This window comes from Chitinivorax sp. PXF-14 (assembly GCF_040812015.1).
Lineage (GTDB): Bacteria > Pseudomonadota > Gammaproteobacteria > Burkholderiales > SCOH01 > JBFNXJ01.
The window spans coordinates 56,720-112,936 of the sequence record NZ_JBFNXJ010000013.1 but is presented as its reverse complement, the minus strand read 5'-3'; the positions used below and the strand labels follow the sequence as shown (position 1 = coordinate 112,936).

At 60.4% G+C, this 56,217-nt stretch carries 56 protein-coding genes and 1 pseudogene (2 of these 57 only partly in view); 29 read left to right on the top strand and 28 right to left on the bottom strand.

The features are described 5' to 3' along the window. Both nagZ and ABWL39_RS15675 read left to right on the top strand, forming a co-directional pair. Window positions 1–423: the end of a beta-N-acetylhexosaminidase gene (gene nagZ, locus ABWL39_RS15680; protein WP_367793410.1), read on the top strand. The gene continues 645 nt to the left of window position 1, outside the view; the window shows 423 of its 1,068 coding nt (coding positions 646–1,068); its start codon lies beyond the left edge, outside the window; the stop codon is at window positions 421–423. A gap of 1 nt (window position 424) precedes the next feature. Further along, complete coding sequence (locus tag ABWL39_RS15675; RefSeq protein WP_367793254.1) at window positions 425–1,381, top strand: cation diffusion facilitator family transporter; 957 nt, start codon at window positions 425–427, stop codon at window positions 1,379–1,381. A gap of 42 nt (window positions 1,382–1,423) precedes the next feature. Here the strand turns inward: ABWL39_RS15675 and ABWL39_RS15670 are convergent, their stop codons facing one another. Together ABWL39_RS15670 and ABWL39_RS15665 are read right to left on the bottom strand one after the other, a co-directional pair. Then, on the bottom strand, window positions 1,424–2,389 hold the full coding sequence (locus ABWL39_RS15670) for an SPFH domain-containing protein (RefSeq protein WP_367793251.1): 966 nt from the start codon (window positions 2,387–2,389) through the stop codon (window positions 1,424–1,426). Further along, a complete protein-coding gene (locus tag ABWL39_RS15665) occupies window positions 2,337–2,819 on the bottom strand; it encodes an NfeD family protein (RefSeq protein ID WP_367793248.1) in 483 nt (160 codons plus the stop codon). Before ABWL39_RS15665 ends, ABWL39_RS15670 begins: the two co-directional genes overlap by 53 nt. 121 nt (window positions 2,820–2,940) lie before the next feature. Between ABWL39_RS15665 and ABWL39_RS15660 the strand changes: the two genes are divergently transcribed. From ABWL39_RS15660 to tilS, 4 genes are all read left to right on the top strand, one after another. Then, a complete protein-coding gene (locus ABWL39_RS15660; protein ID WP_367793245.1) occupies window positions 2,941–4,464 on the top strand; it encodes a cyclic nucleotide-binding domain-containing protein in 1,524 nt (507 codons plus the stop codon). Between the two features lie 50 nt (window positions 4,465–4,514). Then, window positions 4,515–4,925, top strand: coding sequence for a flagellar assembly protein FliW (gene fliW, locus ABWL39_RS15655; RefSeq protein WP_367793242.1), 411 nt, complete (start codon window positions 4,515–4,517; stop codon window positions 4,923–4,925). Between the two features lie 77 nt (window positions 4,926–5,002). Then, the gene (locus tag ABWL39_RS15650) at window positions 5,003–5,968 is read left to right on the top strand and encodes an acetyl-CoA carboxylase carboxyltransferase subunit alpha (protein ID WP_367793407.1); all 966 of its coding nucleotides are present in this window, start codon (window positions 5,003–5,005) and stop codon (window positions 5,966–5,968) included. After that, complete coding sequence (tilS, locus tag ABWL39_RS15645) at window positions 5,940–7,280, top strand: tRNA lysidine(34) synthetase TilS (RefSeq protein WP_367793238.1); 1,341 nt, start codon at window positions 5,940–5,942, stop codon at window positions 7,278–7,280. Before ABWL39_RS15650 ends, tilS begins: the two co-directional genes overlap by 29 nt. Window positions 7,281–7,296: 16 nt before the next feature. Here tilS and ABWL39_RS15640 read toward each other — a convergent pair whose 3' ends face one another. The 4 genes from ABWL39_RS15640 to ABWL39_RS15625 all read right to left on the bottom strand — a co-directional run bounded on the left by ABWL39_RS15640 (window position 7,297) and on the right by ABWL39_RS15625 (window position 8,880). After that, window positions 7,297–7,692, bottom strand: coding sequence for a response regulator (locus ABWL39_RS15640; RefSeq protein WP_367793235.1), 396 nt, complete (start codon window positions 7,690–7,692; stop codon window positions 7,297–7,299). Window positions 7,693–7,694: 2 nt separating this feature from the next. Then, on the bottom strand, window positions 7,695–8,171 hold the full coding sequence (bfr, locus tag ABWL39_RS15635) for a bacterioferritin (protein WP_367793233.1): 477 nt from the start codon (window positions 8,169–8,171) through the stop codon (window positions 7,695–7,697). Window positions 8,172–8,246: 75 nt separating this feature from the next. Continuing rightward, entirely contained in the window at window positions 8,247–8,441 is a 195-nt protein-coding gene (locus ABWL39_RS15630; RefSeq protein WP_367793230.1) for a bacterioferritin-associated ferredoxin, read from the bottom strand. 79 nt (window positions 8,442–8,520) lie between these two features. Next, entirely contained in the window at window positions 8,521–8,880 is a 360-nt protein-coding gene (locus ABWL39_RS15625) for a DUF2325 domain-containing protein (RefSeq protein WP_367793227.1), read from the bottom strand. Window positions 8,881–9,061: 181 nt separating this feature from the next. Between ABWL39_RS15625 and ABWL39_RS15620 the strand changes: the two genes are divergently transcribed. Beyond that, window positions 9,062–9,637: a C40 family peptidase gene (locus ABWL39_RS15620; RefSeq protein WP_367793224.1), complete on the top strand. Its 576-nt coding sequence runs from the start codon at window positions 9,062–9,064 to the stop codon at window positions 9,635–9,637. A gap of 83 nt (window positions 9,638–9,720) precedes the next feature. Then, window positions 9,721–10,632, top strand: coding sequence for a recombination-associated protein RdgC (gene rdgC, locus ABWL39_RS15615; protein WP_367793221.1), 912 nt, complete (start codon window positions 9,721–9,723; stop codon window positions 10,630–10,632). Window positions 10,633–10,865: 233 nt separating this feature from the next. On the opposite strand, the gene ABWL39_RS15610 is transcribed toward rdgC, so the two are convergent. The 3 genes from ABWL39_RS15610 to ABWL39_RS15600 all read right to left on the bottom strand — a co-directional run bounded on the left by ABWL39_RS15610 (window position 10,866) and on the right by ABWL39_RS15600 (window position 14,466). Then, on the bottom strand, window positions 10,866–12,419 hold the full coding sequence (locus tag ABWL39_RS15610) for an aldehyde dehydrogenase family protein (RefSeq protein WP_367793218.1): 1,554 nt from the start codon (window positions 12,417–12,419) through the stop codon (window positions 10,866–10,868). Next, the gene (locus ABWL39_RS15605) at window positions 12,416–13,537 is read right to left on the bottom strand and encodes a saccharopine dehydrogenase NADP-binding domain-containing protein (protein WP_367793215.1); all 1,122 of its coding nucleotides are present in this window, start codon (window positions 13,535–13,537) and stop codon (window positions 12,416–12,418) included. Before ABWL39_RS15605 ends, ABWL39_RS15610 begins: the two co-directional genes overlap by 4 nt. A gap of 104 nt (window positions 13,538–13,641) precedes the next feature. After that, window positions 13,642–14,466: a DUF1338 domain-containing protein gene (locus tag ABWL39_RS15600; RefSeq protein WP_367793212.1), complete on the bottom strand. Its 825-nt coding sequence runs from the start codon at window positions 14,464–14,466 to the stop codon at window positions 13,642–13,644. 226 nt (window positions 14,467–14,692) lie between these two features. On the opposite strand from ABWL39_RS15600, the gene ABWL39_RS15595 reads away from it, so the two are divergent. Continuing rightward, a complete protein-coding gene (locus ABWL39_RS15595) occupies window positions 14,693–15,811 on the top strand; it encodes a glycerate kinase (RefSeq protein ID WP_367793209.1) in 1,119 nt (372 codons plus the stop codon). 6 nt (window positions 15,812–15,817) lie between these two features. Here the strand turns inward: ABWL39_RS15595 and ABWL39_RS15590 are convergent, their stop codons facing one another. The 11 genes from ABWL39_RS15590 to hemH form a co-directional block, all read right to left on the bottom strand. Next, window positions 15,818–17,176, bottom strand: a complete 1,359-nt coding sequence (locus tag ABWL39_RS15590; protein ID WP_367793207.1) for an L-serine ammonia-lyase — start codon at window positions 17,174–17,176, stop codon at window positions 15,818–15,820. A gap of 217 nt (window positions 17,177–17,393) precedes the next feature. Then, window positions 17,394–17,756, bottom strand: a complete 363-nt coding sequence (locus ABWL39_RS15585; RefSeq protein ID WP_367793204.1) for a thioredoxin family protein — start codon at window positions 17,754–17,756, stop codon at window positions 17,394–17,396. After that, entirely contained in the window at window positions 17,729–18,487 is a 759-nt protein-coding gene (locus ABWL39_RS15580) for a competence/damage-inducible protein A (protein WP_367793201.1), read from the bottom strand. Before ABWL39_RS15580 ends, ABWL39_RS15585 begins: the two co-directional genes overlap by 28 nt. A 69-nt stretch (window positions 18,488–18,556) precedes the next feature. Then, window positions 18,557–19,321 (bottom strand): YdcF family protein, encoded by a 765-nt coding sequence (locus tag ABWL39_RS15575; protein ID WP_367793198.1) that lies wholly within the window; start codon window positions 19,319–19,321, stop codon window positions 18,557–18,559. Next, a complete protein-coding gene (locus ABWL39_RS15570) occupies window positions 19,318–20,028 on the bottom strand; it encodes an ABC transporter ATP-binding protein (protein ID WP_367793195.1) in 711 nt (236 codons plus the stop codon). Before ABWL39_RS15570 ends, ABWL39_RS15575 begins: the two co-directional genes overlap by 4 nt. Beyond that, complete coding sequence (locus ABWL39_RS15565; RefSeq protein WP_367793193.1) at window positions 20,025–20,795, bottom strand: ABC transporter ATP-binding protein; 771 nt, start codon at window positions 20,793–20,795, stop codon at window positions 20,025–20,027. Before ABWL39_RS15565 ends, ABWL39_RS15570 begins: the two co-directional genes overlap by 4 nt. Further along, window positions 20,788–21,867: a branched-chain amino acid ABC transporter permease gene (locus ABWL39_RS15560; RefSeq protein ID WP_367793405.1), complete on the bottom strand. Its 1,080-nt coding sequence runs from the start codon at window positions 21,865–21,867 to the stop codon at window positions 20,788–20,790. Before ABWL39_RS15560 ends, ABWL39_RS15565 begins: the two co-directional genes overlap by 8 nt. 81 nt (window positions 21,868–21,948) lie before the next feature. Further along, entirely contained in the window at window positions 21,949–22,878 is a 930-nt protein-coding gene (locus ABWL39_RS15555; protein WP_367793402.1) for a branched-chain amino acid ABC transporter permease, read from the bottom strand. 345 nt (window positions 22,879–23,223) lie between these two features. Beyond that, window positions 23,224–24,480: a branched-chain amino acid ABC transporter substrate-binding protein gene (locus ABWL39_RS15550; protein ID WP_367793190.1), complete on the bottom strand. Its 1,257-nt coding sequence runs from the start codon at window positions 24,478–24,480 to the stop codon at window positions 23,224–23,226. Window positions 24,481–24,591: 111 nt separating this feature from the next. Continuing rightward, entirely contained in the window at window positions 24,592–25,635 is a 1,044-nt protein-coding gene (locus tag ABWL39_RS15545; RefSeq protein WP_367793187.1) for a VCBS repeat-containing protein, read from the bottom strand. Between the two features lie 132 nt (window positions 25,636–25,767). After that, complete coding sequence (hemH, locus tag ABWL39_RS15540; protein ID WP_367793184.1) at window positions 25,768–26,865, bottom strand: ferrochelatase; 1,098 nt, start codon at window positions 26,863–26,865, stop codon at window positions 25,768–25,770. Window positions 26,866–27,073: 208 nt separating this feature from the next. Here hemH and ABWL39_RS15535 point away from each other — a divergent pair, with 208 nt between their 5' ends. Next, entirely contained in the window at window positions 27,074–28,186 is a 1,113-nt protein-coding gene (locus ABWL39_RS15535; RefSeq protein WP_367793181.1) for a porin, read from the top strand. 80 nt (window positions 28,187–28,266) lie between these two features. On the opposite strand, the gene ABWL39_RS15530 is transcribed toward ABWL39_RS15535, so the two are convergent. From ABWL39_RS15530 to ABWL39_RS15495, 8 genes are all read right to left on the bottom strand, one after another. Next, window positions 28,267–28,494: a hypothetical protein gene (locus ABWL39_RS15530; RefSeq protein ID WP_367793179.1), complete on the bottom strand. Its 228-nt coding sequence runs from the start codon at window positions 28,492–28,494 to the stop codon at window positions 28,267–28,269. 80 nt (window positions 28,495–28,574) lie between these two features. After that, window positions 28,575–29,129 carry a transcription elongation factor GreB gene (greB, locus tag ABWL39_RS15525; RefSeq protein WP_367793176.1) on the bottom strand — a complete coding sequence of 185 codons (555 nt, stop codon included), beginning with the start codon at window positions 29,127–29,129 and terminating at the stop codon, window positions 28,575–28,577. Between the two features lie 112 nt (window positions 29,130–29,241). Further along, window positions 29,242–30,459 carry an EAL and HDOD domain-containing protein gene (locus ABWL39_RS15520; protein ID WP_367793173.1) on the bottom strand — a complete coding sequence of 406 codons (1,218 nt, stop codon included), beginning with the start codon at window positions 30,457–30,459 and terminating at the stop codon, window positions 29,242–29,244. 117 nt (window positions 30,460–30,576) lie between these two features. Further along, complete coding sequence (locus ABWL39_RS15515; protein WP_367793170.1) at window positions 30,577–32,574, bottom strand: chemotaxis protein CheA; 1,998 nt, start codon at window positions 32,572–32,574, stop codon at window positions 30,577–30,579. Between the two features lie 41 nt (window positions 32,575–32,615). Continuing rightward, complete coding sequence (gene cheZ, locus ABWL39_RS15510) at window positions 32,616–33,404, bottom strand: protein phosphatase CheZ (protein WP_367793400.1); 789 nt, start codon at window positions 33,402–33,404, stop codon at window positions 32,616–32,618. An 18-nt stretch (window positions 33,405–33,422) separates the two neighbouring features. Beyond that, window positions 33,423–33,812 carry a chemotaxis response regulator CheY gene (cheY, locus tag ABWL39_RS15505; protein WP_367793167.1) on the bottom strand — a complete coding sequence of 130 codons (390 nt, stop codon included), beginning with the start codon at window positions 33,810–33,812 and terminating at the stop codon, window positions 33,423–33,425. 78 nt (window positions 33,813–33,890) lie between these two features. Beyond that, window positions 33,891–34,829 (bottom strand): chemotaxis protein, encoded by a 939-nt coding sequence (locus ABWL39_RS15500; protein WP_367793163.1) that lies wholly within the window; start codon window positions 34,827–34,829, stop codon window positions 33,891–33,893. A 36-nt stretch (window positions 34,830–34,865) separates the two neighbouring features. Then, complete coding sequence (locus ABWL39_RS15495) at window positions 34,866–35,813, bottom strand: chemotaxis protein (protein WP_367793160.1); 948 nt, start codon at window positions 35,811–35,813, stop codon at window positions 34,866–34,868. Window positions 35,814–36,185: 372 nt separating this feature from the next. On the opposite strand from ABWL39_RS15495, the gene ABWL39_RS15490 reads away from it, so the two are divergent. The 19 genes and pseudogenes from ABWL39_RS15490 to ABWL39_RS15400 form a co-directional block, all read left to right on the top strand. Further along, window positions 36,186–37,364, top strand: coding sequence for a PAS domain-containing sensor histidine kinase (locus ABWL39_RS15490; RefSeq protein ID WP_367793157.1), 1,179 nt, complete (start codon window positions 36,186–36,188; stop codon window positions 37,362–37,364). An 89-nt stretch (window positions 37,365–37,453) separates the two neighbouring features. Further along, entirely contained in the window at window positions 37,454–37,762 is a 309-nt protein-coding gene (locus tag ABWL39_RS15485) for an STAS domain-containing protein (RefSeq protein ID WP_367793154.1), read from the top strand. Window positions 37,763–37,789: 27 nt separating this feature from the next. Further along, a complete protein-coding gene (locus ABWL39_RS15480) occupies window positions 37,790–39,487 on the top strand; it encodes a SpoIIE family protein phosphatase (RefSeq protein ID WP_367793150.1) in 1,698 nt (565 codons plus the stop codon). A 117-nt stretch (window positions 39,488–39,604) separates the two neighbouring features. Beyond that, a pseudogene (locus ABWL39_RS15475) lies at window positions 39,605–40,240 on the top strand (chemotaxis protein CheB); the annotation flags it as partial. Window positions 40,241–40,258: 18 nt separating this feature from the next. Then, window positions 40,259–41,596 (top strand): sigma-54-dependent transcriptional regulator, encoded by a 1,338-nt coding sequence (locus ABWL39_RS15470; RefSeq protein WP_367793147.1) that lies wholly within the window; start codon window positions 40,259–40,261, stop codon window positions 41,594–41,596. A gap of 140 nt (window positions 41,597–41,736) precedes the next feature. Further along, entirely contained in the window at window positions 41,737–42,063 is a 327-nt protein-coding gene (gene fliE / locus ABWL39_RS15465; RefSeq protein ID WP_367793143.1) for a flagellar hook-basal body complex protein FliE, read from the top strand. Between the two features lie 32 nt (window positions 42,064–42,095). After that, complete coding sequence (gene fliF, locus ABWL39_RS15460) at window positions 42,096–43,766, top strand: flagellar basal-body MS-ring/collar protein FliF (protein ID WP_367793140.1); 1,671 nt, start codon at window positions 42,096–42,098, stop codon at window positions 43,764–43,766. Further along, window positions 43,759–44,757, top strand: coding sequence for a flagellar motor switch protein FliG (gene fliG, locus ABWL39_RS15455; RefSeq protein ID WP_367793137.1), 999 nt, complete (start codon window positions 43,759–43,761; stop codon window positions 44,755–44,757). Before fliF ends, fliG begins: the two co-directional genes overlap by 8 nt. Then, on the top strand, window positions 44,747–45,487 hold the full coding sequence (fliH, locus tag ABWL39_RS15450; RefSeq protein ID WP_367793134.1) for a flagellar assembly protein FliH: 741 nt from the start codon (window positions 44,747–44,749) through the stop codon (window positions 45,485–45,487). The genes fliG and fliH overlap by 11 nt, the downstream gene beginning before the upstream one ends. Before the next feature lie 8 nt (window positions 45,488–45,495). After that, window positions 45,496–46,899, top strand: a complete 1,404-nt coding sequence (gene fliI, locus ABWL39_RS15445) for a flagellar protein export ATPase FliI (RefSeq protein ID WP_367793131.1) — start codon at window positions 45,496–45,498, stop codon at window positions 46,897–46,899. A 41-nt stretch (window positions 46,900–46,940) separates the two neighbouring features. Then, complete coding sequence (gene fliJ, locus ABWL39_RS15440) at window positions 46,941–47,396, top strand: flagellar export protein FliJ (protein ID WP_367793128.1); 456 nt, start codon at window positions 46,941–46,943, stop codon at window positions 47,394–47,396. 224 nt (window positions 47,397–47,620) lie between these two features. Next, a complete protein-coding gene (locus ABWL39_RS15435) occupies window positions 47,621–48,547 on the top strand; it encodes an NAD-dependent epimerase/dehydratase family protein (RefSeq protein ID WP_367793125.1) in 927 nt (308 codons plus the stop codon). 15 nt (window positions 48,548–48,562) lie between these two features. Then, window positions 48,563–49,675 (top strand): non-hydrolyzing UDP-N-acetylglucosamine 2-epimerase, encoded by a 1,113-nt coding sequence (gene wecB / locus ABWL39_RS15430; protein WP_367793122.1) that lies wholly within the window; start codon window positions 48,563–48,565, stop codon window positions 49,673–49,675. Between the two features lie 59 nt (window positions 49,676–49,734). Next, window positions 49,735–51,015 carry a nucleotide sugar dehydrogenase gene (locus ABWL39_RS15425; protein WP_367793119.1) on the top strand — a complete coding sequence of 427 codons (1,281 nt, stop codon included), beginning with the start codon at window positions 49,735–49,737 and terminating at the stop codon, window positions 51,013–51,015. 19 nt (window positions 51,016–51,034) lie between these two features. Further along, window positions 51,035–52,459 (top strand): mannose-1-phosphate guanylyltransferase/mannose-6-phosphate isomerase, encoded by a 1,425-nt coding sequence (locus tag ABWL39_RS15420; RefSeq protein ID WP_367793116.1) that lies wholly within the window; start codon window positions 51,035–51,037, stop codon window positions 52,457–52,459. A gap of 133 nt (window positions 52,460–52,592) precedes the next feature. Continuing rightward, on the top strand, window positions 52,593–53,516 hold the full coding sequence (locus ABWL39_RS15415) for a branched-chain amino acid transaminase (protein WP_367793113.1): 924 nt from the start codon (window positions 52,593–52,595) through the stop codon (window positions 53,514–53,516). A 9-nt stretch (window positions 53,517–53,525) separates the two neighbouring features. Next, complete coding sequence (locus ABWL39_RS15410; RefSeq protein WP_367793110.1) at window positions 53,526–53,732, top strand: zinc-finger domain-containing protein; 207 nt, start codon at window positions 53,526–53,528, stop codon at window positions 53,730–53,732. Between the two features lie 57 nt (window positions 53,733–53,789). Further along, entirely contained in the window at window positions 53,790–54,818 is a 1,029-nt protein-coding gene (gene waaF / locus ABWL39_RS15405; RefSeq protein WP_367793107.1) for a lipopolysaccharide heptosyltransferase II, read from the top strand. A gap of 213 nt (window positions 54,819–55,031) precedes the next feature. Next, on the top strand, window positions 55,032–56,217 hold the 5' portion of the coding sequence (locus tag ABWL39_RS15400; protein ID WP_367793104.1) for a PAS domain S-box protein. Its footprint extends 2,936 nt past the window's final position; only the first 1,186 of its 4,122 coding nucleotides appear in the window; the start codon lies at window positions 55,032–55,034; its stop codon lies off the right edge, out of view.

The following is a 56,217-nucleotide window of genomic DNA, read 5'->3' as shown; positions in this document are numbered from 1 at the left end:
CCGGCGCACGTCATCTACACGGCGGTCGACAGTCGCCCGGCGGGGTTTTCGTCGCTGTGGCTGAAGGATATCCTGCGGCAGCGCCTTGGCTTCGATGGCGTCATTTTCAGCGATGCGCTCGACATGGAGGGAGCAAGCGTCGCCGGCACCATGGCACAGCGGGTGGATGCCGCCCTCGATGCGGGTTGCGACATGGTGTTGGTGTGCAACAAGCCGCAGCAGGCCGACGAGGTATTGCGCCAGCTGCACCGGCCCGTCAATCCGGCAAGCCTGGCCCGTTACGCGAGGCTGCACGGCAAGCCGCACCCACCCACCCTGAGCCAGTTGCGCGAGCAGGCCGAGTTTGCGGCTGCCGTGCATGCCGTCGGGGCTGTCGGCCTGGCAAGTGCGGATCTGCCATTTCCACCCGTCGGTGAGGCCTAGCATGGCCGCGCATGCCCATCACGATCACCACGGCCACGACCATCCGCATGACGAAAGCCATGGGGGCCACGCCCATGCCCATCACCATGGCGCCAGTCTCACCTGGGCACTGGTTTTCACCCTGGGTTTCGCTATCGTTGAAGTCGTTGGTGGCCTGCTCTCTGGCTCGCTTGCGCTGTTGTCCGATGCGGGGCACATGGTATCCGACGTCGTCGCGCTTGCGCTGGCTGCGTTTGCCCAGCGCCTGGCCGTCCGCCCTCCGTCCAGCCGGCACTCTTACGGCTTCGGCCGGGCAGAAGTCGTCGCCGCACTGATCAATGGCCTGTTGATGTTGATGGTGATCGTCTGGATTGCCGTCGAGGCCGTGCAGCGCCTGCTGGCGCCGCACCCCGTAGCCGGTGGGACCGTCATGGTGGTGGCTGGGCTGGGATTGCTGGTGAACGTCATCGTGGCTTTCGTGTTGTCCCGCGACGCGCATTCGCTGAATACGCGTGCAGCCCTGCTGCACGTGATGGGCGACTTGCTCGGCTCGGTCGCGGCGCTGCTTGCCGGGGCGGTGATCCAGTTCACCGGATGGATGCCGATCGACCCGATTCTCTCGGTGCTGGTGGCGGGTCTGATCCTGTTTTCGACTGTCAGCCTGATTCGCCATGCGCTGCAGGTCTTGATGGAAGGCGTGCCGGCCGATCTCGATTTCGAGGCGATCGGCAAGGCGATTGCGGTGATTCCCGGCGTGCAGTCCGCCCATGACCTGCACGTGTGGAGCCTGAGCTCAGGGAAGGTGGCGTTGTCGGCTCACCTGACGCTGAACTCGCTCGAGCAGTGGCCGCGCATCCTGCCGCAGGCGCGCCTGATGCTGAAGCAGCGCTTTGCCATCGAGCATGTAACCTTGCAACCTGAGCCAGCCGATCTCGGCCAGCGTTACCAGGTCCAGATCCCTATCGTCGCCAGGGACTGAGCCCACGGGCCTTGCGGCGGGCGATGCCTGGTGGCGATTGCTTTACTCCTGCTTGCCCGCAGCCTCTGCCGAGGTATTCTTTACCACGCTCATTACCGTGGCGACGAGCCCGCCGACATCGCTGAGATTGCCGGGCAGGATCAGGGTGTTGCCAGTCTTCGCCAGCTTGCCGAATGCCTCGACATACTGTTCCGCCACCTTGAGGTTGACCGCCTCCATGCCGCCCGGTTGGCGGATCGTCTGCGCCACCATGTGGATGGCCTCCGCGGTGGCCCGGGCGACCAGGCGGATGGCCTCGGACTCGCCTTCCGCACGATTGATGGCCGACAGCTTTTCGCCTTCCGACTGGTTGATGGCCGCCTGGCGTTGGCCTTCCGAACGCTGGATGGCCGCTGCACGCTCGCCGGTCGCGAGGTTGACCTGTTCCTGCTGGCGCCCCGACGAGGCCGCGATCAGCGCGCGTTTCTCGCGTTCGGCGGTGATCTGCTGCTGCATCGCGTGCAGGATTTCTTTCGGCGGCGTCAGATCCTTGATTTCGTAGCGCAACACCTTCACGCCCCAGTTGGAGGCCGCCTCGTCCAGCGCAGCGACGACCGCGCGGTTGATGTCGTCGCGTTCCTCGAAGGTCTTGTCGAGCTCCATCTTGCCGATCACCGAGCGCAGTGTGGTCTGCGCCAGCTGCGTGATGGCGAGGATGTAGTCGCTCGAGCCGTAGGAGGCGAGCTTGGCGTCGGTCACCTGGAAGTAGAGGATGCCATCCACTTGCAGCTGCGTGTTGTCGCGCGTGATGCACACCTGGCTCGGCACATCGAGCGGCACTTCCTTGAGGACGTGGCGATAGGCCACGCGGTCGATGAAGGGGAAGACATAGTTCAGCCCGGGCTGCAGCACCTCGTGAAATTTGCCCAGCCGCTCCACCACCCAGGCATTCTGCTGGGGGACGATGTTGATCGTCTTAATGACGAAGATGATGGCGACGACGAGCAATACGATCAGGATTTCGAACATTGGGGCTTCCTTCTGGGCGTTGTTCGGAAAGCAGCAAGGTGGAGCCGCGGGTGTCGCAGATATACAACACAGCCGCTTGGGGGTGGCCGCCGAGCAATTCGGCATCCCATTCCGTCCCGCGGTAGGCCACGCGGGCGTGGGTGTCGTCCAGCCACTGCAGCACGCGCACGGTCTGGCCGATGTCGAGGCTTTGCGACTCGGGGGGCTGGCGCTTGAGTTCGGCCTGGCGATGTTTGTAGAGGACCAGCACGCCGCCCGCGCCAATGCCGGCAGCCAGCATGAGCTGGCTGTAGTCGTTGAGGCCGATCCAGCCGCCAAGCGCGGCAAACAGGAAGGCCGTCCCGAGGATCAGCATGTAGAACGTTCCGGTAATCAGTTCAATACCGAACAGGGCGATGCCCACGATAAGCCAGAACAACGGTGATTGCACGATGGCGCCTGCTACAGGATGGTCCGCAACGCCCCATCTTAAGCCAAACGCAGGGATGGCGTCAGCCTGCTAGACTGAACTATTCTCCATGGCCGCATATATCTCGGAGCCCCACCTACGCATGGCCAACAACTGGTTAGAGGAACTCGCCGTCCACGGCACCGGGCTGGATCGCATCACTACCCTCGCGCTCGCCGTCGCGCTGATGGCGGCCCTGTATGTCACGCTGCCGCGCGACCGCATGACACTACGGCGCTACGGCATATTCTTCCTGGTTTGCTGGCTGGTTCAGCCGCTGACGGGGCAGCTCGACCAACTCGATCTGCCGATGGGCAGCAGCGTGCTGCACGAGGCGTTGACGCTCGGCACCGGCATGGTGCTGATCAAATTGCTCGGGCTGTTGCTGTTCCGTGTCGTGTTGCGCGCCTTGCGGCTCGAACTGCCACGCATTCTCGAAGATGTATCGGTCTTCGTGTTCTACATCGCATTCGGCCTGGTGCGCATGCGGGTGGCTGGCGTCGAGCTTGGGCACATCATCACCACCTCGGCCGTGATCACTGCCGTCATCGGTTTCTCGATGCAGGATACCCTGGGCAATGTGCTGTCGGGCCTGGCGCTGCAGCTCGACCACTCACTCGACATCGGTGACTGGATCAAGGTGGGTGAAACGGTGGGAAAAGTCAGCGAAATTCGCTGGCGTTCAACGCGAATCGAGACGAATGATCTCGAAACCGTGGTAATCCCCAATAGCATCCTGATGAAGAATGACTTTATTTTACTGGGCAAACAGGGGGACCTGCCGGCGCCGGTGAGGCGATGGGTGCATTTCAATTCCAGCCTGTCCGCGCAGCCGCATCGTGTGATCAGCATCGTGGAAAAGACCTTGCGCGACGCCAACATCCCGTTTGTCGCCCGCGATCCGGCGCCGAGTTGTGTCCTGGTCGACTTCGACCACGGCACGGGGCGCTATGCAGTCCGTTACTGGTTGACCGACATGACACAGGATACCCCGGCCGACTCGTCGATCCGCGTGCATGTATTCAACGCACTGCAACGGGCCGGCTTGCGCATCGCCATCCACGAGTACCACCTCTACACCTCGACCAACGATTACAAGGACACATCGATACTGAAACGTGAGGAGTTGAAACGCCGCCTCGACGCGCTCCGCCATATCGACCTGTTTGCGCGCATGGAGCCCGATGAGCTCAATCTGGTGGCGGAACAACTCGTCTATGCGCCGTTCGCGGCGGGCGACGTGATCAGCCGGCAGGGTGCGGTGGCGCATTGGCTCTACATCATCAAGGCTGGCAGTGCCGAAATATGGCGGGAGTCGGAACAAGGGCGCCGCCGCGTGGGCGAGCTCAAGGAAGGCAGCTTCTTTGGTGAGATGGGGCTGCTGACTGGCGCGCCGCGCTCGGCCACGCTGATCGCCATTACCGATGTCGAATGCTACCGCCTGCACAAATCGGCGCTCGAAGAGATACTGACGGCCCGGCCGGAGCTGGCTGCGGAGCTTTCCGAAGTGATCGCCGAGCGCGCGCGCGAACACGCGGACGAACCGGCTGGTGGCTATAATCCCCAGGCAACGATGCAAAGCAGCGAGCTCTTGGCAAAGATCAAGCGCTTCTTCAGCCTGACCTGAATTGAGACAAAGGTCGACATAATCGCGATGAGCGATGGAAGGGAGACAAGATGCAAGTTCAATCCACCCAGTTGGGCGTGATCGATATCGATCCGCAGTCAATCGTATCGTTCCCGATACCGATTCCGGGCTTCGAACAATCGCAGCGTTACAAGCTGTTTCACGAGGACAAGGAGCAGCCCGTCATCCTGTGGCTGCAGTCGCTGGACGAGCCCGATGTCACGTTCAGCCTGGTCGACCCGGCGGTGCTCGGCCTGAACTATGAAATTGCGCTGAGCGATGAAGAGTCGGCTACGCTGGGCGTCAGCGACCCCAGCACCGTGTCGGTGTTGCTGATGGTGGCGAGGGAGGGCGATGCGATCGCCCCCAAGCCATACGCGCCGATCCTGATCAACACCAGCACCCGCATCGGCATGCAGAAGCCCGATGTGCGTGCCAGCATCGTTTTCAGCAATCTGTAGCAGCGTTTTTAGCAATTGGGGCGAGGCCGCCGCTGCGGTATCATGGGCGCCCCGTTTAACACGGTATAGCCATGTCGATCAAAACCACTTTTCTCGATTTCGAGTCACCCATTGCGGATCTCGAAGCCAAAATCGAAGAACTGCGTTATGTGCAGGATGATTCGGCCGTCGATATCTCGGAAGAGATCGGCCGCTTGCAGAGCAAGAACCAGGAGCTGACCAAGTCCATCTACGGCAAGCTGACGCCTTGGCAGATTTCCCAGGTTGCGCGTCATTCTCAGCGCCCTTATACGCTCGACTATGTCAAAGGGCTGTTTACCGATTTCGATGAATTGCATGGCGATCGGGCGTTTGCCGACGATCCGGCAATCGTCTGCGGCATTGCCCGCTTCAATGGCCAGTCCGTTGTGGTGATGGGACATCAGAAAGGCCGCGACACCAAGGAAAAGATCTACCGTAATTTCGGCATGCCACGGCCAGAAGGCTACCGCAAGGCCTTGCGGCTGATGAAGCTGGCGGAAAAGTTCGGCATGCCGATCTTTACCTTCGTCGATACCCCGGGTGCTTACCCCGGCATTGGCGCGGAAGAGCGGGGCCAGTCAGAGGCGATTGGCCGCAATCTGTTCGAGATGTCCAAGCTGCGCGTGCCGATCATCGTTACGGTGATCGGCGAGGGTGGTTCCGGCGGCGCGCTGGCGATCGCCATCGGCGATATCGTGCAGATGCTGCAATATTCGACCTACTCGGTGATTACGCCCGAGGGCTGCGCCTCCATCCTGTGGAAGAGCGCTGAGAAAGCCTCGGAAGCCGCCGAGCTGCTGGGTATCACCGCCAACCGCCTGAAGACGCTGGGCCTCGTGGACAAGGTGATTAGCGAGCCCTGCGGCGGGGCGCATCGTGACCATGCTGCCATGATGCTGGCGCTCAAGAAGTCGTTGCAGGATGGGCTGCGCTCGCTGCAGAGCAAGTCGCTCGATGAGATCATCACCGCCCGTTACGAGCGTTTGATGGGCTATGGCAAGTTCAAGGAAATCGCCGCTTGAGTCGCGCCTGAAGCGCGCGCTCATCTCTTCGCTCCAACCGTTTGCCGGCCAGCCCGTTGCCATCGCCTTGAGCGGCGGGCTGGATTCTGTCGCGCTGCTGTCCGTCGCAAGCCAGGTAGCGCCATCGTTCGGCATTGCGCTCTCGGCTGTCCACGTCAATCACAACCTGAGCCCGAACGCGGCCAACTGGGCGCAATTCTGCGCCGAGCTGTGCCGGGGGCTGGGCATTCCGCTGTCCACCCATTCCGTGCAGTTGCAGCGCCGGGGCGGAGAAAGCCTTGAGGCGGTAGCCCGCCAGGCACGCTATGCCTGCTATGCCCAGGCCAGGGTCAGTGCCGTGGTGCTGGCCCAGCACGCGGACGATCAGGCGGAAACCGTGCTGCAGCAGCTGTTGCGCGGTGGCGGCGTGCGAGGCGTGGCGGGGATGCCGGCAAGCCGTGTCCTGCCATCCGGGCAGCATGTATTACGGCCCTGGCTTGCTGTCTCGCGGGCACAACTGGTCGAGTATGTCGCCGAGCGCCAGTTGGTGTGGGTAGAGGACGAAAGCAACCTCGATACGCGCTACGATCGCAACTTCATCCGTCACCGGGTGTTGCCGGTTGTGGCGGAGTCTTATCCGCGCGCGCCAGCTGTCCTGGCGCGGTCTGCCCAGTATTTTGCCGAGGCGTCTGCGATCGCCGACGATCTGGCCCAGGCCGATTTTTGCGGCGACCTGGCCTTGGCCCAGCTCGATGTCGCGCCCTTGCTGGCGTTGCCGGCCTACCGTGCGAAGAACCTGCTGCGCTGGTTCCTTAGCCATTACCTTCCTGCGCTCGATGGCGCCTTGCTGGAAGAGGCGCTGCGGCAGATTCGCGAGAGCCGGCCCGATGTGGCGATGGCAGTCGAGATGGGGGAGGGCGCGTTGCGTAGGCATGCGGCACGCATCCACTTCGTGCGGCCAGTCTCGCTTGCGTTGCCGGATGTCGTGATCGACTGGCAGGGGCAGGACGCCATCACGCTGCCGGCGTGGGGCGGGGCGCTCCAGTTCGTCCGGCAAGCCCGGGGCGGAATCGCCCGCGCCCGGCTCGAACAGACGCTGCACATCACTCGGCGCCGTGGCGGGGAGCGCATCCAGCCCGCGGGCTCAGCGCATCACAAGACGTTGAAACAGATCTACCAGGAGCAGAGCGTGGCGCCCTGGCTGCGTGAGCGGCTGCCCCTGATCTACGCCGGGGACGGTTTGCTGGCCGTACCCGGCCTGGTATGGTGCCATGATGCACGGGCAGCGGCCGGCGAGCCTGGCTACCTGCTGCAATGGCAGTTCGACCTGTAGACCGCGATGGGCCTGTTTACTGGCCAAGTCGCTCCAGCATGGCCGCCACGGTTTTCGAATTGACCGGTTTCAGCAGGATGTCGTCGAAGCCATTGCTCATGAATAGCTTCTTGTCTTCCTGCTGGGCGTGCGCCGTGTAGGCGACGATCTTGGGCTGGCTGGCGCCGCCCTGGCTGCGTATCACCCGGCATAACTCGAGGCCGGTCATGCTCTGCATGCCGATCTCGAACAGAATGAGCTCGGCGCCATGGCTGGTGATGCTGTCCAACGCAATGCCGGCGGCGGGGAAATCGCTCACCGCCCAGCCTTGCTGATCCAGCATGGCGCGCAGCAGCTTTCGGCTGACCGGGTCGTCGTCGACGATGAGCGCCCGCCGGTTTGGAACGGGCTGCCTGACGAAGTGGGACGCCATGATCAGCTGGCGGACGAGGCGTTCAGCTGGGTGTAGTTCTGGATACCCATCTTGGCGACCAGATCGATCTGGGTTTCGAGCCAGTCGATATGCTCTTCTTCGCTCTCCAGAATCTCTTCGAACAACTCGCGCGACACGTAGTCCTGCACCGTCTCGCAGTAGGCAATGGCTTCCTTCAGCAGCGGGAGCGCCGTCATCTCGAGCTTGAGGTCGCACTTGAGCACTTCCTCTACGTTCTCGCCGATCAGCAGCTTGCCCAGGTCCTGCAAATTGGGTAGCCCCTCGAGAAACAGGATACGCTCGATCAGCTTGTCGGCGTGCTTCATCTCGTCGATCGATTCGTGATGCTCGTGTTCGGCCAACTTGTGCACACCCCAGTTCTTGTACATTTTGGCGTGCAGGAAATATTGATTGATGGCGGTCAGCTCGTTGAGCAGTGCCTTGTTGAGGTAGGAAATGACTTTCTTGTCACCTTTCACGACGGGCTCCCAATGCTGGCTGGATAACGAATCTCAGCTTAGCACAGGGCGCGTGGAAAGGTAGAGGGCGGACAGTCAGGCCGCGTTGGGGATGGGCTCGGCGATGTCGAGCAGGGCCGCGTTGAGGACGTCCCGCGCATGGCAGGCGCAACGCCCGCACTGGGTGGCCACGCCAAGCTCGTGGCGCAGGTCGCGCATCGAGCAGCAGCCCTGGTTCACGGCTTCACGGATATGGGTATCGGTCACGGCGTGGCAAATGCAGACGTACATGATGCTCCGCTTTCACTGTCTGAAATAACTGTGATGAGATGTATTATCAATTATTTTGATGCAAAAAGACAAGTGATAATTAATCGTATTTGCGTTTTGCTACGGCTTTGCCTTTGCCATGCTTGCAGCCCTCGCAGATGCTGGCCTTTTCCTGCTGCGACAGGCCGTCGAGAGATTGCTTCAGCGCGCACACCGAACGGCGGCAGGCGACGAATCTGACCTGATGCTCGTTGGCCAGTTCGCGGAAATGGCGCATGACGTTGTGGCCGAGAAAGTCGGTGAACAGAATCATCAGCTCCGTTTCCTTCGGCAGGCTCGGCAACTTACGCTGATGGGCTGCGTTACGGCCGCTGATGTGGCGGCAGATGTGGATGCCGTACTCGGCAAGCGTGTCGGGGATGTTGCCGAGCGTGTCGGCGCCGATCAGCATGGCATTCATGGCGAGCTCCTTTTGTTTAATTGAGAATTATTATCAATAAAGAATGACAAGGCGTCAAGCGCGGCATATAGCGGGCGATGCGCGGTACCCTGCAATATGAGCCTATAAATAATCATTAATATTCATGGTGCAAGCAGCTATACTTCATGTCAGACGTTAAAAGACTTGTGGTTGGTGCCCGATGCGTGCAAACAAGCCCTCGCTGTTGCTCCTCTCTTACATGCTGATGGCCACAGGCCTGGTGGGCTGCGCCTATTCCCCGCCCGGCGGCGTAAATGCCCCGGGCAAGCCGGTGGCGGCCAGCACGCCGTCGGCGGCGACGGTTGCCAAGGTCAGGCCAGCCCCGGCACCGAGCAACGCCCCCAGAGCCGTGCTGAGCCCGGATGCCCAGGAAGTGGTGCTGTATGCCCTGGGCCTGCTCAATGTCGACTATCGCTTTGGCGGGGCCAATCCGGAGAGAGGTCTTGATTGCAGCGGCATGGTCAGCTACATCTATGAGCAAGCGGTGGGGGTGCGCCTGCCGCACAATGCCGCGCAGATCGCCAGGCTGGGCCGCGAGATAGCCCGCGACGAGCTCGAGCCGGGTGACCTGGTTTTCTTCAATACGATGAATCGCCAGTATTCCCACGTGGGCATCTACATCGGCGAGGACCGCTTTATCCATGCGCCCGCCACCAATGGCCGCATCAAGGTCAGCAGCCTGCGCTCGAGCTATTTCGCGCAACGCTTTGACGCGGCGCGCCGCTATTTCAATTGAGCCGTTACGGCTGATTCAGCTTATGCAAGCGCAGGCCAGCTGCGTTAAAATGCGCGGCCTTCGCTAGCAACGGACAATCCAGCATGTGGTTCAAGAATCTTCAGCTTTTCCGCCTCCAGGCCGCATTTGAGCTCGACCCGGCCCAGGTCGACGAGGCCCTGCGCAAATCGCAGTTCCAGCCTTGCGGCAAGATGGAAATGAGCAGCATCGGCTTTCGTACGCCGCGCTCGCAGCAGTCCGACAGCCTGGTCTACCCGATCGCGGGCTGCTTCCTGATCAATCTGGCGGCGGAAGAGAAGATCCTGCCCGGCTCGGTGGTCAAGGAGGTGGTCAATACCCGTGTCGCCGAGATTGAGGAGCAGCAGGACCGCAAGGTTGGCAAGAAGGAGCGGCGCGACCTGACCGAGCGCGTGACGGAAGAGCTGCTGCCGCGCGCCTTCAGCCGTATTCGCAGCACCTGGGCTTATATCGACCCCGCCAACCGCTGGATCGTGGTCGACGCGGCATCGCCGAAAAAGGCCGAGGAAGTGGTCGAATGGCTGCGCAAATCCATCGACACGCTGCGTGCGAGCCCCGTGCGCACCGAGGGCAACCCGACCATGGTGATGACCGGCTGGCTGCAAACGGCCGAGCCGCCGTCAGGCTTTACCATCGACGACGACTGCGAACTCAAGACGCCGGGCGACGAGGGCGCGGTGGTGCGCTGCAGCCGCCAGGATTTGAATGCCGCCGAGGTACGCAATCACCTCGATGCCGGCAAGCTTGTCACCAAGCTGGCGCTGACCTGGGACGACTGCCTGTCCTTCGTGCTGACCGAGGACCTGCAGGTCAAGAAGCTGGCCTTTCTCGACATGCTGCAGGAGCAGGCCAAGGACAGCGGCGCCGATACGGCGGAAGAGCAATTCGACGCCAACTTCACGATCATGTCGGGTGAAGTGGCGAAATTCCTGCCCGATCTGCTGGATGTGCTCGGCGGCGAGGCGGCAACGGCCTGATCGACTGGTCAGACTGAGCACAGGGCCCGCACGAGCGGGCCTTGTTGTTTGGGGCGGCTCGAGCGGCAGCACCTGCAACGGGAGCGGTGCGCGTGCTTGTTTCAACACCATGGAATCCGGCCGGCTGGATATGGCATGGCGGCGGGCCTTGGCGGGCAGCCCATGATGTCACTGGCGGACAGAAAAAAGGCCGCACAAGGCGGCCAAAACTCGGAGCGTCAGGGTAAACCGTTTCAAACGTCGAACTTGATGCCCTGTGCCAGTGGCAGGGCGTTGCCGTAGTTGATGGTATTGGTGGCGCGTCGCATATAGTTCTTCCAGGCGTCCGAGCCCGATTCGCGGCCGCCGCCCGTTTCTTTTTCGCCACCAAAGGCGCCGCCGATCTCGGCGCCGGAGGTGCCGATATTGACATTGGCGATGCCGCAGTCGGAGCCGGCTGCCGACAGGAAGCGCTCGGCCTCCTGCATGCGGTCGGTGAAGATCGCTGAGCTTAGGCCTTGCGGCACGCCATTCTGCAGCGCGATGGCCTGGTCCAGCGTGTCATAGCTCATCACGTAGAGGATGGGCGCGAAGGTTTCGTGACAGACTACGGGCAGGTTGCCGCTGACGCGCACCAGCGCTGGCCGCACATAGAAACCGTCGCCCGGCACGCCTCGAGTCACACGCTCGCCGCCGTAGACGATCTCCGCGCCTTGCTCCACGGCATCCCTGAGTGCCTGCTGCTGGGCGGCGAACGAAGCCTCGTCGATCAGTGGGCCGATCAGCACGCCGGCTTCGCGCGGGTCGCCTATCGGTAGGGTTTCATATGCCTTGATCAGGCGCGGCAGCAACTGTTCGATCACCGATTCGTGCACGATCAGGCGGCGCAAGCTGGTGCAGCGCTGGCCTGCGGTGCCCGCAGCGGCGAAGACGATGGCGCGCAGGGCCAAGTCTAGGCGCGCGCTATCGGTGACGATCATCGCGTTGTTGCCGCCCAGCTCCAGCAGCGAGCGGCCGAGGCGGCCGCCCACCGTGGCGGCGACAGCCTTGCCCATGCGCACCGAGCCGGTAGCCGAGACGAGCGGGACAAGCGGCGATTCTGTGATTTGCCTGCCGGTCTCCGTCAGACCTTGCACGATCTGCGAGAGCCCGCGCGGCGCGCCGTCGAAGCTGGCGATCACGTCATCGACGACCGACTGCACCGCGAGTGCGCACAACGGCGCCTTCTCGGATGGTTTCCACACCACGGCATTGCCGCAGATGAGCGCGAGCATCGCGTTCCATGCCCATACCGCCTGCGGGAAGTTGAACGCGGTGATCACCCCGACGACACCGAGCGGATGCCACTGCTCCATCATGCGATGCTCGGGGCGTTCGGAGGTAATGGTCAGGCCATGCAACTGGCGCGACAGGCCAACCGCAAAATCACAGATATCGATCCACTCCTGCACCTCTCCTTCCGCCTCGGCCGTGATCTTGCCGGCTTCCAGCGTGATCACGCGGGCGAGCTCCTGCTTGCGCGCACGCACGGCCTCACCGATCTGGCGCACCAGCTCGCCCCGCCTGGGCGCCGGTATGCTGCGCCATTGCAGAAAGGCCGCCTGGGCCTGCGCCAGGGCTTGCGCCGTCAGTACGGCATCGCTTGGCACGAGCTGCCCCAGGCTGGCGTGGTCGATCGGAGAGCGTTGCACATGGGCATCGCCGTGCGCGAAGCAGGCTTCGCCATTGACGATGGCCGATGCCCAGGTGTCGCCGTTGCGATAGCGCCCCAGTCTGAGCGCATCGATGAGCTGGTTGTCGAGCTTCATACCTTCACCTTTTCCGCATGTTCCGAATCGGTGTCGTAGTAGCGGCCGAAGCGGTTGTTCAGGAATTTGCCGAGGTCGACCTGCTCCTGGCGCACGAAGCCCCGGTTCGGCAGCTGCCCGGTGCGGTGCAGGTCGATGACGGCGGTGGCGCCGGCCGAGGTGGTGAGCTGGATCGAGCTCCAGTGCTCGCCGTAAATGTCCTGATGGTAGATCTTGCGGGCATCGGTTTCCTGCATGTAGAAGCCGTCCTTCCAGCCCGCCGCCGCGCAGTAGACCAGCACCACGTCCTGGCGCGTCACCGGCAGGGCGTTTTCCATGATCTCCTTGAGCTGCTTGCGGCGCTCGATTTGTGAGCCCATCTTCAGGCCGTTGATCAGGAAATCCATCAGGTACTGGTGGCCGGGATAGCGCACCGTCTTGTAATTGAGCTCATTGATGCGGCCATCGAGCGTTTCGCACAGGGTGCCGAGCCCGCCCGAGGTGTTGAACGCCTCATACTCGAGGCCGTCGAGCGCGAAGTTTTCCAGGCCCTCGAGCGCCAGCACGTCGATCTTCCTGCCGCCGACGATGGCATCGCACGGGTTGCAGTATTCGTTGATCAGGCCGTCGGTGGACCAGGTCAGGTTGTATTTCAGGTGGTTGTGCGGGTATTGCGGCAGGGCGCCGACGCGCATCTTGACGCTGTCGAGCCGGTCGAAGCGCTTTGTCAGCTCGTGCCCGAGAATGCCGATGAAACCGGGTGCCAGGCCGCATTGCGGCATGAAGATCTGGCCGTCGCGTGCCTCTTGTGCCAGGGCGCGGATACGGCGTGTGGTCTCCACGTCCTCGGTCAGGTCGAAATAGCTGACGCCAGCCTGCAGTGCGGCCTCGGCAATGGTCGGGTTGACGTCGAAAGAGCAGGCCGACAGCACGGCCCTTTGCCCAGCCAGCGCGTCGCGCAGCTGCGACATCGAGCTGACGTCGAGCGTCAGGGTATGGAGCGGAAGCACCTTCTTCAGGCGCGCCAGTGCCGTCTCGTCACGGTCGCCGACGGTGACCTGGTAATCGCCGCTGTGATGCAGCAGCTTGGCGATCGACGCGCCGATTTTGCCGGCACCGAGGATGAGGATGGGGTACATGATGTTGTCTCCTGCTTTTTTTGCTTTGGGTTGAACCTGCCCCTGGTGTTGACTTGGCCGGCGTACCAAGGCTCGTGGCCCAGGTGCGCCGGCTGGCGGCCTGATCAGCTGCCGGCTGCGACGCCCAGGGTATTGACGTTGGTTGACTCGAAAATCTTGTCCGCACTCGCTGCGACAAAGCCTTGGTACAAATCGCGGTTGTTGCTGGGGTAACGCTTGGCGAACTCGTAGTAGCAGGTCGGTATGTCATGCCGGCTGCCGTCGCCAAAGGTGACACTCATACGCTCCGCCAGCGTGGATGCCTGTTCGAGCAATTGCGCCGGGCTGCCCTTGATCTTGCCGCCCGCGGTGTTGATGGCGAAACCGGCGGCTTCCACGCGATCGACCACGCCAGCCAGTGTGGTGGGGGTGCGTAAGTGGTCGACCGAAATGGTGAAGTGGTTGGTGCGCATGCCGATGGCCGCTACCCATGCCGCATACTCGCTCTCGGCAAGCAACGTTTGGTATTCATCCCAGCTCGGCATGTCCCACAGCCGGCCAGCCCAGAATACGTCCTGGCTGGCCACTCTGGCTGTGTCTATTTGTCTACACATTTTGTCGATGATGGCCTGTGCTGTCGGGCTCAGTTGCTCGACCAGCAGTTCGGACAGGAAGATTCGCGGCATCATCGGGTCGCGGTGAACATAGCCCCAGGCGGAAAGCTTCTTCTGTTCAAACAGATAGGGCTCGAAGCGACGGTAACCTAGTGTCAGGAAATGGGGCTCGAGGGACTCGAGATCGATGGCGGAACGGTTGAAGGTACGGAACGCGACATGGTCGTTGACCACGACATCATTGTCGGCGGCAAACAGTGCGTGGATCTTCTCCGCCTGTGGCGTCAGCGCGACATAGTCCTGCCACAGCAACTGGAAGAAGGTGTGTAGATTCATGGCGTCTCCTGCCGATCCCGGTGCTGCCAGATGCTGGCGCACATCGGTTTTTATTTTGCTAAATGTATATACAAATAGTGTATCCAGTTTCTGCCTGTCCATGCCCTTTGTCAAGCACCCGGCAGCGTCGTCGGGAGGGCTGGAGATATGCCCGCAAACGGCACTGGCTGGCGCGTGACTGGGCGTCGGGCTGCTCTCGGGCGCTGCTTATGCTATGAATAAGACCATGAAGATAGTCATTGCCCCCGACTCGTTCAAAGGTTCGCTATCCGCCGCCCAGGTGGCGCAGGCGGTTGCGGAGGGGGTCAGCCGCGTGTGGCCCAGTGCTATGGTGGTGTTGAAGCCAATGGCGGACGGTGGCGAGGGCACGCTCGATGCCTGCGCCGTGGCGCTCGCGGCGCGGCGCCAGCTACGCACCGTGTCGGATGCCGAAGGGCGCACGGTCGATGCGCCTATCCTGTTTGCGCCGGGCGATATTGCCGTCATCGAGAGTGCCCAGATCGTCGGTCTGCCGATGATCAGCCATAGCCGGGTGGCCGAGCGCAGCACCGCCGGCGTGGGGCTGATGCTTCGGCACGCGCTCGACGCAGGTGCGCGGCGCATCATGATCGGGCTCGGCGGCACGGCCACCAACGATGGCGGCATCGGCCTGCTGGCCGCGCTGGGCGTGGTGCTGAAAGACGCAGCCGGGCGGACGTTGGCGGCGGATCTGGACTCACTGGCGACGTTTGCCTGCGTTGATTGGTCGCTGCTCGATGCGCGTCTGGCCGGTGCCGAGCTGGTCGTCATGAGTGATGTTGATAACCCCCTGTGCGGGCCGGACGGCGCGACGATGACATTCGGGCCGCAAAAGGGCGTGCAGCCGGATGAGTTGCCCCGCCTCGATGCCGCCTTGGCACACTGGGCGCAGGCTGGCGATACGCGGGCCGGCGCGGCTGTATCCGCAGAAGCCGGCAGTGGGGCCGCAGGCGGCTTGGGGTACGCGCTCAAGCTGTTGGGCGCCCGTTGCGAGGCGGGGGCGGCGGAAATCGCCGACCTGATCGGGCTCGATGATGCGATCTATGGCGCTGACTGGGTAATCACCGGGGAAGGGCGTTCGGATGCGCAAACGCTCCGCGGCAAGGTGCCCTATGAAGTCTCGCATCGCGCACGCGCAGCAGGCGTGCCGGTGACGCTGCTGTCGGGGGCGCTTGATCGCGCCAGCCTGGCGGAGCTGGCTCTCTTGTTCGGCGGCTGCTTCTCGATCACCGATGGCCCGATGACGCTGGACCGTGCCATTGGCGATGCGCACGAGCTGCTGGCCAACCAGGGGGAGCAGCTCGCGCGCATCAGGTCGGCCTGGTAGCGATGCTCAGCATTCCGTGACGTTGACGGCCAAGCCGCCCAGCGAGGTTTCCTTGTAGCGCTGCTGCATGTCCCGGCCGGTTTCCAGCATGGTGGCGATCACGGTGTCGAGCGATACCTTGTGCTCACCATCTTCGAGCAGCGCCAGTTGCGCGATTTTGATCGCCTGTTCCGCCGCAACGCCGTTGCGTTCGATGCAGGGTATCTGCACCAGCCCGCCCACCGGGTCGCAGGTCATGCCGAGATGGTGTTCCATCGCGATTTCCGCGGCATTCTCCACCTGCAGCAGGGTACCGCCGAGTACTGCCGTCAGTGCGCCGGCCGCCATCGAGCACGCCACGCCGACCTCGCCCTGGCAGCCCACCTCGGCGCCTGAAATGGAGGCATTCATCTTGTAGAGCAGGCCGATTGCGCCGGCCGTCAGCAGGAAGTCCACCACCTTGCCGTCGTCGTCGGCGTCGACGAAATTGCGGAAGTATTGCAGCACGGCGGGCACGATGCCGGCCGCCCCATTGGTGGGGGCCGTGACGACGCGGCCGCCCGCGGCGTTTTCCTCGTTTACCGCCATGGCGTACAGCATGGGCCACAACATGGTGTTGTGCAGCCCCGATTCGGCCTGCTCGTTCAGCTTGCGACGGAGCGCCGGGGCGCGCCGCCTGACGTTGAGGCCACCGGGCAGGGTGCCTTCATGCGCACAGCCGGACTCGACACAGCGCTGCATGACGGCGGCGATCTCGAGCGCATGGGCGCGCACATCGGGCTCGCCGGTACGGGCTGTTTCGTTTTCCATGACCAGGGCGGCAATCGTCTTGTTTTGCTGGCGGCAGTGGTCGAGCAGCTGTTTCGCCGTCCTGAACGGATAGGGTACCGCCACGCTGGGCTGCTCAATGCCGAATTCTTCATCGCGTACGATGAAGCCGCCGCCGATCGAATACCAGGTTTCCAGCGCCAGTGGCTTGCCGCCGCCATCGTAGGCGGAGAAGCGCAGGCCGTTGGCGTGCTTGGGCAGGAACTCATGCTTGTGTATGCACAGATCGCGATCGAACTCGAAATGCACCGGGTGGGTTCCACCAAGCATGATGCCGTGCTCGGTGCGGATGGCTTCGGCACGCGGCACGACGTGGGCCGGGTCGATCGTCCTGGGGTGCTGCCCTTCCAGGCCGAGCAGCACCGCGTTGACGGTGCCGTGGCCGTGGCCGGTAAGGGCCAGCGAGCCGTAGAGATCGGCACGCACGCGTTGCACCGAACCCAGCAGCATGCGCTGCTGCAGGGATTCGACAAAGGTCAGGGCGGCCTTCATCGGCCCGACGGTATGGGAGCTCGATGGCCCGATACCGATCGAGAACAGATCGAATACGCTGATCATTCACAGTCTCCTCGTTATCCCTGCCTTGCTGGAGGCGGGGCGCGCGGTCTATCGCCGCGCTTTCATTGTATAGACAAACTGGAGCGGCGAGCCATCGCGGAAACCCTGTACGGTGCGTGTAAAGGCTCCATCGTGTGGCGATCGCCGGTCCGGGCGGTGCGTGGCAAGGTGTGGCGAGGGCTGGCGGAGAGCGGCTGACCGACGCCGGGAAGGGCCGTCAGGGCGCTTCCTGCGCCGGGGCGGTGATCAGCGCGTGGATCGCCGTGGCGAGCGCGTTGGGCGTCAGTGGGCAGTGCAGCGGCGCATGGAATTGGCCATTCTTGAACAGGAACAGCGCGGGCAGGTGGAACACATCGAATTCACGCATCAGGCCGGCATTGATGTCGACATCGACCTTGAACAGGTTGTCGACCACGCCGGGCAGCCAGGCGGGCAGTTGCGACTCGGCCACCCGGCAGCTACCGCAGCCATGGCGGCTGAACATCACCAGCGACACACCGGCCGCCGCGGCGAGCCGCCGGTGCAGCCCGCCGTCGCCGAGTGGCTCGAATGTCAGGCGGACAGGAGCTTGGGGTGGCATTCGAAACCTTGCTCCTGCATCAGCGCGGCCCACTCCGCCATGGCCGTTTCGACTTCCGCGCGCGGGCCGCGCAGGCCGAATTCGATATGGGCGGGCAGGGTGTCGTCGCCAAAGCTCGGCAGGCTCGAAAAACGCAGCATCGGGTAGCGCGTGACGAAGTCGTTCATCAGTGGGATCAGGTTGCCCTCGCGTGCGCCGATGGCAATCAGCGCCAGTTCGATCGGTGGGTCCGTGCGGAACAGGTGAGGGTAGCGCTGGTCGAGCACCCATTCCATCATCGGCCACGCCATGCTCGGAAAGCCGGGCAGGAAATGATGGTGTGCGATGCTGAAGCCGGCGATCTGGTTCACCGGATTGGGGATCAATTCGCAGTCTCGTGGCAGCTCGGCCATCAGGATGCGGTTCGGGTAGGCCTCTGCCCCGAAACGGGCCTCGATCAGTCGCGAGGCCTCCGGGTGCCGCCCGAGCGCCCGCCCACTGGCCATGGCCGCGCACTGGCGGGTGTAGTCGTCAGGCGTGGCGCCAATGCCGCCGAAGCTGAACACGATATCATCACCTTGCATGGTGCGGCGCAGGGTTGCCGTGATGCGTTCCGGCTCGTCGCCAAGATAATCGGCCCAGGCCAGATCGAGGCCGCGTGCCTTGAGAGTGGCGATCACCTGGCGCAGATGTTTGTCTTCACGTTTGCCCGAGAGAATTTCGTCGCCGATGATCAATGCGCCAAATGCCATGAGAAGGTCCTGTCTGGTGTTGCGGTGATTGTCCTTCAGTGCGGTGGCGCCGCACAAGCGCCATGGCCGTCAGGTGTCGCCGTGCAGCCGGTACCAGATCAGCCCGATGGCCTCGTGCATGGCGTAGTAACTCTTGGTGAGCCCAGGCGCGCTCGGGATGAAGTCGAACACCGACAAGGTCGATCCGCTGCCGACAAACACCGTCGGGGCCGGGGTGACGCTCAGGCCGTTGGCCTCGAAGGCGGCCTGGGCGCGCGGCATGTGCCAGGCGTGGGTGACCAGCAGGATGTTGCGCACACCGCTGCGCTTGAGAATGGCGGCGCTATAGCGGGCGTTGTCGGCGGTATTGTTGGAGCGGTCTTCCGCCCAGCGCACCGGGACGAGAAACTCGGTCTCGAGCACGGATTTGAGCAGACGGGCTTCCCCGGTCTGTCCGGGTTTGTCCGGGCGGCCGCCCGACACCAGCACCGGCAGGTTGGTGATGCGGTGGAGCTTCGCGCCGTAGCGTGCGCGTTCGAGCGTGAAGGCCCGCACCGTATCGCCACCGTATTCCGGTGCGTTGTCATAGGTGCCGCCGCTGAGCACGACGATCGCATCGGCATGGGGAAGGTGATCGATATCGAGCGCCGGCGCGGTCTGCAGCAGGTTCAGCAGGGCATTGCCGGCCAGCGGGGTGGAGAGCGCCGCCAGCAGCAGCGTAGCGCCGAAGAGAAGGGCGCGGCCAAGGCGTGGCGAGCCCGGCAGATAGCGCCAGCCAATCCACACCACGATGAGTAGATTGGCCGGCGGGAGAAGCAGGCTGCTAACGATATTGGTCAGCAGCCAGTACATCATTCGCCCAGATAGGCTTGGCGAACCTTGTCGTTGTCGAGCAAGGCCGAGGCTTCGTCTGTCAGCGTGATGCGGCCCGACTCCATGACATAGCCGCGGTCGGAAATCTGCAGCGCGAGCTTCGCGTTCTGCTCGACCAGCAGGATGGTGACACCTTGCGCCGACACTTGCTGCACGACCTCGAAGATTTTCTGCACGATGATCGGCGCCAGACCCATCGACGGCTCGTCGAGCAACAGCAGCTTGGGGCGGCTCATCAGCGCACGCGCCATGGCGACCATCTGCTGCTCGCCACCCGACAGGGTGCCGGCCAGCTGCTTGAAGCGCTCCTTCAGGCGAGGAAAGGTCACGAACATCTTTTCCATGTCGGTTTCGATGTCAGCCTTGTCGTTGCGGTAATAGGCGCCCATCTGCAGGTTCTCGGTTACCGTCAGGCGCGGGAAGATGCCGCGGCCTTCCGGCACCAGCGCCAGGCCGCGCGACACCAGGGTATGGTTGGGCACGCTGTTGATGTCGATGCCGTGATAGTGGATGTGGCCCGCCACGGGCTTCAGCATGCCGGACAGGGTCTTGAGCGTGGTGGTCTTGCCAGCGCCGTTCGCGCCGATCAGCGATACCAGCTCGCCCTGTTCGATGTGCAGATTGATGTCCTTGACAGCCTGGATGCCGCCGTAGGCCACGGACAGGTTGGTGACGTCGAGCAATTTCATACCGGAGCGGCTCCCAGATAGGCTTCAATCACGCGCGGATCGCGCTGAACGTCGGCAGGTACGCCTTCGGCAATGCGTTTGCCGTAGTCCAGCACGGCGATGCGGTCGCACAGCCCCATGACCAGTTTTACATCGTGTTCGATCAGCAGGATGGTAACCCCATCGTTGCGGATCTTCTCCATTAGGTGGCGCAGATCCTCGGTTTCCCTCGGGTTCATGCCGGCGGCGGGTTCGTCCAAGGCCAGTAACTGCGGGTCCGTCGCGAGCGCACGGGCGATTTCCAGCCGGCGCTGGTCGCCGTAGGAGAGGTTGCGTGATACCGCGTTGGCGTGGCTGGCAATGCCGACGTAGGCAAGCAGATCCATCGCACGCTTGCGCGTTGCCGCTTCTTCCCGGCGGGTGGCCGGCAGGCGCAGCACGGCACCGAGCACGCCCGACTTGGTGCGGGCGTGGCGGCCGACCATGACGTTTTCCAGGGCCGTCATGTTGGCGAACAGGCGGATGTTCTGGAAGGTCCGCGCCATGCCGTTCTCGACCATGGTGTAGGGCTTGTGGCCGATCAGTTGCTTGCCGTTGAAATGCAGCGTACCCGTGTCGGCGATGTAAAGGCCGGTCAGTACGTTGAACAAGGTGGTCTTGCCGGCACCATTGGGGCCGATCAGGCCGTAGATGTCACGCTTGTTGATGGTCAGCGACACGTCGGACAGCGCTTGCAGGCCGCCGAATCGCTTGTTGATGCCGTCGATCTTCAGCAGGGCTTCAGTCATGTTCACGCTCCGCGTCTTGCAGGTTCGAGTCTTCCTGTTTCTGGATGGTCGGGGTGGCGGGCTTCAACTCGGCGCGACGGCGCGAGGACGGCCACAGGCCAGCCGGGCGGAACAGCATGATGGCGACCATGGCAACACCGAACAGCAGCATGCGCAGGTTTTCCGGGTCGACCAGCGGACGGCCTTCCGAACTCTTCAGCATATTGGCGACGTCGCGCAGCACTTCCGGCGTCACCGACAGCATCACCGCACCGAGCACCACGCCGGGGATATGGCCCATGCCGCCGAGCACCACCATGGACAGCACCATGATCGATTCCATCAAGGTGAAGCTCTCGGGACTGACAAAGCCCTGGAAGCCCGCGAACAGGCCGCCCGATACACCGCCAAAGCTCGCACCCATGGCAAATGCCAACAGCTTGACGTTGCGCGTGTTGATGCCCATCGCCGTGGCGGCGATCTCATCTTCGCGAATCGCCACCCAGGCGCGGCCGATGCGTGAATCCTGCAGGCGGATCGATACCACGATGATGCCGAGCGCCATCAGCAGGAACAGGTAGTAGTACAGGTAGGTGCTTTGCAAGGTCATGAAGCCCAGGTCCACCGGCTTGCTCAGGCTGAACCCCGCGAGCTGGATCGGGTCAACGTTGTTGATGCCTTGCGGGCCGTTGGTGATGTTGATCGGGCGGTCCAGGTTGTTCATGAACAGGCGGATGATTTCGCCGAAGCCCAGCGTCACGATGGCCAGGTAGTCGCCGCGCAGCTTCAGCGTCGGCGCACCGAGCAGAACGCCGAAAATGCAGGCCACGAGCGCGCCGCAGGGGATCAACAGCCATATCGGCAGGTGCAGCCCGAAGTGTGGGCTGGCCAGCAGCGAGTAGCTATAGGCGCCGACCGCATAGAAGGCGATGTAGCCCAGATCGAGCAGGCCGGCATAGCCGACCACGATGTTGAGGCCCAGCGCCAGCATGGTGTACAGCAGTGCAAAATTGACCGCACGGACCCAGGAGTTACCAAACGTCGTACCGATGACGATAGGCAACGCAGCCAGCACGATACCGATCACGATCATGGCGACAGTCGCCGCGACGCGGGACTCCTTGATCTTGGCAATCACATAAGGTGAATCGCTCATTACCACTCCCCCAACTTGTTATGCACGTTCCGCCACGCGCTCACCGAGCAGCCCGGACGGACGGAAGATCAACACGGCAATCAGCACCATGAAGGCGAAGATGTCCTGGTAGTTACTGCCGAGGACGTCATGGGTCAGCGTGCCGATGTAGCCTGCACCAAGGCTCTCGACGATGCCCAGCACGATACCGCCCACCATGGCGCCGGCAAGGTTGCCGATACCGCCGAGCACCGCCGCGGTAAACGCCTTCAGGCCGATCATGAAGCCCATGTTGGCGTGAGCCTGGTCGTAGTTGGCGGCGACCATCACGCCGGCGATGGCGCCCAGCGCCGCGCCGAGCACAAAGGTCATGGAGATGATGGAGTTGATGTTGACGCCCATCAGCCCGGCCACTTCAGGGTTCTGTGAGGTGGCACGCATGGCGCGTCCCAGCTTGGTCTTCTCGACGATCAGCAAGAGACCGGCCATCACCGCAATGGCGAGGATGACAATGAATATCTGCAGATTGGTGATGGTCGCCCCGAACAGATCGATCGTTTCGACATTCAAGACCGACGGGAACACGACGTAGCGCTTGCCCCAGATGATCATGGCCACGTTCTGCAGGATGATCGACAGGCCGATCGCGGTAATCAGCGGCGCCAGGCGAGGTGCCTTGCGCAGCGGACGGTAGGCGATCTTTTCGATGCTGTAGGCAAGCAGCATGCAGGCCGGGATGGAGATGCAGGTTGCCAGCAGCAGCAGTGCAGGCCCGGGGAGCCCCAGGTGCATGCCGGTAAGCCAGCCGATTGCCGAAATGGTGACCATTGCGCCGATCATCACTACTTCGCCGTGTGCAAAATTGATCAGCCCGAGGATGCCGTACACCATCGTGTAGCCCAATGCGATCAGGGCGTAGATGCTGCCGACTACCAGGCCGTTCAGGATTTGCTGGAGAAAGATGTCCATGTTGAACCCTGTGTTGGTGTCGTCTGTCTGATTGAGTTGTAAACCGAGTTCCGGGCTGGCCGCCAGGATTCCGGTACCGGCTATATTTGGGTGGAGCAAGACACATGCCTGTGTCGGCGGCACGGCCAGTTTTTTTCCCGCAGGAACGCAGGGTAAGGCTGGCTCTTTTTGTCCCTGTCTCGCGGCGCTCAGTCCTGCACGGATAGGGCATCTACTTGACGCGGGATAATATAAAAATAGCGGCATCATTCCTGATGCCGCTATCTCAATCTACTTGGTGATTTCCCGTATTGTCCGGCCTCTGCGCGAACGCGGCCAGAGCAAGCCGGGCTTCACTTTCCGCGATTAGGACTTCTTTTCTTCAGGCTTCTTTTCCTCGCCTGCCGGAGCCGCGCCTTCCTGCTTCATCTCGCCGCCGACGAAGGAGGTGGTTTCCCACTTGCCACCCTTGACGGTGTAGATGGTGATCGAGCCCAGCTTGATGTCACCCTTCTCGTCGAACGAGATCGGGCCAGTCACGCCGTTGTACTGGATCTTGGCCAGCTCAGGCAGGTAGACCTTCGGGTCGGCCGACTTGGCGTTCTGCATGGCCTTGGCCATCAGCATGGTAGCGTCGTAGCAGTACGGAGCGTAAATCTGGACCGGGCCATACTTGGCTTCGAACTTCTTCATGAACTCGGCGCCGCCAGGCAGCTTTTCCTTGGGCAGGCCAGGGCTCGAGCCGATAACGCCTTCTGCATCGTTGCCGGCCATCTTGACGAATTCGCCGGTCTGGCCGCCGTCACCCACCATGAACTTGGACTTCACGCCGAGACGACGCATCTGCTTGACCATCGGGCCGGCTTGCGCATCCATGCCGCCGTAGAACACCAGATCAGGCTTGGCGCCCTTGATCGAAGTAAGGATCGACTGGAAGTCGGTTGCGTTGTTGCTGGTGAATTCACGCTTCACCACTTCACCGCCGGAAGCCTTGACGGCCTTCTCGACCTCATCCGCCAGGCCTTGGCCGTAAGCGGTGCGGTCATCGATGATCGCAACCTTCTTGGCGCCGGCGCCCTTCACTGCGTATTCACCCAGAGCAGTACCTTGCTGAATGTCGTTGCCGATCACGCGGAAGGTCGTCTTGAAGCCTTGCTTGGTGTATTCCGGGTTGGTGGCGGACGGCGAGATCTGCGGGATGCCTGCATCGCTGTAGATCTTCGAAGCCGGGATCGTGGTGCCGGAGTTCAGGTGGCCGATCACGCCGTTCACATGCGCATCAACCATGCGCTGCGCAACGGTCGTGGCGGTTTTCGGGTCAGCCTGGTCGTCTTCTGCAACGAGCTCGAACTTGACCGGCTTGCCGTCGATCTGGAAGCCTTGCGCATTGAGTTCGTCAAGCGCGAGGCGTACGCCGTTTTCGTTGTCCTTGCCCAGGTGAGCGATGTTGCCGGTCAGCGGTGCCACGCTGCCGATCTTGACGACCATGGGCCCGGCAGAGGCGGGAGCAGCAGCTGGTGCGGCTGCAGGTGCTTGTGCTGCGGGTGCTGCTTCTTCTTTTTTACCGCAGGCGGCGATGGTGGCCAGCGCCGCCGCAATGATGGTGAGGCGAGTGAAATTCATTGTTTAAGTCCCCTTTACCTTGATACCCGTTTATAAAAAAAGGCGAAATGATTATGCGTAGCGCTATTGACAGTGTCAACGCTGCTATCCGCTTGTTATAGCCGACTGCGTCTATACGGCCAAATCAATCTGTTGCACTGTGCCGGCCTTCCCTTGTTCCGTCAGATAGATACCGCTGGCGCGGACGTCTCCCTTTGCTTGATTGTTTTGATCGGTCAGTGTGAAGGGAGATTGCACCTGGCCAAGAAAAATGGCGCCGATACCCGCCGTTTTCAGGTCCAGCAGCTGGTCTGTGCCATCGGCCGCATGCAGCCAGAGCTTCAGTTGCTGGAAGATGGCGTCATTGCTGTCTATCCAGTGGTTACCGTCCTGATCATGGGCGGCGAGATCAGCAAAGCCGTTGCCGCTTTGTGCGCCAAACAGCTCGAACCCGTTGTTGATCTTGCCATCATGGTTGCGGTCGAGCGCGAGATACGCGCTGCCCGGGGCAAGCATGGCAATGGAGTCCTGCTTGCCGTCGCCATCAATGTCGAACTGCTGCTTCTGATCCAGCAGACTGGCAGCCGGGACATCGAGGTTGATGACCAGCGGGTCCTTCCGGGCGGCCGCATTGCCTAGCTGAAGCGTGCCTCCCGATGTCTGCGAGAACTCGCGCGCGACGTCCAGCGAGAGCTGGAATTCGATCTGCTGACCATCCTCCGTGTGGACGACACCGCTGCTGCTGAGCGACATGGATTCCGACTCGTGAAAGGTTTCCTGATAGGTGACTTCTGCCCCCCAGCCGGGTTGTGCCGGTGCGGCTGCGGCATTGGATGCTGGTGTGTTTGTCGGCGCCGACCCGCCTGCACCCGGCAAGCGGATCAGCTTGATGTGCTTGCCCGTCAACGCCTCGACCGCGAGCTTTAGCAGCAACAGGCGCGGGTCGGTGGTGCGCAGTTCGTCATCGCTGAGCTCGTCGCCACGGACCACATTAGTATTGGAGGGCGCGGCCGAGGTGCTGCTGGCGGGCATCGAGAGAGAGACCCGCTCCGCCTGCGGCGCGCGTGCCGTGGTCGGACGGTCGCCGAGCCACATCCTTACCGAGGAATCTCGGGTGTGCTGGCGCACGAGTTGGTGTTGCGCAGCAAAGGCGACGCTGGAATCGGCTATTTTCATGGCGGCACTCCCGGTGGGTAAGGGGGCCAAAGATGGTCCTGACCGGCCGTCAATGCGGGTGTCGACGACCTTTAATCAATATCGGCAGTACCACGAAATAGTTTAGCGATTCAATACCTTGCCAAGAGGGGATCACTGGTGCGCGCCAAGCTCAAGCGCCCGCTGGCGGGAGTTGGCCCGTGATGCATCATCATGCGCGGAGGGCAGCCATCCCTGCAGATGATCCGTTACCAGGTCCGCGAGTGCATCGACCCATGCCGCCCCGGTATTCAGACAGGGGATGTAATGGAATTCCTTGCCGCCGGCGGCAAGGAAGGTTGCCTTGCCTTCCATGGCGACTTCTTCCAGCGTTTCCAGGCAATCCGCCACAAAGCCTGGGCAGACCACATCGACGCGCCTTGTCGCAGCTTTCCCGAGCTTGTCGAGCGTCGCCGAGAGATAGGGCTGCAACCATTCCGCCTTACCGAACCGGGATTGAAAACAGATGTCGTATTGATCCTTGCTCAGTTGCAGTGCCTCGGCCAGCAGCCGGGCTGTCTTCAGGCATTCGCAGTGGTAGGGGTCGCCACGGTCGAGCGCAAACTTCGGCGTGCCGTGAAAACTGAGCAGCAGCTTGCTTGGCCGGCCATGCTGTGCCCAGTATTCGCGAATGGAAGCCGCCAGCGCATTGATATAGGGCGGCGCATCGTGGAAGTGCTTGATGACGCGAATTTCCGGCTGATGGCGAATGCGTTGCAGCGCGCCGTAAGCCGCATCCAGCGCTGATGCGGTGCTGCTCGCAGCATATTGAGGGTAGAGTGGTAGCAGCAGGATGCGCTCGCAGCCTTTGTGCTTGAGTTCCATCAGCGCCGATTCGATCGATGGATTGCCGTAACGCATGCCGTAGCCCACCTCTATCTGGCGTTGGCCGCGCTCTCCCAATGTCCCTTTCAACTGCTTGGCCAGCCGCTCGGTATGCAGCTTCAGCGGTGAGCCGTCACGCGTCCAGATTTGGGCATACTTGGCCGCCGATTTGGCTGGGCGCGTCTGCAGGATCACGCCGCGCAATATTGGCTGCCATAGCCAACCTGGCAGCTCGACGATACGTGGGTCGGAAAGAAACTCCCTCAGATAGGGCTTCAATGCCGCCTTGGTGGGGGCATCGGGCGTACCGAGGTTGATCAGCAGAATCCCCGTCTTGTTTGGCTGGCCGTGCTGGTAACTGGGTTCGGGCAAAAAGTGGTCGCGCATGAATATCGTGGCCTGGTCGGCATAGTAGTGTTGCAAATGTACAACAAACGGTCGGGCAAATCGTGAAAAGCTTTGAGCGCGGATTGACCCGCCTTCACGCTCGGAGAAATTATAGCGTCAGCAAGCATGGCGACTGCACGTCAAGAAATGCAGTCCTACACAATTTTCGTCACGCTGCTTCAACTCAACTCGACTAGGGAGTTCTCGCATGAACAAGAAACTCGTTGCCGCTCTGGTAGCTGGCGCGTTTGCTGCTCCGATCGCAGCTCAGGCTGACACCAACACTGTCACGCTGTACGGTATCGCTCAGGTTGCTGCCAGCTATTGGGATGTAGATGCCGTAAATGGAGTTGGTGGTGTAGCTAAGCAGGGCCTCGAAGACACCGGCTCGCGTATCGGCTTCAAGGGCGAAGAACAACTGGGTGGTGGCATGAAGGCCTTCTTCCAGATGGAAAGCGGCGTATCGTTGGATCAAGGCGGTGGCACCTTCGCTAGCCGTGAAGGCTGGGTTGGTCTGAAGGGCAACTTCGGTGGCGTTCAACTGGGCCGTGGCAAGACTGTATTTGACTTGGCGCAAGAAGCCTTTGATCCGTTCAATGCCAATTCCACGCTGATCAACACAGGCTTGGTTGATGGTGTTTACTACCGCGCCAACAACGTGATTCGCTACACGATGCCAGAAATTGCTGGTTTGTCTGGTGCGATCGAGTACGGCGATATGGAAGGCAAGGGCACCAATCCTTCCGGCAATGGCGTGAAGCCGCAGCTCATCGATGCATCGCTGCGTTACGAAAATGGCCCACTGTTTGTGCAAGGTGGCTATGAGTATCAGAAGGACACTCGTGACGCCACTGCGGTTTCCGACACCACGACTGCGACTGCCGTTCCGCACAAGAGCAACGCGGTTCTTATCGGCGCAGGCTACACCCTGCCGTTCGGTACCGCTCTGGCCGGTGCTTACCGTCATGTAGAGGTTAAGGACAGCGGCAACAAGGAAAAGCGTGACCAGTTCCTGGTTAACGCAACGCAGCCGTTCGGCAACGTAAACGTCAAGCTGGGTTACGTGCATGCCGGCAACGCCAAGGGTTGCCCGGACACTGGTTGTACCCTGCTGCCGGCCGATAAGGGTGCTGACTACTACATCGGCGCGGTTGAGTACAACTTCTCCAAGCGCACTTGGGTATACCTCGAGCACGCAACTGCCGACAACAAGGATAACAGTGGTCTGTTCCGTACTGCAGCTGTAGACAACTTGGGCAACACCACTTACAACAACGGGGATAATCGCACTACCTCGCTGGGCATCATCCACCTGTTCTAATAGCCAGCTTACACTGGATATCGAACAGAAAAGCGCTTCCTTCGGGAAGCGCTTTTTTATTGTCGGCTACCTGGATAAAGTCAGTTGGCGCTATTTTTTGCGGAGGCGCTACTGATATAGGTACGCGTCGGGTAATTTACCCAATGTACGTCGATGGCTCGACGTTTTGCATAGTCCTCAACCAGCTGAATCTTTTCATAGTCGATTGCCTGATAGCGCTCGGCTGAGGTGGATGATTGCATCGGCACGCTGCTGCAACCCGCGCTGATGGCCGCAAGCAATGGTGCCACTATGACGAGGTAACGCATGACAAGCTCCTTTCCGCTGACAACAACTGCTAACACCATGATTCAGCATAGCAAAGTGTGCGGTGCTCGCCATTCCCCAATCAGTTATCGAGTTGCTGGTAGCGTATTTCGAGAATTTCGAGTTCCTGTATGCCTGCCGGCGTTCTCAGCGACACTAGATCGCCTTCCCGTGCTTTCAATAGGGCGCGTGCAACGGGTGAAATCCAGCTGATATGGCCTTTTGCCATATCGATTTCATCCATGCCGACGATCGTGACGGTGCGTTCTTCACCCTCTTGATCGCAGTAGGTCACCGTTGCACCGAAGAACACCTGATCTTGTGTTTGACGTGTCGGATCGACCACTTCGGCAATCTCTAGCCGTTTGGTGAGAAAGCGGATGCGCCTGTCGATTTCGCGCAGCCTGCGCTTACCGTAAATATAGTCGCCATTTTCCGAGCGATCGCCGTTCGAGGCGGCCCAGGAGACAATGCTGACGACCTCCGGCCGTTCCTCCTTGACGAGATGAGTCAGCTCGCTTTTCAAACGGGCATGCCCTGCTGGCGTAATGTAGTTCTTGCTGCCTTTGGGGAGCTGGAGTTCTGGGGGGATGTCGTCTTCATCCTGATCGGACTCTTTGACAAACGCCTTGTTCATGTCCGTCTTTTCCTGATGTCGATGATGGGGAAGGGCGATATCGCCAGCTTGTCGCTAAAGGTAAAAAGCCGAGTCGTCTGACTCGGCTCTTTTTTGGAAGAAAAAGCTACGGCTAGACGCCTAATTCTTCTACCCAGGCCAGCGCAGAAATGTGATCCCGGTTGAGCATATCTGGCGTGATCTGCAGCCTTTCCGCCAGCGGCTTCACGTTGCTCATTTCCGGATCCTCGCAGGCTTCCGCCAATTCAAGGAAGGGCCCGTAAATGCCGGTACGGTGGAGCAGAGCATCGCAAACGGGCTCAGGCAGGAGCAGGTTCTCAAGAATCCTATCCATAGGCATTTCGAGCATGACGTCGAGCAGGGAGAAGACGCCAACGACGAAGAGGTTGTCCCGATCCGCCCCTTCCAGGAAGTGCTGGCCGAAGAGTTCCACCAAACGGCCACGTGTGACGGCGGTCTTCATCAAGGCCGGTGGTGTGGAATTTTCGGCGCCAGCCGTTACCAACAGTAGCGTCAACCAACGATAAAGCTTCTGGTAACCCAGAATGGTCACCGCGTGCCGGAACGAGTGAATCTCGCAGGAGAGGCCAAAGCCCGCAGAATTGATGTAACGCAGCAGCTTGAAGGAAAGTGCGACGTCCTTCTTCAAGGCATTTTCAATTTCCTTGATCTCAGCATTGTTGCGCAACATATTGAGCAGGTTAAGGATGTTTGCATACGCCGGGTTGATGACCTTTGCCGTCAGTGTTTCCGGGTGAGCGAAGTAGTAACCCTGGAAGCAGTCGAACCCTAGATCCCAGCAGCGCTTGAATTCATCCTTGGTCTCGACCTTCTCGGCGACCTGCATGACCGGGTAGCGGCGGATTTCCTTGGACAGCCGGGCGATGTTGTCCAGGCCGTGCTGCTGGATGTCCAGCTTGACGTAATTGGCAATTTCCAGGAATGGCGCGCTTTGTGGATTGAATTCAAAATCATCTAGCGCGATACCGAAGCCTTGACCGCGAAGCTCGCGAGCACGTTCGAGCAGTTCCGGCGTGGCTTGCACCGACTCGACGATTTCCAGCACCACACGCTGTGGATGCAGCAATTCGAGGAAATTGCTTTCCAGCATGGCGTGGGCGACGTTGATGAACGCCAGCTTGTTACCTACCAGCCAGTCAGTCCCCATATTGCTCAGGGTGTTGACCAAGACGTTGGTGCCTGCCTGCAAGTCGCTCGAAAACTCGGCGCTGATAGCATGTTGATCGAGGCGGAACAGCAGTTCGTAGCCGATGATCTGTTGCTGACGATTGAGTACCGGTTGACGGCCTATAAACGCGTGATCTGGCATATGCTTCCGTAACTAGTGTGTGTCGTGGTGATTAAGTATAAGCCGCATTGCGCCGCGGGTGCGAGCCGTACGGCCGTAAGCTTTGCTCGGCTGTCGGGCCCGCCGTGGCACATGCCGTCAAGCCAGTGCTTGAGACAGTACCGACTGTGTTTCATTCAGCTCGCGATTCAGCAAATCTTCCATATCGAGCACGAGTACCACCGAGCCGTCGCCAGACAATGTGGCACCTGCGATACCCGCCGGCCTGATGTTCTGCAATGGCTTGATGACTACATCGTCTCGGCCGACAAAGCTGTCGATGGCCATCACGAAAGAATGTTCCGCAGTCTGCATCAACACACCAAACGAGGGGTTACGATCTTCTTGCCAATCGATCAGGCTGGCGAGGGAGCGGACGGACAATATCTCGTCTCGAACCACAATGGTCGCCTTGCCCGATACCTCCTGAATCTGGTCCGAGCGCATTGGAATGATCTCGCGCACCATCGCCAAGGGGACGGCAAATGGTTGATCGCATACCTTGACAACCAGAACCGGCAGAATGGCCAGGGTCAGCGGCAGGGAAATGCTGAACCGAGAGCCTTCGCCCACAACCGAGGTGATGTCGATGCGGCCGTTGAGCTTCTGGATATTGGTTTTGACGACATCCATGCCAACGCCACGACCGGACACGCTGGAGATTTGATCCTTGGTCGAGAAGCCCGGCAGGAAGATCAATTGCAGGCTTTGCTTTTCATCCAGGCTGTTGGCGGTCTCGAGGTCGATCAGGCCTTTCTCTACTGCTTTCCGGCGAATGACATCCGGTCGCATGCCACGCCCATCGTCGGCGATCTCGATCAGGATGTGATCGCCAACCTGCGTGGCACTCAACTGAACCAGGGCCTTCGAGCCTTTGCCTGTTAGTTGCCGTTCATCGGTGGTTTCGACCCCATGGTCGATGGCGTTGCGGACAAGATGCACCAGCGGATCGTTAAGATCCTCCAGCATGGTCTTGTCGAGCTCGGTTTCTTCTCCGCTGATAACCAGTTCGACATCCTTGCCTAGCTGCCGCGCCAAGTCGCGTGCCATGCGCGGGTATTTCTGGAACAGCCGGCCGATGGGCTGCATGCGGGTCTTCATAACGGCATTTTGCAGGTCGCTGACCAGCAGATCGAGCTGACTCACGGCCTCATCGAGCGCCCGCAATGTGTTGGTGTCCGTCTTTCCTGCCAGTATGTCGCCACGGAGCGTCGTCAGGCGGTTCTTGGTGAGGCCGATCTCGCCAGACAGGTTGAGTACCTGATCAAGACGTACCGTATCGATACGGATGGTTGTTTCCTGAGTAGCCAGCTGTTGCGGAGCAGCTGATTTGGTAGCTGTCGGTGTCGAGCGCAACGATGTGGCAGAGGCCGGCTCTGCCGCCACTACTGCGGATGTAGCAGCAGGCGTGTCGACACTGCTTGGCTGTACGGGCGCCGCTGCCAGTGCGGGCTGAGGTGCTGCCGCCGCCGCCGGCATTGGTGCTGGCTGAGTTGCAGGTGCCTGGTTCGCGGTGGCAGGTTGCCCGCCAAGCAAAGCATGGTAGAGCGTAGTCCAATCGGGCTCGGCAGCGCCGGGCTGGTGAGTTGCTGATGTACTGGCCGGTGTGGCAGCTGGACTGCTGGGGGCGGCCGCTGGCGGGGCGCTGACTACCGGCGCGGGGGCTGGCACAGGTGCCGGCGCCGCTTTCGCTGCCGTATTCAATTCACCATTGATCGCCGAATCAAGGACTGCAAGCAAGCCGGCTTCCGCTGGGGCAGGGGGGCGCCCCTGTGACATCGATCCAAACATGTCCCTGACCACACCGGTGGCTGCCATGATGGCATCCATGATCTCGGGGTTCAGCTGCAGCTCGCTGTTACGGAGTTTGTCAAAAAGGTTTTCGGTCCGATGGCACAGGTTGACCAGTGCGTCCACGTTCAGAAACCCTGCGCCCCCTTTGATAGTATGGAAGCCACGAAAGATGTCATTGAGCAAACCCTTGTCATCGGGGCGCTTTTCGAGATCCACAAGCTTGTTGTCGACTTCCGACAACAGTTCGGATGCTTCGGTAAGGAAGTCCTGAAGCAGGTCTTCCATGCCCGCGAAATCGCTCATAGTCGCAATCCTTGTTCGATTGAGGGATGGCTCGCCAAGGCTCAGAAGCCCAAGCTTTCCAGCAAGTCGTCGACTTGTTCCTGGCTGGTTACCACGTCGGCTCGGCCGTCACCACTGATAACGGGGCCGTTCATCAGGCTGCTGGTCTCGGCCCGACGGTTTTGCGGTGAAAACTCCACCAAGAAGGAGAGGAGATGATTTTCCATATCCTTCGCCATCGCGACGACCTTCTTGATCACCTGTCCGGTCAAATCCTGAAAATCCTGCGCCATCATGATTTCCAGCAGTTGCGTACTCGTTTCCTTGCTCTGTTGCTGCGTGTCGTCAAGGAATTTACGGGTGTCCGCGACGAGGATTTTGAATTCGTCGACGGAGAGCTGCTTGTCGAACAGCTTCTGCCATTGCTGGGCAAGGTCTCCAGAGCGATCCTGAATTTTGTCCTGCAGCGGCATTGCTGCATCGACGGCATTCAGCGCGCGCTCCGCCGCTTGTTCCGTCAGGGTGGCAATGTAATTGAGTCGGTCCCGTGCATCGGGAATGGCTGAAGCCGCTTCTTCGAGCGATTTGTCAAAGCCCAACTCGCGCAGCGTAGTGTGCAGTTTGCGGGTCAGTTGACCAATCTTGGAGAACATTGTCGATGCTGGCTCGTTGAGCTCATCCTGCTCCACGGCCGCAGCTTCTTGCGCTTCTTCCTGAGCGATTGTTGCTTCACCCGCGGTGGCTTCGGGCACGGCCGGAGCAGCGGCAGGGGCTGGGGTTGACGGCGTACTGCTTGATGCGACGATGCTGTCGAACAGCGCTTGCAGTTCGTCGGAGTCTCCTGTTTCCATTGCGCTCACTGTTGTCTCCTACTTTCCGAGCTTCTCGAAGATTTTATTCAGCTTTTCGTCAAGCGTAGCGGCAGTAAAGGGCTTGACGATGTAACCGCTGGCGCCGGCGCTGGCGGCCTCGATAATGTTTTCCTTCTTGGCCTCGGCGGTAATCATCAGAAAGGGCAGGTCCTTCAGCCCCGCATCGGCCCTGACTGCCTTCAGTAATTCAATGCCGCTCATGTTCGGCATGTTCCAGTCTGATACGACAAAATCAAACTGGGAATTCTTGAGCTTGTGTAGCGCAACCTGCCCATCTTCAGCTTCATCCACATTGCCGAAGCCAAGTTCCTTGAGCAGGTTTCGAACGATTCTTCGCATGGTCGAAAAGTCATCTACAACCAAGAATCGCATATTCTTATCTGGCATCGTCATCTCCGCTTAACTTGCTGACCAACATCCTTGTCAGGTGCTGGGGTAATTGTGATTTGGTTTCCCGCGAAGCATTCAGCCTTGCAACAGGGGGCTGATCGTCTCCGCCAGGACGAACGGATCAAATTTTGCCACATACGCATCGACGCCAACACTGCTACCCATTGCGCGGTTTGCTGCGGAGGACAGGGAGGAGTGCATTACGACAGGTATCCCTCTGAATCTTGGGTCAGATTTGATGTGCTTGGTGAGCACATAGCCATCCATCTCCGGCATTTCCGCATCGACCAGGATCAGCTTCAGAGAGTCTTTCAGCGCTTGCCCATCCTGCATGGCACGATTGGCAATCCCCTGCAGCTTGTCCCAGGCCTCCTTGCCATTGTTTGCCTGGAAGTACTTGGCACCCAGCTTGTCGAGAACGGACACGATCTCCTTGCGGGCAATCATCGAGTCGTCGACGAAGAACATGAAGCTCTCGCCCTCGACATGCACCGCCGGGATATCCGGAATCGCCTTCTCCCCAATGACGCTGGCCAGAATCTGTTCAACGTCCAGTATCGAAACCAGCTTGCCGTCAGGCAGTTCGGTCAGCGCGGTAATCAGGCCCTGGTTCCCTGCCAGCATGGCTTCCGGCGCGCGGACACGGTCCCAATCGACGCGGATGATGCGATCGACGTCGTGCACCAGGAAGGCCTGGGTATGCTTGCTGAATTCGGTAACGATCATGGTGTCGGCCGAATTGCCACTGGCATCCCGGGTGCCGATGAATTTGGCCAGCGAGATGACCGGAATGATGTTGCCGCGCAGGGAGATGACGCCCTCTACGCCGACGGGCATGTTGGGGGTCTTGGTTATTTTGGGGGTCTGCGATACTTCGCGGACTTTAAAGACGTTGATGCCGAAGATTTCCTTGGTGCCGAGGGAGAATAGCAAAATCTCCATCTTGTTCGAGCCCGCGAGCTTAGTTCTCGCGTCTACGTTTTCCATCAAGGATTCATTAGTGGTCATGGTCATCGACAGGTTCCTGGCAGGCTCTTTTCAACGGTATTGTTATTCCTTGATCAACATCTTCGAAATCGCTTCGGACAGCTTCTGCGGCTCGAATTTCGTCACGTACCCATCCACGCCAACCGATTGGCCGAGTTTCTGGTTCGATGAGCCCGACAGCGATGAGTGCATCAAGATTGGAATGCCGCTAAAACGCGCGTCGGTCTTCACCATTTTAGTCAACATATAGCCGTCCATTTCCGGCATTTCAATGTCGGTCAGTATCAGGTCCAGCCTACTGGACAGCGGCTCTCCGTGCGCTTCTGCCTGGGTGGCCAGTTTCTGGAGCTCTTCCCACGCACGGCGACCATTGATGGCATGGTGGTGATTGATGCCCATTGCATCGAGCGTGCGGCTGATCTGCTTGCGTGCGATCAGCGAGTCGTCAGCGAAGAAGATCGTCTTGCCGCGCACCCCTGCCGGTTTCAGTGCATTGAACTGTATTTCGTCTTCGAAGCGAGGGGAGGTTTCGGCGAGCACTTTCTCGACGTCCATCATCATGACGAGCTTGTCGTTGACCTCGGTGACTGCCGTGACCAAGCCGCCCATTTCCTTCATGATCATTTCTGGTGGGACCCGCATCGAAGCCCAGTCCAGGCGCAAAATGGTGTCGACCCCTTCGACCAGAAAGCCCTGCGTGTGCCCGTTGTATTCGGTCACGATCATGATTTCCGGCTTCACGTCTGTCTTCACGCCCGAATACTTGGCAAGGTCGACAACGGGTACCAGATGGCCGCGCAGGCTGACCATCCCCTCGACAGCCGGGGGCATGTCCGGTGCTCTCGTGATTTCCGGGGTGCGCATGACTTCTCGCACCTTGAATACGTTGATGCCGAAGTTTTCCCGCCGATTGGTGCGCTGGTCGAGGCCAAGCGTAAACAGCAGAATTTCCAGTTTGTTGGTGCCGGCTAGTTTGGTGCGGGCATCAATGCTCTTCAGCAGATCTGACACGATTGTTGCTCCAGGATGTCTTCGCGCATGGTTGCAATGGTCGGGAGCCTTGCTGGACTTGCAAATGCTCCTGCTAACAGAATAATACTAGCCTATGTCCAAGCGTACTGCCGCACATTCCATTAGAAAACGTTAATGTACTTTATCTTGCATTCGAATTCTAGGCCTGTCGTGGCTGTGGACGGGTATTCCACTAGGTATGTGTCCTGCGCCAATGGTCCATTGGTGTATAGCGGTTGATTGCAATATTGTCATCCACTGGATTTGATGCGGCACCTTGCCACAGCAGGCAGCAATCGTTGGACATGAGTCCTGGTACATGCGATTTTCCAGAGATTGCGGCCTGTTCCGATTTTCTATGACTGGTAAACCATGGCCATCACTTCCTCCCCTATGACACATGGGCATGCCGAGCTTGAGCAGGCGTTCTCGATGTTCACCGAGGCCTCGCGTCAGCTCTCCCAGTCCTATCTCGAGCTGCAGCAGCAGGCCCAAAAACTGACCGAGGAGCTGGCGTTCGCCAATGGCGAGCTGAGGCGGCAGTATGCCGAAAAAGCCGAACTGTCTTCGCGCCTGACTTCGCTGCTGCAGGCGCTGCCTGCCTGCGTGGTGGAATTGAATGACGGGCGTGAGGTGATCGCGATCAACGCCGCAGCACGGCGTTTGCTCGGCGAATCGGTGATGGGGCGCAACTGGGATCAGGCCATTCTCGCGATGCTGGAAAAATTGCCAACCCCGGGCGAATGGGCGTTGAAGCCGGTCGATGTGTCAGGAGGTGAGCGCATCCTGAGCATGAGCGAAAGCACGCTGGCTGCTTCCGGCGGGGCGATCGTGTTGCTGCACGACATCACCGAGTCATATCGTATGCAGCGGCAACTTGACCATCAGCAGCGGCTGGTGGCCATGGGCGAGATGGCGGCCGGTCTGGCGCACCAGTTGCGCACGCCGTTAGCCACCGCGATGCTGTATTGCGCCAATCTCACCCGTGCTTCGCTGAGCGAGGAGGACCGGGTTCGCTTTGGCACTCGGTCGCTCGATCGACTCAGGCATCTGGAGCGCCTGATTCAAGACATGCTGCGTTTCGTCAAAGGGGGCCAGGCCTCGCTGGATGATCAGGTTACGCTGGAGGCACTGGCGGCCGAATTGGCATCGACAATCGAGCCGCAGGCCGCTGCCGCCGGAATCGACTTTGCGTGCCACGTGCAGGCGGGGCAACGCTTGCTGCAATGCGACCGGAAATCGCTTGTCGGTGCGATTCTGAACCTGCTCGACAACGCCATGCGTGCCTGCGGCGACGGATGTACGGTGCACCTGGAGGTTGGCGTGCAGAGCGATGTGGCGACGATTGCGGTGGTGGATGATGGCGCTGGCATTCCCGCAGACAAGATGTCGCGACTGTTCGAGCCATTTTTTACCACCCGTTCGGATGGCACGGGGCTTGGGCTGGCCATCGTCAAGCATGTAATCGACGCCCATGGCGGGAGTATTCGAGTAGAATCATGTATTGATGAAGGCAGCCGCTTCATCGTCGAGTTGCCTGTTATTGGCTAGGCATCTATTGTTAGCGGTAAGCAAGACCCGGCTTGGCGCGTGGTTGAGCATGGCGTCCAGGTACAGTGCTTGAAAAAATCCAAGGTGAAATGATGAGTCCCATTGTCGAAATTGAAGGCAAGATTGCCAGAGTCGTGCTTGCCGGGCAGTTCGATTTCAATTCGCACCGCGAATTCCGCCAGGCTTGCGAGACGGTGATCGGTAATCCGAACGTCAGCGAAATCCAGATCGACTTCCAGAAGGTCACCTATCTCGATTCGTCAGCATTGGGCATGCTGCTGTTGGTAAAAGAAAAAGTGAATACTGCCAACAAGAGTCTGGCACTGGTCAACTGCAAGGATACCGTGCGCCAGGTGCTGGAAATTGCTTGCTTCGGCAAGATCTTTACCATCCGCTAACCGTTTCCCCCGCCTTTTCGTTTCTTGATGAAAATCCTGATCGTCGATGATGCCGAGATCATGCTTCTGCTGATGCAGAAGTTCATCGCGACCTTGGGGCATCAGACGTTGCTCGCACGCGATGGCCAACAGGCAATCGATGCTTATATCGCGGAGAAGCCCGACCTCATCCTGATGGACATGATGATGCCGGTGCTGGATGGCCCAGAGGCCGCGAGGCGCATCAAGGCGGAGGCGGGCGACCACTGGGTGCCGATCGTATTCATCACTGCGATTGGCGAGGAAAGCCAGCTGGCCGATGCGATCGAGCAGGGGGCCGACGACTACCTGCTCAAGCCCATCAATTTTCGTATTCTCGAAGCCAAGATCAAGGCAATCCAGCGCTCCATCGATCTCCACCACAAGGTGCGCGAGCAGTCGGCCAAGCTGGCTGACTACTACGAGCGGGCCGAGGATGAGAAGAGAGTTGCCCGCCATCTGATGGAGCAGATGGTCAATGCGGACCGCCTCGCTGATCCGGCGTTGACATACTCCATCGCCGCGGCGGAGAGCCTGTCCGGCGACCTGATTGCCGCCGCCCGGACCCCTGGCTACCGGTTGCACATCATGCTGGCGGATGGCATCGGCCATGGCCTGACCGCCGCGCTGAATGTGTTGCCGCTGACACAGCCGTTTTACACGATGACGGAAAAGGGGTTTTCCATCCCGGAACTGCTGGTCGAGATGAATGCCAAGGTCAGGCAGGTACTTCCTGTCGGCCGTTTTGTCGCTGTGGCGCTTGCGGCGATCGATCCTAGCAATGGCATGATCGAGGTCTGGAACGGCGGAATGCCGGATATCGTCCTGTTTGATGCAAAGGGCAATGTCAGCCAGCGCTGGAAAAGCCACCATCTGCCACTGGGCATCCTGTCGTCATCGGAATTCGATGCCCGGACGTCTCATGCCTCGTTCGATACCGACAACTGGCTGTTCATGTGTTCTGACGGCCTGATTGAGGCCCGTAGGGAAGACCGCCAGGTATTTGGTGCTGCCCCGATCCTGGATGCCTTTGCCGCGACCCCCGGGATACCCGCCTTCGAGCGGATCGAGCGTGAGCTCCGGACATTCATGGGGGGGCAGGCATTTCACGACGATGTCTCGCTGGCGCTCGTGCATTGCGCACTCGAGGACCCAACCAGCGTGCCGAACGGCCATGCAAAGGTGCCATTCGAGCTGGATTCCGCTGCCAGCATGGGGTGGCGTTATTCCGTGAGACTCGGCCCGAATGAACTGCGCCGTTGCAGTGTGGTGCCTTTGCTGATGGAGTTCATCAAGCAGATCGATTTTCTCAAGAGTTCGCAGTCGGAGGTTTTTCTTATCCTGTCGGAGCTGTTCAACAACGCGCTCGATCACGGCCTGCTCAATGTCGAATCCAAGCTCAAGCAGGACGTAGACGGCATGGACGACTACCTGCGTTTGCGGGCCGAACGCCTCGATACCCTGTTGCGTGGGGAGATCGAAATCGAGCTTTCCCAACTGGCGATACAGGGACGCCCCAGCCTGCGGGTTCGCGTCAAGGACAGCGGGGCTGGTTTCGATGTTGCCGCACTTGAAAATGCCCAGCGGCATGCGATCACCGTTCACGGGCGGGGGGTCATGCTGGTCAAGTCGCTGGCCGCGTCGGTGCAATACCTTGGGAATGGCAGCGAGGTGGTTGTGTATTTCATGCCGGGCCAGGGTGGCTGATCCGTTGCCGCCGTTTCATCCACTGCAGACCACCGTCTGACCCTGCCTGACCGGGACGCCACAGTGGTTACCAAATCTGACAAGCCAATTTCCGTTGCAACGGACTTCAAGCCGCTGCACACGGCCGATATCGTCCTGCCATTGCAGCTACGCGCCAGCGGCAGAGGGGAGCGGGTTATCGTCGTCGGCGCGTCGACAGGAGGAACCGAGGCAATCAAGGAGTTCCTGCTGCCCATGTTGCCCGCCTCACCGCCGATTTTGATCACGCAGCACATGCCGGAAATGTTCACCAAGTCATTTGCCGCGCGCCTGAACGGCCTGTGCGACATCCACGTCAAGGAGGCCGAGCAGGGGGAGGTGGTGCGCAAGGGCCATGCTTACATCGCACCGGGCCACTCCCACCTGATGTTGCGGCAGGAGGCGGGGCGGTACGTTTGCACGTTGAGTCAGGCGCCGCCAGTCAATCGCCATTGTCCATCGGTCGATGTCCTGTTTCGCTCCGCGGCCAACGAGGCGGGCAGGCAGGCGGTTGGCGTGATCCTGACCGGCATGGGGCGGGATGGCGCGCAGGGCCTGCTCGAAATGCGCCAGGCTGGCGCCCACACCTTTGCCCAGGATGAGGCCAGTTGCGTGGTGTTCGGCATGCCCAAGGAGGCCATCGCGTTGGGCGCTGTGCACGAGGTGTTGCCGCTCAAGCAGCTTGCCGGCCGCGTGCAGGCTTTCCTGAATCTCGGCCCGGGGCCGAGCACTTGATTCTTGATGTCATCGAAAATGAAGCCTTTACCCGTATTGGTTGTTGAGGATGATCCCGCCCTGCGGGAGGCCTTGCAGGATACCCTGGAGCTGACCGGTTACTCCGTGCGAGTTGCCGCCGACGGAGCGGCAGCCTTGTCACTGCTTGATCGGGAACGGGTCGGCCTGATCGTGTCGGATGTGCAGATGCAACCCATGGATGGCTATACGCTGCTCGCCGAGGTGAAACGCCGCTATCCCTATGTGCCGTTTCTGCTGATGACCGCCTATGGCGATTTGCAGCGGGCCATACAGGCCATGCGTGATGGGGCTGCCCACTATTTGCTGAAGCCGTTCGAGCCGGCTGCGCTGTTGGCTGAGGTGGCGCGCCACATGCTGCCCGCTCGCGAACTCGACGAGTCGGACCTGATTGCGGCCGATCCGCGCACCATCGAGCTGCTGGCATTGGCGAGGCGAGTCGCGGCAAGCGAGGCCACCGTACTGCTGTCTGGCGAGAGCGGGGTGGGCAAGGAGGTCTATGCACGCTATCTGCATCGCCATTCCACACGGTCGGCAGGGCCTTTTGTCGCGATCAATTGCGCCGCGATTCCCGAGCAACTGCTGGAATCGACCCTGTTCGGGCATGAAAAAGGGGCATTCACTGGCGCGGCACAAGCGCATGCGGGTAAATTCGAGCAGGCCGAGGGCGGCACCTTGCTGCTCGACGAGGTGTCCGAAATGCCGCTTCCCCTCCAGGCCAAGCTGCTGCGCGTGCTGCAGGAGCGGCAACTGGAGCGGGTCGGGGGCAGCAAGACCATTCCGCTGAACATCCGCGTGGTGGCAACCACCAACCGTGACATGCATGCCGAGGTGGCTGCCGGCCGTTTTCGCGAGGACCTTTACTACCGGCTGAATGTTTTTCCGTTGGCGATACCTGCCTTGCGCGAGCGCCCCAGTGACATCGTGCCCTTGGCGCGCCACCTGCTGCGGCGCTATGCATCGCGGGACGGGCGGGCCTCGATGCAGTTCTCGTCGGCCGCAGAGCAGCGCCTTGCGGCATATGGCTGGACGGGTAACGTAAGGGAGCTGGAAAACGTCGTTCAACGCGCCCTTATCCTGGCACCGGGGCATTTGATCGAACCCGAGCACCTCTACCTGCCGGCGACATCGCCCGTGCCGATGGCATCGGTGCCGGTCGAGACGGCGCCCCCGCCTGAAGACGATGCCGATATCCGCACGCTGGAGAAACGCCATATTCTGGAAACCCTGGCGGCAGTCAATGGCGTGCGGAAACTGGCAGCCGAGCGGCTCGGCATCAGCGAGCGGACCTTACGCTACAAGCTGCAGCAGTTCCGCGAAGAGGGCGAAGACGTTTGATCGTGACGGTGTGCACGCAATCGGGCAGGCGATAAACGCTTCATCATCACATGCCGGGCGCTTGCACCCTCGCCATTTTGTATACCTTGATTGAGTATTTTCCATAGGTTTTGGCTATAATCGCCGAAAGAGGAAGGGATATGGGCGTCAACGGTATCGATCAAATGCTGGGTGACTTGAGAGTCATGACCGCCAAGGCGTCCGGTGCGACTGTGCCTGCCGTTGAGGTGGGCGCTGCTCAGCAGCCGGATTTCGCGGCACTGTTGCGCTCGAGCCTGGATCAGGTCAACCAGGCCCAGATGCAGTCCCGCGAGCTGCAACAACAGTTCGAGCTCGGCAATCCCGACACCAACCTGCAAGACGTGATGGTGTCGCTGCAGAAAGCCAGCCTTTCTTTTGAAACCATGGTTCAGGTTCGGAATAAACTGGTCAGCGCGTACCAGGAAATCATGAACATCCAAGTATAATAATTATCAAAACCTGACCACCGGGTTCATCCATGCCAGAAGCCCTGCGGCAAATACTCGAAGCCATCCGGCAACGCTTTAGCAGCCTCCCCAACAATCAGAAAATTGCGGTCATGATCGGCGCCGCCACTGCCGTGGCGCTGATCGTGGCTGCCGTGATGTGGACGCAGACGACCTCTTACAAGGTGCTGTTCAGCAACCTGTCTGACCGCGATGGCGGGTCCATCACACAGGCATTGCAGCAGATGAACGTGCCTTACAAGATCGAGGCCGGGGGGACGATCAGTGTGCCTGCCGAGCAGGTCTACGATGCACGCCTGAAGCTTGCGGCGCAAGGTTTGCCCAAGGGCGGCACGGTCGGCTTCGAGCTGATGGATAACCAGAAGCTCGGTGTCAGCCAGTTCGCCGAGCAGATCAATTACCAGCGCTCCGTCGAAGGGGAGCTGGCCCGCTCGATCGAAACCCTCGCCTCGGTTCAGTCTGCTCGCGTGCATCTGGCCATCCCGCGGCAGACCGTGTTCCTGCGCGAACAGCAGAAGCCCTCGGCCTCGGTTATCGTCAGCCTGCACCCCGGTCGCGTGCTGGACGGCTCGCAGGTAGCGGCCATCGTACACCTGGTGTCGAGCAGCGTGCCTGACATGCCGGTCAAGAACGTGACCGTCGTCGACCAGAACGGGGATCTGCTCAGCAAGAACCTGGACGGCATCAACTCGACCGGGATGGACCCGCGTCAGCTCAACTATGTGCGCCAAGTGGAGCAGGGTTACGTCAAGCGTATCGAGGCCATCCTCGAACCCATCGTGGGCAAGGGCAACGTCAAGGCCGAGGTAACGGCGGACCTCGACTTTGCCGAAACCGAGCAGACATCCGAGACGTTCCGCCCCAATACCCCGCCAGACAAGGCTGCGATCCGTAGCCAGCAGACGGTGGAGACCTTGAACGGCGGCGCGCAGAACGCCGCCGGCGTGCCTGGCGCATTTTCGAACCAGCCGCCCGGCAACGCGACTGCACCGATCACGCAGACACCGGGGCAGGCCACGACGGCTGGGCAGAATGCCGCCAACCAGGGCTCGTCACACCGCGAGTCGACCATCAACTACGAGGTCGACAAGACGGTGCAGCATGTCAAGCAGTCGCTCGGCTCGATCCGGCGCCTGTCTGCGGCCGTGGTGGTGAACTACAAACCGAGCCAGGGGAAGGACGGCAAGACGGTATACAAGGCGCTGGCACCCAACGAGGTCACGCAGATCAACAATCTCGTGCGCGAGGCGATGGGTTATAACCAGCCACGCGGAGACACCCTCAATGTAGTCAATGCGCCGTTCTCTGACGCCAACAAGGAACCAGCCGGCTTCGTCGACCGTCTGACGGAAGAAGCCGCGGCAAACTGGCAACAGATATTCAAGAATGCGCTGATCGCGCTGGTGGTGTTGTACCTGATCTTTGGTGTCATTCGCCCGGCGGTCAGCTACATGACCCGCTCGCCCGAAACGGAGAAGGGCGAGCCCGGCGGTGGCCCGTTGACCGAGGAGGAGGCCGCCGCGAAAGCGGTCGAGGCTCAGATGGCGGTGGAAGAGTCCGAGCAGGCGGTACGCCTGGCGACCTATGCCGATAATCTGCAAATGGCCAAGGATTTGGCGAAGAATGACCCGCGTATGGTGGCGAGTGTCGTACGCAGTTGGGTGATGGCGGAAGATGAGTGATACTGGTCTGCGCAAGAGTGCGATTCTGTTGCTGAGCCTCGGTGAAGAGGCTGCGGTCGAGGTGTTCAAATATCTCGGCCCAAAAGATGTACAGAAACTCGGCACCTCCATGGCTGGGATCGAGAACGTCAATCGCGACGAGATCGAAGGGGTGCTCGCCGATTTTCGTACCGAAGTGGAGAACCGTGCCAGCCTGGGGGCTGCGGACGAATACCTGCGCTCGGTATTGACCAAGGCGCTGGGTGTGGATCGCGCCAATAATCTGCTCGACCGCATTCTGCAAGGCAATGAGGCCAACACGGGCATCGAAGGCCTGAAATGGATGGACTCGGCCGCCGTGGCCGAGCTGATCAAGAACGAGCACCCGCAGATCATTGCGACGATTCTCGTGCACCTGGAACAGGATCAGGTATCCGAAGTGCTGTCTCACTTCGTCGAACGCCTGCGCAACGATGTGCTGCTGCGTATTGCGACGCTCGAAGGTGTGCAACCCCAGGCCTTGCGCGAGCTGAACGAGGTGTTGACGCAGCTGCTGTCGGGCACCGACAAGATCAAGAAGACCGCCATGGGTGGTGTTCAGATTACGGCCGAAATCCTCAACCTCATGGGGGGGCAGGTCGAAACTTCCGCGCTGGCGTCGATTCGTGAATACGACCCGGAGTTGGCGCAGAAGATCCAGGACAAGATGTTCGTCTTCGACAACCTGCTGAGCCTCGACGACAGGTCGATCCAGCTGCTATTGCGCGAGGTGCAGTCCGAGTCCTTGATCCTTGCGATGAAGGGAACGACGCAGGAGCTGCGCGACAAGATCTTCCGCAACATGTCGCAGCGGGCGGCAGAAATGCTGCGCGACGACCTCGAAGCCAAGGGGCCGGTACGCTTGTCCGAAGTCGAAGCGGAGCAGCGCGAGATACTCAAGATCGTGCGTCGACTGGCCGACGAGGGGCAGATCGTGATCGCCTCGGGCGGAGACGAAGGCCTTGTCGAATAACATCATTCCCAAAGAGCAGCTCACAGCGTACCAGCGCTGGGAGCTGGCAGCCTTCGACGAAGAGGCGCGCCTGAAAGCGGATACGGCCCCGGCTGCCGCAGAGCCCGCGCCGCCTGTGCCGGCAGTCGTAGATGAGGTGTCCGCGCCTGCCCCGGAGGAGGTGGCTGAAGCCGCCAGCTTGCCCTATCCCACCGCCGAAGAGATCGAGGCGATCCATCAGCAGGCTTATCAAGAGGCCTTTGGCGAGGGCCAGAAAGCAGGGTTCGAACAGGGATTCGAGCAGGGCCTCAATGAAGGCCGCTTGACGGGCAAGCAAGAGGTGGAACGGCTGGCCCAGGCGATTGGTGCGTTGGATGAGGCGCGGACATCGTTTGAACACGGCGTCTCGGACGACTTGCTGCAGCTTGCGCTGGAAGTGGCTCGCCAGGTGGTTCGCGTTTCTGTCAGGGCCAAGCCCGAACGCATGTTGCCGGTGATCCAGGAGGCTGTAGCCAGCCTGCCCAATCTCGCCAATCCTCCCCAGGTCTTCTTGAATCCAGCTGATCTGGCGGCCGTCGAAGGCCTACTCGGCCATGAAATCCAGCAGGGATGGCGCTTGCGCCCCGATGATGCCGTCGAGCAGGGAGGCTGCCGTATCGAGACCCAATCGAGTGAAGTCGATGCCAGCCTGGCGACGCGCTGGAAGCGCGTGGTTGCGGCGCTAGGCAGCAACGGCGACTGGATCGATTGAGTGCGGCCATGAGTGCAGCAGGCCGATGGTCCGAATTTGCCAGTCATTGCCAGGAGGCTGTGCAGGACGCTCGCCCATGGCAGGTAACCGGTAAGCTGACACGCGCAGCCGGCCTGGTGCTCGAGGCTGTTGGCCTGAAATTGTCGGTAGGCAGCAGCTGCCTGATCGTCATGCCCAACCATTATTCGGTTGAAGCTGAGGTGGTGGGTTTCTCGGGCGAAAAACTGTTCCTCATGCCGGTTTCCGATACTTATGGCCTGGAGCCTGGGGCAGCCGTCGTGCCGCTCGAATCGTTGGGGCAGCGGGTGCCGCACTATGGTGAAGCCTATCGCCCGGCGCGGCGCATCGAAGACAAGGGTCGGCAGGTTGCAGTAGGCGAAAGCATGCTCGGTCGCGTGGTTGACGGGGTAGGGCGTCCGCTGGACAAGCTGGGGCCGATTGTGGCGGAGCAGTATGTGCCGCTGACCTCCCGCCCGTTCAATCCGATGGATCGGGCGCCGGTGCGCGAGGCGCTGGATGTCGGCGTGCGGGCCATCAATGCGCTGCTGACGGTGGGGCGTGGCCAGCGTCTCGGTCTGTTTGCGGGTTCTGGCGTTGGCAAGAGCGTGCTGCTGGGTATGATGGCGCGCTACACCACGGCCGATATCGTTGTCGTCGGGCTGATCGGCGAGCGTGGCCGCGAGGTCAAGGATTTCATCGAGAACATCCTCGGGGAAGAGGGGCTGAAGCGCTCGATCGTCGTTGCAGCGCCGGCCGATGCTCCTCCGCTGCTGCGCCTGCATGGCGCTTCGTATGCGACGTCGATTGCGGAATATTTTCGCAATAAGGGGCACAACGTTCTCCTGATCATGGATTCGTTGACTCGCTACGCGATGGCCCAGCGCGAAATCGCACTGGCCGTGGGCGAGCCCCCGGCGACCAAGGGTTATCCGCCATCGGTTTTTGCCAAACTGCCGCAGCTCGTCGAACGGGCTGGCAACGGACGGGAAGGCAGCGGCTCGATCACGGCCTTCTACACGGTGCTGACCGAGGGCGACGATCAGCAGGACCCAATTGCCGATAGTGCCAGAGCCATTCTGGATGGGCACTTTGTGCTGTCCCGCAGTCTGGCGGAGCAGGGGCATTATCCGGCGATCGACATCGAGGCATCGATCAGCCGTGTCATGACGGATATCCTGGCGCCGGTGGAGGTCGAGGCCGTGCGTCGTTTCAAATACATGTACTCCCGCTATCAGCGCAATCGCGACCTGATCAGCGTCGGGGCCTATGTCAAAGGTGCTGATCCCGTACTCGATCGCGCAATCAGCCTGCATCCCAGCATGGAGTCCTTCCTGGTTCAGCTGCTGCACGAGCGCGAGGACTATGCCAATAGCCGTCGGCTGCTGACAGAGCTTGTCGGCGAGATGATCTAGTATTCAGATATCTCTGAATCCATCATTCGTCCTCTCCCATCATGGCACGCGCATTTCAGTTCCAGCAGCTTCTCGAGTTGAGCCAAGAGCGCAGCGAGAAGGCTTCTCAGGCCATGTCCGCGTGTCGGGCCGAATGGCAGCAAACCGAACTCAAGCTGCAGCAGCTGGAGGCATTCCGGGCGGAATACCGCGAACGGCTGTTGCAGCACGAGCAGCGTGGCATCGGTGTGCAACAATGGCGGGATCAACAGCAGTTCATCCTGAAGCTCGATCTCGCCATCCAGCACCAGCATGGCGACGTCGAGCGTGCCCGCAGCCAGTTCGAGGCTGCCAAGGCTGCCTGGATGGATGTCGAAAAGCAGGTCAATGCATACAAGACACTGGCCGACCGCCACCATGTGCATCAGGCGAAACGCGAAGCCAAGGCCGAGCAGAAGGCGCTTGACGAGTTTGCGGGGCGAAGCGCCAGCAGCAGGGGCGACGCTGAGGGCGGATAAGCCCGACATCTCATATCCGAATGCTCTAATTTATTCAAATTGAATTGAAATTGCTTTCGGTATCATGCCGTTGTTATGATCTGGTCTGGGCTCGTCTGCTAGCCAAGGGGCGCGCAATGCGGCCTTGATAGAGCCCGGTATTTATATTTGTTTTTTCGTATAACTGAAGCCCGTTCTGGACTGGGCTGATGTGCTGTATACGAGGGATTGTTGAAGGAGGCTGTTTGATTCTCGTTACTGGTGGCGCCGGTTTTATCGGCTCCCATACTGTCGACTGCCTGCTTGCCCAAGGGCGCCGCGTTCGGGTGCTGGACAATTTCAGTACTGGTCGCCGGGAAAACCTGCCGACACATCCGATGCTTGAGGTTGTTCGTGGCGATATTGCTGACCATGCTTGTGTCGAACAGGCGATGGTCGGTGTCTCGGCGGTGTTGCATCTGGCGGCTCAGGTCTCGGTACAGGCGTCCATCGATGAGCCGTTGGCCTCCGCTCGCAGCAATATTTCCGGCTTCCTGACCGTGCTCGAGGCCGCCCGGCGGGCGGGTGTCGCTCGGTTTGTCTACGCATCGAGTGCTGCTGTCTATGGCACACCGGCACATCTGCCACTGGACGAGGAGGCGCCGATTCGACCCCTCTCGCCATATGGGCTCGAAAAGTCCATCAACGATCAGTATGCTGCGCTGTATCGCCAGCTTCATGGCCTCAGCAGCCTTGGTCTGCGTTACTTCAACGTCTATGGTCCCAGGCAGGATCCCCGCTCCCCGTATGCCGGCGTGATCAGCAAGTTTATCGACCGTCTCAAGTCCCGATCACCGCTGAGCATCTTCGGTGATGGCCTGCAGACGCGCGACTTCGTCTTCGTCAAGGATGTGGCCCGCGCGAACGTGCAAGCACTGGGCGGAGACGTAATCGGGGTGTGCAATATTGCAACCGGTACCAGTGTCACCCTGCTGCAGATGATCGATGCCTTGGGGTTGGCCGCGGGGTGTACCCCGGTGGTGGAGCATTTGCCAGCCAAGGACGGGGATATCCGGGATTCGGCTACCCTCGTCGGCCGCATGAACGGCGAATTGGGCGTGACCGCTCAGATCAAGCTGGAAGAAGGCTTGGCGCAGCTGTGGGAAAGCAGCTGCGGGGCGACGTCTGTATAGTTAGGATTGATTCAAGTGACCCAAAAGATTGTGCATCTGGTTGGCGGGGCCCGCCCCAACTTCATGAAGCTTGCCCCCATCGTGCGCGCACTGGATAAGCGGCCGGAGCAATTCTCATACCGGATCATCCATACCGGCCAGCATTACGATCGCGAGATGAGTGACGTGTTCTTCGAGGAGCTCGGCATTCCCAAGCCGGATTTCTACCTGGAAGCCGGCGGTGGCAGTCACGCCCAGCAGACCGCCAAGATCATGGTGGCCTATGAAAATCTGTGTGTAGAACATGGACACCCCGATCTGTGCCTGGTGGTCGGCGATGTGAACTCGACCATCGCGTGTTCCCTGGTGGCCAAGAAACTGGGTGTCCCTGTCGCTCACGTTGAAGCCGGCCTGCGCAGCGGCGACCGCACCATGCCTGAAGAGATCAATCGCTTGGCGACCGATGCCATTTCCGACTATTTTTTCGTGACGGAGGAAAGTGGCGAAGCCAATCTGCTGCGCGAAGGCCAGCCGCGCGACAAGGTGTTCTTTGTCGGCCACGTGATGATCGACAATCTGTTCCATCAACGCGATCAGCTGGATCGAATGAGTACGGCGGACTTCGCCTCGACCACGCTCAAGCAGGCTCACCCACGTTATGGGGTCGTCACGCTGCATCGCCCGTCCAACGTCGATGACAAGGAGGCGCTGACCAAACTCGTCGGCGCCTTGCGCGAGATCGCCGAGGAACTCCCCATCATCTTCCCGGTTCATCCGCGTACGCGAGGCAATATCGAGCGATTTGGCATCGAGCTCGGGCCAAGAATCATCACCACACCACCGCTGTCCTACATGGACTTCCTGAATCTGTGGCGCGATGCCTCGCTGGTATTGACGGACTCCGGCGGCTTGCAGGAAGAGACAACCGGGCTCGGCATACCCTGCCTCACGCTCAGGGAAAATACCGAACGGCCGGTCACCCTGACTGAAGGGACCAATACCCTGGTCGGCACCTCGCCCGATGCGATCGTGCGCGAAGCGAAACAGGTGCTGAGCGGCCTTGGCAAACAGGGCCGGCAGCCGCGGTTCTGGGATGGGCAGGCGGCCGAGCGCATCGTTGCCGTGCTGCAGCAGCAGCTGAATGCCTGAAGCCGGATTGGCGTGACACAGAATTCAATCATCATAGAGAAATCATCGAGGAAACAAGAATGAGCGTAATTGCAGTTGTGGGCTTGGGTTACGTCGGCTTGCCGCTCGCGGTCGAGTTCGGCAAGAAATTCCGCACCATTGGCTTTGACTTGTCCGAGTCCAAGGTCGAGGCCTATCGCCAGTTTGTCGATCCGACCGGTGAAGTAACCACCGAAGACCTGAAAGCATCGACCGGCCTCGAGCCGACAACGGATGCCAGCCGGTTGGGCGAGGCAGACTTCATCATCGTTGCCGTACCGACGCCGGTGGATGATGCCCACCAGCCGGACTTCTCCCCCTTGCTGTCGGCAAGCCGCAGCGTGGGCAAGCACATGAAGCGTGGTGTGACGGTCGTCTACGAGTCGACCGTCTACCCCGGTGCGACGGAAGAAGAGTGCGTGCCAGAGCTGGAACGCCAGTCCGGCATGAAGTGGGGCACCGATTTCTTCGTCGGCTATTCGCCTGAGCGTATCAACCCGGGTGATAGAGAGCACACGTTGACGCGTATTGTGAAGGTGGTGTCGGGTGATAACCCCGAAACGCTGGAGCGGGTTGCGGAGGTTTACGGTGCTGTCATCACCGCCGGTGTCTACCGTGCTTCCAGCATCAAGGTAGCCGAGGCGGCAAAGGTCATCGAGAACACCCAGCGCGACCTGAACATTGCACTCATGAATGAATTGGCGCTGATTTTCGACAAGATCGGCATCGATACGGTGGAAGTACTGAAAGCGGCCGGCACCAAATGGAACTTTCTGCCGTTCCGTCCGGGCCTGGTCGGAGGCCACTGCATCGGCGTCGATCCTTACTACCTGACCTACAAGGCCGACAAGATCGGCTACCACCCGCAGGTCATTCTGGCTGGCCGCCGCATCAACGACGGCATGGGCAAGTTTGTTGCAGAGCAGACCGTCAAGCACATGATCCGCAACGGCAGCAGCGTGAAGGGTGCCAAGGTCATCGTATTTGGCTTGACCTTCAAGGAAAACTGCCCCGATTTGCGCAACTCCAAGGTGGTCGACATCATCGCCGAGCTGAAGTCCTACGGCGTCGATGTGGTGGTGCACGACCCGGTGCCGCCGGCTGACGAGGCTCAACACGAATATGGCCTGTCGTTGACGGCGTGGGAGCAACTGCCCCAGGCGGACGCCATGGTCATGGCAGTCGCACACAAGGAGTTCATGGCGCGTCCGCTGTCGGATTACCTTGGCAAGGTGAAGCAAAACGGTGTGTTTATCGACGTCAAGAGTCAGTTCGACATGAGCAAGCTCAAAGAGGCCGGCCTGACCGTTTGGCGTTTGTAATCGTGATTTGAAAGCAGATATGACGTTGTATCCAGTTGTATTGTGTGGCGGCAGCGGTACCCGGCTGTGGCCGCTGTCGCGCGCAGCAATGCCCAAGCAGTTTCTCTCGCTGGTTGGGCAGCAGACGATGGTGCAGGAGACGCTGACGCGCTTGAGCGGCGTTTCGTCGTCCCTGGGGCGCCCCATTGTTGTTTGCAATGAAGAGCACCGTTTTCTGGTGGCAGAGCAGCTGCGTGAGGTCGGGGTGACTCCCTCCACCATCATGCTCGAGCCCGAGGGCAGGAACACCGCGCCAGCGGTAGCCCTGGCGGCCATCAAGCTGCTGCAGGCCGATCCGGATGCGGTGATGCTCGTGCTGCCGGCCGACCATGTGATTCGTGATGTGACGGCTTTCCATCGTGCCATCGGCCTGGCGTTTCAGGCGGTGGAGCGTGGCGCGCTGGTCACGTTCGGTATCGAGCCGGAAAGCCCTCACACGGGTTACGGCTATATCAAGCGTGGCAAGGCCATGGCTGACGTTAGCGGCGCTTATGCCGTGGAGCGCTTCGTCGAGAAGCCGAATGCCGAGACGGCGCAGTCATTCGTAGCGAGTGGCGAGTATGCCTGGAATAGCGGGATGTTCCTGTTCCAGGCCAGGCACTATCTCGATGAACTCAAAGCGTTGCGCCCCGACATATTCGATGCTTGCATGGCGTCGATGGCCAACGCTTCGAACGATCTCGACTTCACGCGTGTCGATGCTGCTGCATTCCGTGCTTGCCCGTCCGAATCGATCGACTACGCGGTGATGGAGCACACGACTGCTGCTGTCGTCGTTCCTGCGCAAATCGGCTGGAATGACGTCGGCTCCTGGAGTGCATTGTGGGATGTCGCCGAGCACGACGCAAACGGCAATGCCTGCCGTGGGGACGTGTATCTCGACGACGTCAGTAACAGCTATGTGCGCGCCGACGGGCGCATGGTGACGGTCATCGGCCTCGACGACGTAGTCGTCGTGGAAACGGCGGATGCTGTCCTGGTTGCCCACAAGGACCGCGCGCAAGACGTCAAGCATGTCGTCAACAGGCTCAATGCTGAGAAGCGCAGTGAATCCACCTTCCATCGGCGCGTCTATCGACCCTGGGGCAGTTACGAGGGCATCGATGCGGGGGGGCGGCATCAGGTCAAGCGCATCACGGTAAAGCCGGGTCAAAAACTGTCGCTGCAGATGCACCACCATCGTGCCGAACATTGGGTGGTGGTCAGCGGTACTGCCAAGGTGACCTGCGATGATAGCGTGCAGCTGCTGACCGAGAACCAGTCAACCTACATTCCGCTCGGTGCGGTGCACCGGCTGGAGAACCCGGGCAAGCTGCCGCTCGATATCATCGAGGTGCAGTCCGGCGCGTATCTCGGAGAAGATGACATCGTCCGCTTCGAAGACATCTACCACCGGGAAAAGTAATTCCTGCTTCATCGCGCAAATGACAACGCCCGGTACTGCCGGGTGTTGTCATTTGCGTTGCCGCTGAGGAAAAGGGGGGGCATTTTCGGTTACAATGCTTGCTTTTGCGAGACAGACGAAAGAGGAGTCCACTATGTCGATGGCTGATCGTGATGGCCTGATCTGGTACGACGGCAAGATGGTGCCGTGGCGCGAGGCCAACACCCATGTGCTGACCCATACGCTGCATTATGGAATGGGTGTGTTCGAGGGGGTGAGGGCGTACAAGACGGATCAGGGGCCCGCGATCTTCCGCCTGCAGGACCATACGGATCGTCTGTTCCGTTCGGCCCATATTCTTGGCATGAAGCTGCCGTTCACCAAGGAACAGCTCAATCAGGCCCAGCTTGATGCGATCAAGCTCAACAAGCTGGAGTCGGGTTACATTCGCCCGATGGCTTTCTATGGCGCTGAAGCCATGGGGATTTCCGCTCGTACGCTGTCGGTTCACGTCATCGTCGCAGCCTGGCCGTGGGGCACGTATCTGGGGCCGGAGGCGCTGGAGAAGGGCATCCGTGTCAAGACCTCCTCGTTTACCCGCCACCACGTCAATATCACGATGTGCAAGGCCAAGGCCAACGGCAATTACATGAACTCGATCCTCGCCAACCGCGAAGCGGAGCAGGATGGTTATGACGAGGCGCTGCTGCTCGATGTCGATGGTTTTGTTGCCGAAGGCTCCGGTGAGAACGTCTTCATCGTGCGCAAGGGCAAGCTTTACACGCCGGATCTGACATCGGCGCTGGAAGGCATCACGCGTGACACGATCGTACAACTGGCCGGTGAGCTGGGGGTTGAGGTGATTGAGAAGCGCATCACCCGCGATGAAGTCTACTCCGCAGACGAGGCATTCTTCACCGGTACGGCCGCCGAAGTCACTCCGATTCGTGAGCTCGACAACCGTGCCATTGGCGAGGGCAAGCGCGGGCCGATCACGACCAAGCTGCAGCAAATGTACTTCGACTGCGTGACCGGCAAGTCGGAGGGCCACCGCGCCTGGCTCACCCAGGTAAAGTGAGGAATCATCATGGCAGAAACCAAACAGCTCGACGAACGTTTCATTGAAATCAGCGACACAGACTTGCCTTTGCATTGCCCGATGCCCGATATGCAGAAGTGGAACGCGCACCCGCGCGTCTTTCTGGCCATCGAGAAGACCGGCGAGGCGCTGTGCCCCTATTGCGGCACGCTGTACAAGCTGAAGGGTGGCCCCAAAGCGGGTGGCCATCACTGAGTGGAACCAGAACCGGCGCTGAGGCGCCGGTTCTCATTTGTCACCCCGCATCGTCATATGACCAAAATTCTTGTTGTTGCCCCATCCTGGGTGGGGGACTGCGTCATGGCGCAGCCGCTGTACCAACTGCTTGCGCAGCGCCATCCCAAGCTCGAGCTTGACGTGTTTGCGCCGGCGTGGACGCTTCCGCTGTTCCAGCGTATGCCCGAGGTGAGCCGGGCCATTGCCAATCCATTTGCCCATGGTGAGTTGCGCCTGGCCGAGCGGTATCGGCTCGCGCGCGAGCTGCGCAAGGCACGCTACGACCAGGCCATTGTGCTGCCGAACTCCCTCAAATCGGCGCTTATCCCTTGGCTTGCGAGCATTCCCCTGCGTACGGGCTTTCTGGGCGAACAACGATATGGCCTGCTGAACGATTGGCGCAAGCTCGACGAACTGGCCTTACCCAGGATGGTCGATCGTTTTTCGGTGCTGGCGCAGCCCGGCCGCGACCGCCGGCCAGTGGTATCCCCGGAGCCACGCTTGACGGTGAACCCGGCTGACGCCCGCGCTGTGGCCGCGGGCCTGGGGCTCAGTCTCGAGCGGCCGGTGGCGGCGCTTTGCCCTGGGGCGGAATACGGCCCTGCCAAGCGTTGGCCGGCAAGGCATTTTGCCGCCTTGGCCAAGCTGTTGATCGAGGACGGTTACGCGGTCTGGGTGATGGGCTCGTCAAAGGAAGGGGAGCTAGGCGCCGAGATTGTCGGGCTTGCGGGCCCCGGTGCTGAAAATCTTTGCGGGCGGACCTCTCTCGATCAGGCAATCGACTTGCTGGCGCTCGCGCACGTTGCTGTGACCAACGACTCGGGCTTGATGCACGTAGCCGCAGCGCTGCAACGCCCGCTTGTTGCCGTGTATGGCTCCTCCAGCGCCACGTTTACGCCACCACTGAGCAAACGGGCGACAATTGTCTCGCTCAATGTTGAGTGCAGTCCCTGCTTCAAGCGTGAATGTCCGCTTGGACATATGAAATGCCTCAACGATTTGATGCCGCTTAGCGTGATGGGGGCCATCAAGCAGAGCCTGTCCGTGCGTATTCCTCTGGAATAAATTGCTCAAAACTTTCAATTGCCGCTGCGGCAATCCCTCCACAAACAGGCCGGCATGACGATCTGGTTTTCCTTGTCAGGGGATACGCGTTAATATCGCCCGATATTGCGGTAAATAATAATATTCATCTATTTGTGTTGGCGATTCCGGACGCCATCCATTCAGTGAATCGACGGGGCATGTCGACGGTGTTGCGCCCCAAGGGAGAGTACGATGGGCGGGCCGATGGGGCGCGACAGATTTGCCGTTCCTGGCGGGCATGTGCTGCATGCCCTGGTCTTATTGATCGTGTTGCTTGGCGCAGCTGAATTCGGCTATCTGTTCCGCTATGGCGAGGCGAATATTCCCCTGCTGTGGCCCCCCGCAGGGGTTGCCCTGGCCGCCTTGCTGATCGGCGGCATCCGTCTGTGGTGGGTTGTGGCGCTGGCCTCGCTTGTGTCGGGGTTGCTGCACGGCGACAACTGGCTCACAGGGCTTTGTCTTTCCCTTGGGTCATCGCTAGGGGCGGCGCTCAGCGCGCATCTGCTGCGCATGCACACCTCGGCGGGCAGCGAGCTCAAGTCGCTGCGTGATGTGATCTCGATGATTCTCGTCGGTGCCCTGTTCAATGCATCGGTCTCTGCCTGCTTTGGCGCGTTGGGCTTTTATCTGCCGCATATGCTGAGCCTTGGCTCGCTGAACGAGGTCTGGCTGATGTGGTGGCTGGCCGAAGTGGTGGGCATCTTGCTGACCATGCCGCTGGTGCTGGCGCTGCTGGATCGGCGACTCAACCTGCTGTGGAAGCGGCGATGGGGGGAGTTGGCGCTCCTCGCCACGCTCACGACGGCAATCAGCGCCGTGGTGTTTGGCAATGCATGGCTGCAGACGAGCCAGAATCTGGCCTTTCAATTCGTCATCTTCCCGCTGATCGTCTGGGGGGCCATCCGCTTCGGCTATGTCGGCACCGGCATCGTGGCGTTCCTGGCCTCGGTGATCGCGGCATCCACCATGCTGGTCCATGGCGTGGCGCCTGCGACGACGCATATCGGCACGACTTTTTTCCTGTTTGGCTTCATGTCGGTGATGGCGAGCGCAGGCATGATCCTGTCCGCCTCGATCGAGGAGCGCCGCAGCACACTGGAGGTGCTTGATGAAAATCGCAAGCAGATCCAGTCGGTACTGAACAACCTTCCCACACTGTTCTATATCAAGGATGTCAACGGGCGCTATTCGATCGTCAATCGGGCGTTTGCCAATCTGTTCGGCATGTCCGTGCGCGACCTGATCGGCAAGACCGAGCAGGATCTGTTCTCCACCGCCGAGGCGAAGCGGTTTCTCGATAATGAGCATGCCGTACGGCAAACACGGAAAAATATCCAGTTCGAGGAGTCGTTCGAGCTGTTCGGGCAACAGCATACCT

What these genes read in the sequence shown, in the direction of transcription:
- ABWL39_RS15600 (WP_367793212.1), bottom strand. Translation starts at nt 14,466, where the DNA reads ATGAATCTACACACCTTCTTCCAGTTGCTGTGGCAGGACTATGTCGCG.
- ABWL39_RS15410 (WP_367793110.1), top strand. Translation starts at nt 53,526, where the DNA reads ATGGCAGAAACCAAACAGCTCGACGAACGTTTCATTGAAATCAGCGAC.
- ABWL39_RS15560 (WP_367793405.1), bottom strand. Translation starts at nt 21,867, where the DNA reads ATGATCGTGATCGGTATCGTGCTGGCTGCGTTGCCTATCGTCATCGGT.
- ABWL39_RS15595 (WP_367793209.1), top strand. Translation starts at nt 14,693, where the DNA reads ATGAAGATAGTCATTGCCCCCGACTCGTTCAAAGGTTCGCTATCCGCC.
- ABWL39_RS15640 (WP_367793235.1), bottom strand. Translation starts at nt 7,692, where the DNA reads ATGGCGTCCCACTTCGTCAGGCAGCCCGTTCCAAACCGGCGGGCGCTC.
- waaF (WP_367793107.1), top strand. Translation starts at nt 53,790, where the DNA reads ATGACCAAAATTCTTGTTGTTGCCCCATCCTGGGTGGGGGACTGCGTC.
- hemH (WP_367793184.1), bottom strand. Translation starts at nt 26,865, where the DNA reads ATGCGCGACCACTTTTTGCCCGAACCCAGTTACCAGCACGGCCAGCCA.
- ABWL39_RS15610 (WP_367793218.1), bottom strand. Translation starts at nt 12,419, where the DNA reads ATGAAGCTCGACAACCAGCTCATCGATGCGCTCAGACTGGGGCGCTAT.
- ABWL39_RS15470 (WP_367793147.1), top strand. Translation starts at nt 40,259, where the DNA reads ATGAAGCCTTTACCCGTATTGGTTGTTGAGGATGATCCCGCCCTGCGG.
- cheY (WP_367793167.1), bottom strand. Translation starts at nt 33,812, where the DNA reads ATGCCAGATAAGAATATGCGATTCTTGGTTGTAGATGACTTTTCGACC.
- ABWL39_RS15555 (WP_367793402.1), bottom strand. Translation starts at nt 22,878, where the DNA reads ATGGACATCTTTCTCCAGCAAATCCTGAACGGCCTGGTAGTCGGCAGC.
- greB (WP_367793176.1), bottom strand. Translation starts at nt 29,129, where the DNA reads ATGAACAAGGCGTTTGTCAAAGAGTCCGATCAGGATGAAGACGACATC.
- ABWL39_RS15420 (WP_367793116.1), top strand. Translation starts at nt 51,035, where the DNA reads ATGACGTTGTATCCAGTTGTATTGTGTGGCGGCAGCGGTACCCGGCTG.
- rdgC (WP_367793221.1), top strand. Translation starts at nt 9,721, where the DNA reads ATGTGGTTCAAGAATCTTCAGCTTTTCCGCCTCCAGGCCGCATTTGAG.
- ABWL39_RS15500 (WP_367793163.1), bottom strand. Translation starts at nt 34,829, where the DNA reads ATGACCATGACCACTAATGAATCCTTGATGGAAAACGTAGACGCGAGA.
- fliW (WP_367793242.1), top strand. Translation starts at nt 4,515, where the DNA reads ATGCAAGTTCAATCCACCCAGTTGGGCGTGATCGATATCGATCCGCAG.
- ABWL39_RS15565 (WP_367793193.1), bottom strand. Translation starts at nt 20,795, where the DNA reads ATGACTGAAGCCCTGCTGAAGATCGACGGCATCAACAAGCGATTCGGC.
- ABWL39_RS15670 (WP_367793251.1), bottom strand. Translation starts at nt 2,389, where the DNA reads ATGTTCGAAATCCTGATCGTATTGCTCGTCGTCGCCATCATCTTCGTC.
- ABWL39_RS15585 (WP_367793204.1), bottom strand. Translation starts at nt 17,756, where the DNA reads ATGCCACCCCAAGCTCCTGTCCGCCTGACATTCGAGCCACTCGGCGAC.
- ABWL39_RS15580 (WP_367793201.1), bottom strand. Translation starts at nt 18,487, where the DNA reads ATGGCATTTGGCGCATTGATCATCGGCGACGAAATTCTCTCGGGCAAA.
- fliE (WP_367793143.1), top strand. Translation starts at nt 41,737, where the DNA reads ATGGGCGTCAACGGTATCGATCAAATGCTGGGTGACTTGAGAGTCATG.
- ABWL39_RS15545 (WP_367793187.1), bottom strand. Translation starts at nt 25,635, where the DNA reads ATGAAAATAGCCGATTCCAGCGTCGCCTTTGCTGCGCAACACCAACTC.
- ABWL39_RS15625 (WP_367793227.1), bottom strand. Translation starts at nt 8,880, where the DNA reads ATGAATGCCATGCTGATCGGCGCCGACACGCTCGGCAACATCCCCGAC.
- ABWL39_RS15520 (WP_367793173.1), bottom strand. Translation starts at nt 30,459, where the DNA reads ATGCCAGATCACGCGTTTATAGGCCGTCAACCGGTACTCAATCGTCAG.
- ABWL39_RS15620 (WP_367793224.1), top strand. Translation starts at nt 9,062, where the DNA reads ATGCGTGCAAACAAGCCCTCGCTGTTGCTCCTCTCTTACATGCTGATG.
- ABWL39_RS15550 (WP_367793190.1), bottom strand. Translation starts at nt 24,480, where the DNA reads ATGAATTTCACTCGCCTCACCATCATTGCGGCGGCGCTGGCCACCATC.
- tilS (WP_367793238.1), top strand. Translation starts at nt 5,940, where the DNA reads ATGGCAAGTTCAAGGAAATCGCCGCTTGAGTCGCGCCTGAAGCGCGCG.
- ABWL39_RS15415 (WP_367793113.1), top strand. Translation starts at nt 52,593, where the DNA reads ATGTCGATGGCTGATCGTGATGGCCTGATCTGGTACGACGGCAAGATG.
- fliG (WP_367793137.1), top strand. Translation starts at nt 43,759, where the DNA reads ATGAGTGATACTGGTCTGCGCAAGAGTGCGATTCTGTTGCTGAGCCTC.
- cheZ (WP_367793400.1), bottom strand. Translation starts at nt 33,404, where the DNA reads ATGGAAACAGGAGACTCCGACGAACTGCAAGCGCTGTTCGACAGCATC.
- fliJ (WP_367793128.1), top strand. Translation starts at nt 46,941, where the DNA reads ATGGCACGCGCATTTCAGTTCCAGCAGCTTCTCGAGTTGAGCCAAGAG.
- fliI (WP_367793131.1), top strand. Translation starts at nt 45,496, where the DNA reads ATGAGTGCAGCAGGCCGATGGTCCGAATTTGCCAGTCATTGCCAGGAG.
- ABWL39_RS15425 (WP_367793119.1), top strand. Translation starts at nt 49,735, where the DNA reads ATGAGCGTAATTGCAGTTGTGGGCTTGGGTTACGTCGGCTTGCCGCTC.
- ABWL39_RS15675 (WP_367793254.1), top strand. Translation starts at nt 425, where the DNA reads ATGGCCGCGCATGCCCATCACGATCACCACGGCCACGACCATCCGCAT.
- fliF (WP_367793140.1), top strand. Translation starts at nt 42,096, where the DNA reads ATGCCAGAAGCCCTGCGGCAAATACTCGAAGCCATCCGGCAACGCTTT.
- ABWL39_RS15515 (WP_367793170.1), bottom strand. Translation starts at nt 32,574, where the DNA reads ATGAGCGATTTCGCGGGCATGGAAGACCTGCTTCAGGACTTCCTTACC.
- ABWL39_RS15530 (WP_367793179.1), bottom strand. Translation starts at nt 28,494, where the DNA reads ATGCGTTACCTCGTCATAGTGGCACCATTGCTTGCGGCCATCAGCGCG.
- ABWL39_RS15575 (WP_367793198.1), bottom strand. Translation starts at nt 19,321, where the DNA reads ATGATGTACTGGCTGCTGACCAATATCGTTAGCAGCCTGCTTCTCCCG.
- ABWL39_RS15535 (WP_367793181.1), top strand. Translation starts at nt 27,074, where the DNA reads ATGAACAAGAAACTCGTTGCCGCTCTGGTAGCTGGCGCGTTTGCTGCT.
- ABWL39_RS15490 (WP_367793157.1), top strand. Translation starts at nt 36,186, where the DNA reads ATGGCCATCACTTCCTCCCCTATGACACATGGGCATGCCGAGCTTGAG.
- ABWL39_RS15630 (WP_367793230.1), bottom strand. Translation starts at nt 8,441, where the DNA reads ATGTACGTCTGCATTTGCCACGCCGTGACCGATACCCATATCCGTGAA.
- ABWL39_RS15480 (WP_367793150.1), top strand. Translation starts at nt 37,790, where the DNA reads ATGAAAATCCTGATCGTCGATGATGCCGAGATCATGCTTCTGCTGATG.
- ABWL39_RS15570 (WP_367793195.1), bottom strand. Translation starts at nt 20,028, where the DNA reads ATGAAATTGCTCGACGTCACCAACCTGTCCGTGGCCTACGGCGGCATC.
- ABWL39_RS15590 (WP_367793207.1), bottom strand. Translation starts at nt 17,176, where the DNA reads ATGATCAGCGTATTCGATCTGTTCTCGATCGGTATCGGGCCATCGAGC.
- ABWL39_RS15660 (WP_367793245.1), top strand. Translation starts at nt 2,941, where the DNA reads ATGGCCAACAACTGGTTAGAGGAACTCGCCGTCCACGGCACCGGGCTG.
- ABWL39_RS15605 (WP_367793215.1), bottom strand. Translation starts at nt 13,537, where the DNA reads ATGTACCCCATCCTCATCCTCGGTGCCGGCAAAATCGGCGCGTCGATC.
- ABWL39_RS15485 (WP_367793154.1), top strand. Translation starts at nt 37,454, where the DNA reads ATGATGAGTCCCATTGTCGAAATTGAAGGCAAGATTGCCAGAGTCGTG.